The sequence below is a fragment of the Streptomyces sp. NPDC000880 genome (assembly GCF_053599675.1).
Genome location: NZ_JBSFMS010000033.1, coordinates 1 through 55,149, shown reverse-complemented (window position 1 = coordinate 55,149; position 55,149 = coordinate 1). Strand labels below are relative to the sequence as shown.

The 55,149-nt window shown below is 69.5% G+C and carries 54 protein-coding genes and 3 pseudogenes (1 of these 57 only partly in view); 32 read left to right on the top strand and 25 right to left on the bottom strand.

Annotated features, from left to right (window positions below):
- The 4 genes from ACWDO5_RS14160 to ACWDO5_RS14145 all read right to left on the bottom strand — a co-directional run.
- Positions 1-1,420, bottom strand: the 5' portion of a protein-coding gene (locus ACWDO5_RS14160; protein WP_450530550.1) for an SCO6880 family protein. It extends 140 nt beyond the left edge of the window; 1,420 of the gene's 1,560 nt are visible here — the first part of the coding sequence; the start codon lies at positions 1,418-1,420; the stop codon falls past the left edge of the window.
- The gene (locus ACWDO5_RS14155) at positions 1,417-2,733 is read right to left on the bottom strand and encodes a hypothetical protein (RefSeq protein WP_450530549.1); all 1,317 of its coding nucleotides are present in this window, start codon (positions 2,731-2,733) and stop codon (positions 1,417-1,419) included. Before ACWDO5_RS14155 ends, ACWDO5_RS14160 begins: the two co-directional genes overlap by 4 nt.
- The gene (locus ACWDO5_RS14150) at positions 2,723-3,577 is read right to left on the bottom strand and encodes a hypothetical protein (RefSeq protein ID WP_450530548.1); all 855 of its coding nucleotides are present in this window, start codon (positions 3,575-3,577) and stop codon (positions 2,723-2,725) included. The genes ACWDO5_RS14155 and ACWDO5_RS14150 overlap by 11 nt, the downstream gene beginning before the upstream one ends.
- A gap of 159 nt (positions 3,578-3,736) precedes the next feature.
- Positions 3,737-4,045, bottom strand: a complete 309-nt coding sequence (locus ACWDO5_RS14145) for a hypothetical protein (RefSeq protein WP_450530555.1) — start codon at positions 4,043-4,045, stop codon at positions 3,737-3,739.
- Between the two features lie 397 nt (positions 4,046-4,442).
- Between ACWDO5_RS14145 and ACWDO5_RS14140 the strand changes: the two are divergent.
- The 3 genes and pseudogenes from ACWDO5_RS14140 (at position 4,443) to ACWDO5_RS14130 (ending at position 7,315) form a co-directional block, all read left to right on the top strand.
- Positions 4,443-5,248 (top strand): annotated as a pseudogene (locus ACWDO5_RS14140) (SAM-dependent methyltransferase).
- Positions 5,249-5,335: 87 nt separating this feature from the next.
- The gene (locus ACWDO5_RS14135) at positions 5,336-6,340 is read left to right on the top strand and encodes a C40 family peptidase (protein ID WP_450530547.1); all 1,005 of its coding nucleotides are present in this window, start codon (positions 5,336-5,338) and stop codon (positions 6,338-6,340) included.
- Positions 6,341-6,589: 249 nt separating this feature from the next.
- Positions 6,590-7,315, top strand: a complete 726-nt coding sequence (locus ACWDO5_RS14130; RefSeq protein WP_450530546.1) for a phosphatase PAP2 family protein — start codon at positions 6,590-6,592, stop codon at positions 7,313-7,315.
- 60 nt (positions 7,316-7,375) lie between these two features.
- On the opposite strand, the gene ACWDO5_RS14125 is transcribed toward ACWDO5_RS14130, so the two are convergent.
- Positions 7,376-8,944 (bottom strand): FAD-binding oxidoreductase, encoded by a 1,569-nt coding sequence (locus ACWDO5_RS14125; RefSeq protein ID WP_450530545.1) that lies wholly within the window; start codon positions 8,942-8,944, stop codon positions 7,376-7,378.
- Between the two features lie 439 nt (positions 8,945-9,383).
- Between ACWDO5_RS14125 and ACWDO5_RS14120 the strand changes: the two genes are divergently transcribed.
- Complete coding sequence (locus tag ACWDO5_RS14120) at positions 9,384-10,229, top strand: hypothetical protein (protein WP_450530554.1); 846 nt, start codon at positions 9,384-9,386, stop codon at positions 10,227-10,229.
- A 74-nt stretch (positions 10,230-10,303) separates the two neighbouring features.
- Positions 10,304-10,486 (top strand): hypothetical protein, encoded by a 183-nt coding sequence (locus tag ACWDO5_RS14115; RefSeq protein WP_450530544.1) that lies wholly within the window; start codon positions 10,304-10,306, stop codon positions 10,484-10,486.
- A gap of 53 nt (positions 10,487-10,539) precedes the next feature.
- Here the strand turns inward: ACWDO5_RS14115 and ACWDO5_RS14110 are convergent, their stop codons facing one another.
- On the bottom strand, positions 10,540-10,872 hold the full coding sequence (locus ACWDO5_RS14110) for a metal-sensitive transcriptional regulator (RefSeq protein ID WP_251017580.1): 333 nt from the start codon (positions 10,870-10,872) through the stop codon (positions 10,540-10,542).
- A 194-nt stretch (positions 10,873-11,066) separates the two neighbouring features.
- On the opposite strand from ACWDO5_RS14110, the gene ACWDO5_RS14105 reads away from it, so the two are divergent.
- Entirely contained in the window at positions 11,067-11,687 is a 621-nt protein-coding gene (locus ACWDO5_RS14105) for a DUF47 domain-containing protein (RefSeq protein ID WP_450530543.1), read from the top strand.
- A gap of 5 nt (positions 11,688-11,692) precedes the next feature.
- Positions 11,693-12,691, top strand: a complete 999-nt coding sequence (locus ACWDO5_RS14100; RefSeq protein ID WP_450530542.1) for an anion permease — start codon at positions 11,693-11,695, stop codon at positions 12,689-12,691.
- Positions 12,692-12,881: 190 nt separating this feature from the next.
- Here ACWDO5_RS14100 and pstB read toward each other — a convergent pair whose 3' ends face one another.
- The 8 genes from pstB to mshD all read right to left on the bottom strand — a co-directional run bounded on the left by pstB (position 12,882) and on the right by mshD (position 22,346).
- A complete protein-coding gene (gene pstB / locus ACWDO5_RS14095) occupies positions 12,882-13,658 on the bottom strand; it encodes a phosphate ABC transporter ATP-binding protein PstB (protein WP_450530541.1) in 777 nt (258 codons plus the stop codon).
- Positions 13,659-13,694: 36 nt separating this feature from the next.
- Positions 13,695-14,771 (bottom strand): phosphate ABC transporter permease PstA, encoded by a 1,077-nt coding sequence (pstA, locus tag ACWDO5_RS14090; RefSeq protein WP_450530540.1) that lies wholly within the window; start codon positions 14,769-14,771, stop codon positions 13,695-13,697.
- Positions 14,768-15,766, bottom strand: a complete 999-nt coding sequence (gene pstC / locus ACWDO5_RS14085) for a phosphate ABC transporter permease subunit PstC (protein WP_450530539.1) — start codon at positions 15,764-15,766, stop codon at positions 14,768-14,770. Before pstC ends, pstA begins: the two co-directional genes overlap by 4 nt.
- A 105-nt stretch (positions 15,767-15,871) precedes the next feature.
- The gene (gene pstS / locus ACWDO5_RS14080; RefSeq protein ID WP_450530538.1) at positions 15,872-17,005 is read right to left on the bottom strand and encodes a phosphate ABC transporter substrate-binding protein PstS; all 1,134 of its coding nucleotides are present in this window, start codon (positions 17,003-17,005) and stop codon (positions 15,872-15,874) included.
- 226 nt (positions 17,006-17,231) lie between these two features.
- Positions 17,232-17,666 carry an NUDIX hydrolase gene (locus ACWDO5_RS14075; RefSeq protein WP_450530537.1) on the bottom strand — a complete coding sequence of 145 codons (435 nt, stop codon included), beginning with the start codon at positions 17,664-17,666 and terminating at the stop codon, positions 17,232-17,234.
- Positions 17,663-18,862: a CHAD domain-containing protein gene (locus ACWDO5_RS14070; RefSeq protein WP_450530536.1), complete on the bottom strand. Its 1,200-nt coding sequence runs from the start codon at positions 18,860-18,862 to the stop codon at positions 17,663-17,665. Before ACWDO5_RS14070 ends, ACWDO5_RS14075 begins: the two co-directional genes overlap by 4 nt.
- A complete protein-coding gene (locus tag ACWDO5_RS14065; RefSeq protein WP_450530535.1) occupies positions 18,849-21,077 on the bottom strand; it encodes an RNA degradosome polyphosphate kinase in 2,229 nt (742 codons plus the stop codon). Before ACWDO5_RS14065 ends, ACWDO5_RS14070 begins: the two co-directional genes overlap by 14 nt.
- 345 nt (positions 21,078-21,422) lie before the next feature.
- Entirely contained in the window at positions 21,423-22,346 is a 924-nt protein-coding gene (gene mshD / locus ACWDO5_RS14060) for a mycothiol synthase (RefSeq protein ID WP_450530534.1), read from the bottom strand.
- 197 nt (positions 22,347-22,543) lie between these two features.
- On the opposite strand from mshD, the gene ACWDO5_RS14055 reads away from it, so the two are divergent.
- Entirely contained in the window at positions 22,544-24,364 is a 1,821-nt protein-coding gene (locus ACWDO5_RS14055) for a bifunctional metallophosphatase/5'-nucleotidase (protein WP_450530533.1), read from the top strand.
- A gap of 146 nt (positions 24,365-24,510) precedes the next feature.
- A complete protein-coding gene (locus tag ACWDO5_RS14050; RefSeq protein ID WP_450530532.1) occupies positions 24,511-25,380 on the top strand; it encodes a phosphatidylinositol-specific phospholipase C in 870 nt (289 codons plus the stop codon).
- 30 nt (positions 25,381-25,410) lie between these two features.
- Here the strand turns inward: ACWDO5_RS14050 and ACWDO5_RS14045 are convergent, their stop codons facing one another.
- The 5 genes from ACWDO5_RS14045 to ACWDO5_RS14025 all read right to left on the bottom strand — a co-directional run bounded on the left by ACWDO5_RS14045 (position 25,411) and on the right by ACWDO5_RS14025 (position 30,878).
- The gene (locus ACWDO5_RS14045; protein ID WP_450530531.1) at positions 25,411-26,847 is read right to left on the bottom strand and encodes a sensor histidine kinase; all 1,437 of its coding nucleotides are present in this window, start codon (positions 26,845-26,847) and stop codon (positions 25,411-25,413) included.
- Positions 26,844-27,566: a response regulator transcription factor gene (locus ACWDO5_RS14040; RefSeq protein WP_450530530.1), complete on the bottom strand. Its 723-nt coding sequence runs from the start codon at positions 27,564-27,566 to the stop codon at positions 26,844-26,846. The genes ACWDO5_RS14045 and ACWDO5_RS14040 overlap by 4 nt, the downstream gene beginning before the upstream one ends.
- A gap of 20 nt (positions 27,567-27,586) precedes the next feature.
- Positions 27,587-28,654 carry a S1C family serine protease gene (locus ACWDO5_RS14035; protein ID WP_450530529.1) on the bottom strand — a complete coding sequence of 356 codons (1,068 nt, stop codon included), beginning with the start codon at positions 28,652-28,654 and terminating at the stop codon, positions 27,587-27,589.
- A 394-nt stretch (positions 28,655-29,048) separates the two neighbouring features.
- A complete protein-coding gene (locus tag ACWDO5_RS14030) occupies positions 29,049-30,071 on the bottom strand; it encodes a LacI family DNA-binding transcriptional regulator (RefSeq protein WP_450530528.1) in 1,023 nt (340 codons plus the stop codon).
- Between the two features lie 24 nt (positions 30,072-30,095).
- Positions 30,096-30,878 carry a response regulator transcription factor gene (locus tag ACWDO5_RS14025; protein WP_450530527.1) on the bottom strand — a complete coding sequence of 261 codons (783 nt, stop codon included), beginning with the start codon at positions 30,876-30,878 and terminating at the stop codon, positions 30,096-30,098.
- A 222-nt stretch (positions 30,879-31,100) separates the two neighbouring features.
- On the opposite strand from ACWDO5_RS14025, the pseudogene ACWDO5_RS14020 reads away from it, so the two are divergent.
- The 8 genes and pseudogenes from ACWDO5_RS14020 to ACWDO5_RS13985 all read left to right on the top strand — a co-directional run bounded on the left by ACWDO5_RS14020 (position 31,101) and on the right by ACWDO5_RS13985 (position 36,356).
- Positions 31,101-31,921: pseudogene (locus tag ACWDO5_RS14020) on the top strand (alpha/beta hydrolase family protein).
- A 33-nt stretch (positions 31,922-31,954) separates the two neighbouring features.
- Entirely contained in the window at positions 31,955-32,209 is a 255-nt protein-coding gene (locus ACWDO5_RS14015; RefSeq protein WP_356228634.1) for a MoaD/ThiS family protein, read from the top strand.
- Positions 32,145-33,347, top strand: a complete 1,203-nt coding sequence (locus ACWDO5_RS14010; protein ID WP_450530526.1) for a hypothetical protein — start codon at positions 32,145-32,147, stop codon at positions 33,345-33,347. Before ACWDO5_RS14015 ends, ACWDO5_RS14010 begins: the two co-directional genes overlap by 65 nt.
- Before the next feature lie 169 nt (positions 33,348-33,516).
- The gene (locus tag ACWDO5_RS14005; protein ID WP_450530525.1) at positions 33,517-34,266 is read left to right on the top strand and encodes an LmeA family phospholipid-binding protein; all 750 of its coding nucleotides are present in this window, start codon (positions 33,517-33,519) and stop codon (positions 34,264-34,266) included.
- Between the two features lie 331 nt (positions 34,267-34,597).
- Complete coding sequence (locus tag ACWDO5_RS14000) at positions 34,598-34,678, top strand: putative leader peptide (protein ID WP_355172694.1); 81 nt, start codon at positions 34,598-34,600, stop codon at positions 34,676-34,678.
- A 163-nt stretch (positions 34,679-34,841) separates the two neighbouring features.
- A complete protein-coding gene (locus ACWDO5_RS13995) occupies positions 34,842-35,687 on the top strand; it encodes a sulfurtransferase (RefSeq protein ID WP_450530524.1) in 846 nt (281 codons plus the stop codon).
- Positions 35,688-35,716: 29 nt separating this feature from the next.
- Entirely contained in the window at positions 35,717-36,004 is a 288-nt protein-coding gene (locus tag ACWDO5_RS13990) for a DUF1416 domain-containing protein (RefSeq protein ID WP_018101653.1), read from the top strand.
- Positions 36,005-36,089: 85 nt separating this feature from the next.
- On the top strand, positions 36,090-36,356 hold the full coding sequence (locus tag ACWDO5_RS13985) for a DUF3099 domain-containing protein (protein WP_450530523.1): 267 nt from the start codon (positions 36,090-36,092) through the stop codon (positions 36,354-36,356).
- A 40-nt stretch (positions 36,357-36,396) separates the two neighbouring features.
- On the opposite strand, the gene ACWDO5_RS13980 is transcribed toward ACWDO5_RS13985, so the two are convergent.
- On the bottom strand, positions 36,397-36,759 hold the full coding sequence (locus tag ACWDO5_RS13980) for a DsrE family protein (RefSeq protein ID WP_450530522.1): 363 nt from the start codon (positions 36,757-36,759) through the stop codon (positions 36,397-36,399).
- A gap of 250 nt (positions 36,760-37,009) precedes the next feature.
- Here ACWDO5_RS13980 and ACWDO5_RS13975 point away from each other — a divergent pair, with 250 nt between their 5' ends.
- From ACWDO5_RS13975 to ygfZ, 3 genes are all read left to right on the top strand, one after another.
- The gene (locus tag ACWDO5_RS13975) at positions 37,010-37,582 is read left to right on the top strand and encodes an FABP family protein (protein WP_450530521.1); all 573 of its coding nucleotides are present in this window, start codon (positions 37,010-37,012) and stop codon (positions 37,580-37,582) included.
- A gap of 135 nt (positions 37,583-37,717) precedes the next feature.
- On the top strand, positions 37,718-38,155 hold the full coding sequence (locus ACWDO5_RS13970; protein ID WP_450530520.1) for a Fur family transcriptional regulator: 438 nt from the start codon (positions 37,718-37,720) through the stop codon (positions 38,153-38,155).
- Between the two features lie 10 nt (positions 38,156-38,165).
- A complete protein-coding gene (gene ygfZ, locus ACWDO5_RS13965; RefSeq protein ID WP_450530519.1) occupies positions 38,166-39,131 on the top strand; it encodes a CAF17-like 4Fe-4S cluster assembly/insertion protein YgfZ in 966 nt (321 codons plus the stop codon).
- Positions 39,132-39,172: 41 nt separating this feature from the next.
- On the opposite strand, the gene dtd is transcribed toward ygfZ, so the two are convergent.
- Positions 39,173-39,598 carry a D-aminoacyl-tRNA deacylase gene (gene dtd, locus ACWDO5_RS13960; RefSeq protein WP_450530518.1) on the bottom strand — a complete coding sequence of 142 codons (426 nt, stop codon included), beginning with the start codon at positions 39,596-39,598 and terminating at the stop codon, positions 39,173-39,175.
- A 146-nt stretch (positions 39,599-39,744) separates the two neighbouring features.
- Here dtd and ACWDO5_RS13955 point away from each other — a divergent pair, with 146 nt between their 5' ends.
- The 3 genes from ACWDO5_RS13955 (at position 39,745) to ACWDO5_RS13945 (ending at position 42,722) form a co-directional block, all read left to right on the top strand.
- Positions 39,745-40,386, top strand: coding sequence for an RsiG family protein (locus tag ACWDO5_RS13955; RefSeq protein WP_450530517.1), 642 nt, complete (start codon positions 39,745-39,747; stop codon positions 40,384-40,386).
- Positions 40,387-40,449: 63 nt separating this feature from the next.
- On the top strand, positions 40,450-41,415 hold the full coding sequence (locus ACWDO5_RS13950; protein ID WP_450530516.1) for an asparaginase: 966 nt from the start codon (positions 40,450-40,452) through the stop codon (positions 41,413-41,415).
- A gap of 62 nt (positions 41,416-41,477) precedes the next feature.
- Entirely contained in the window at positions 41,478-42,722 is a 1,245-nt protein-coding gene (locus tag ACWDO5_RS13945) for a GNAT family N-acetyltransferase (RefSeq protein WP_450530515.1), read from the top strand.
- 40 nt (positions 42,723-42,762) lie between these two features.
- Here ACWDO5_RS13945 and ACWDO5_RS13940 read toward each other — a convergent pair whose 3' ends face one another.
- Entirely contained in the window at positions 42,763-42,930 is a 168-nt protein-coding gene (locus ACWDO5_RS13940) for a hypothetical protein (RefSeq protein ID WP_450530514.1), read from the bottom strand.
- Between the two features lie 228 nt (positions 42,931-43,158).
- Here ACWDO5_RS13940 and ACWDO5_RS13935 point away from each other — a divergent pair, with 228 nt between their 5' ends.
- From ACWDO5_RS13935 to ACWDO5_RS13925, 3 genes are all read left to right on the top strand, one after another.
- Complete coding sequence (locus tag ACWDO5_RS13935; protein WP_450530513.1) at positions 43,159-44,067, top strand: winged helix-turn-helix domain-containing protein; 909 nt, start codon at positions 43,159-43,161, stop codon at positions 44,065-44,067.
- Positions 44,068-44,209: 142 nt separating this feature from the next.
- Positions 44,210-44,938: an HAD family hydrolase gene (locus tag ACWDO5_RS13930; protein WP_450530512.1), complete on the top strand. Its 729-nt coding sequence runs from the start codon at positions 44,210-44,212 to the stop codon at positions 44,936-44,938.
- A gap of 220 nt (positions 44,939-45,158) precedes the next feature.
- Positions 45,159-46,259: a phosphotransferase gene (locus ACWDO5_RS13925; RefSeq protein ID WP_450530511.1), complete on the top strand. Its 1,101-nt coding sequence runs from the start codon at positions 45,159-45,161 to the stop codon at positions 46,257-46,259.
- Positions 46,260-46,329: 70 nt separating this feature from the next.
- Here the strand turns inward: ACWDO5_RS13925 and ACWDO5_RS13920 are convergent, their stop codons facing one another.
- Positions 46,330-47,304: an ATP-binding cassette domain-containing protein gene (locus ACWDO5_RS13920; protein ID WP_450530510.1), complete on the bottom strand. Its 975-nt coding sequence runs from the start codon at positions 47,302-47,304 to the stop codon at positions 46,330-46,332.
- A 114-nt stretch (positions 47,305-47,418) separates the two neighbouring features.
- Here ACWDO5_RS13920 and ACWDO5_RS13915 point away from each other — a divergent pair, with 114 nt between their 5' ends.
- A complete protein-coding gene (locus tag ACWDO5_RS13915) occupies positions 47,419-48,243 on the top strand; it encodes a TetR/AcrR family transcriptional regulator (protein ID WP_450530509.1) in 825 nt (274 codons plus the stop codon).
- A gap of 48 nt (positions 48,244-48,291) precedes the next feature.
- On the opposite strand, the gene ACWDO5_RS13910 is transcribed toward ACWDO5_RS13915, so the two are convergent.
- Positions 48,292-49,263 carry a zinc-binding dehydrogenase gene (locus ACWDO5_RS13910; protein WP_450530508.1) on the bottom strand — a complete coding sequence of 324 codons (972 nt, stop codon included), beginning with the start codon at positions 49,261-49,263 and terminating at the stop codon, positions 48,292-48,294.
- A 104-nt stretch (positions 49,264-49,367) separates the two neighbouring features.
- Here ACWDO5_RS13910 and ACWDO5_RS13905 point away from each other — a divergent pair, with 104 nt between their 5' ends.
- Together ACWDO5_RS13905 and ACWDO5_RS13900 are read left to right on the top strand one after the other, a co-directional pair.
- Complete coding sequence (locus tag ACWDO5_RS13905; RefSeq protein WP_450530507.1) at positions 49,368-49,976, top strand: TetR family transcriptional regulator; 609 nt, start codon at positions 49,368-49,370, stop codon at positions 49,974-49,976.
- 65 nt (positions 49,977-50,041) lie between these two features.
- On the top strand, positions 50,042-52,078 hold the full coding sequence (locus ACWDO5_RS13900) for a HelD family protein (protein ID WP_450530506.1): 2,037 nt from the start codon (positions 50,042-50,044) through the stop codon (positions 52,076-52,078).
- 20 nt (positions 52,079-52,098) lie between these two features.
- On the opposite strand, the gene ACWDO5_RS13895 is transcribed toward ACWDO5_RS13900, so the two are convergent.
- Positions 52,099-52,605 carry a DinB family protein gene (locus tag ACWDO5_RS13895; RefSeq protein WP_450530505.1) on the bottom strand — a complete coding sequence of 169 codons (507 nt, stop codon included), beginning with the start codon at positions 52,603-52,605 and terminating at the stop codon, positions 52,099-52,101.
- A 242-nt stretch (positions 52,606-52,847) separates the two neighbouring features.
- Here ACWDO5_RS13895 and ACWDO5_RS13890 point away from each other — a divergent pair.
- The 3 genes and pseudogenes from ACWDO5_RS13890 to ACWDO5_RS13880 all read left to right on the top strand — a co-directional run.
- A pseudogene (locus ACWDO5_RS13890) lies at positions 52,848-53,015 on the top strand (carboxymuconolactone decarboxylase family protein); the annotation flags it as partial.
- Positions 53,016-53,568: 553 nt separating this feature from the next.
- Positions 53,569-53,775 (top strand): alpha/beta fold hydrolase, encoded by a 207-nt coding sequence (locus tag ACWDO5_RS13885; protein WP_450530504.1) that lies wholly within the window; start codon positions 53,569-53,571, stop codon positions 53,773-53,775.
- Between the two features lie 323 nt (positions 53,776-54,098).
- Positions 54,099-54,827, top strand: a complete 729-nt coding sequence (locus ACWDO5_RS13880) for an alpha/beta hydrolase (protein ID WP_450530503.1) — start codon at positions 54,099-54,101, stop codon at positions 54,825-54,827.
- Positions 54,828-55,149: the final 322 nt, after the last annotated feature.

Genomic DNA, 55,149 nt, shown 5'->3' with positions numbered 1-55,149 from the left:
ACCGCGAAGACACTGTGATGTACCCGACAAGGTTCACCCCCGCCGCACCGCTGGCGAGATCTTCACCCCTCTGGTCGAGTCGCCCGTGGGCCGCGATGTCGCGCGGGTCGACGGTCCGGTTCATCTTGGCGGCGCGGCTGGCGTCCGCCTCGTCGTTGGTCTTCTCGGTCAGCATTCGCTCGATGGCGACCTCGGTGGGCTCCAGGTCCATGCAGACCGCGACCGTACGGATCACATCGGGGGTGTGGACGAGCAGCGGCGCCAGGAAGTTGACGCCGACCGGGGTCATCGGCCACTCCTTCACCCAGGCGGTGGAGTGGCACCAGGGCGCGCGGGTGGACGACTCGCGGGTCTTCGCCTGGAGGTAGGTGGGCTCCATGGCGTCCAGCTCGGCGGGCCAGGCGTTGCGTTTCGTCATCGCCTGGATGTGGTCGATGGGGTGGTCGGGGTCGTACATCGAGTGCACGAGGGAGGCGAGCCTGCCCTGGCCGAGCGGCTGGCGGACCCGGATGTCGGCCTCGGCGAGGCGCGCGCAGATGTCCGTGAGCTCGCGGGCCATGACGACGGCGAGGCCCGTGTCCTTGTCGAGCTTCCGCGACTTCGAACCTGTGGCGTGGCGGGCGGCGCGCGCCATGGCGTGCGCCTCGGCGGCCAGCTCGCGGGTGTAGTGCATACAGGCGACGAGGTACGCGCGGTGCTGCTCGCTGGAGGTGGAGACCATCGACTGGAGCTGGTCGTACGAGTCGCGCAGCCAGCCGGGCGACTGCTGGTCGCCGCGCTGGGCGACGTCCTTGGCGTGCGCGTCGGGGTCGGCAGGCAGCGTACGGGCCAGAATCTGAAGGCGGGTCACAAAGCCGTCGCCGTTGGCCACATGCTTCAGCAGCGTGCCGAAGCGGTCGACGAGGGCCTCCTGGTCCTCGCTGTCGCGCAGTCCGACGCCCGGGCCCTCGATCTCGATGGCGGCGGTGACCGTACGGCGGTCGGCGTGCAGCAGTACGGCGATCTCGTCCGGGCCGAAGGGGGCCGCGAGCCAGTTGATCCGGCCGATGCCCGGGGGCGGGCCGACCTCGATCTCACGGCCGTCGAGCCGGGTGCCGGCCTCGGCGGCGGGGGAGTGGTAGACGGTGCCGCTGCGCAGGGTGCGCTTGTAACTGCGGTTGATCTCGAACCACTTGTAGAAGGTGCGGTGTTTGTACGGGACGTACACGGCGGCGAGGGCGAGGAGCGGGAAGCCCATCAGCAGCACGATCCGCAGGGACAGGACGGGGACCAGCAGCCCGCTCATCATGCCGAGGAACGCGCCGGCGATGATCAGCGCGATCTCGCCGGTCTCGCGGTTCTTGCCGACGATCGCGTTCGGCCGGGCCCGGCCGATGAGATACGTACGGCGGGGCGTGATCGGTTGGGACTGGGTCGTCAACGCCCTCCACCTCCTGTGGTCTTGCGGTTGCTGTGCGGGGTGCTGGTGCCGGGTGTGCTGCTACGGGGTGGGGGCGCGGCGGGGGCAGATCCCCCGCCCGCTCCGGGGTTGCGGCTGCTGTGCGCGGCGACGCCTCCGCTGAGAGGGTTGGCCGGGCGTGGGGCGCTGCCGTTGCTGTCGCCGCCGCCCTGGTTGCCGCGGCTGCTGTGGGTCTTGATGCCTTGCGAGACGAGGGCGGCGGGGGAGCTGATGACGGCGGCTGCGGCGTTCTCGGCGCCGTTCTGCAGGCGGTTGTTGCGGGAGGCGGCGATCTCATCGCCGAAGCCGGGGACGAAGCGGTAGATCATCGCGGAGGCGAAGATGGCGAGCAGGATGATCGCGAGTCCGGAGACGACGGCGGAGAAGGAGTCGGGGCCCTTGTCCGCGGAGAGGGCGCCGGCGAGTCCGAGGACGATGACGATGACCGGCTTGACCAGGATGACGGCGATCATGATCCCGGCCCAGCGGCGTACGTGCCCCCACATGTTCTTGTCGACGAGTCCGGCGTAGACGACGACGCCGAGGAGGGCGCCGACGTAGAGGAGGACGGCGCGGATGAAGAGCTCGAGGTAGAGCACGCCGGCGGCGAGGATCGTGACGAGCGAGACGACGATCAGCATGATCGGCCCGCCGCCGATGTCGGTGCCCTTTTTGAGGGCGGCGGAGAAGTTCCCGAAGAACATGTCCGTCTGCCCGCTGGTGCCGCCGGCGATGACGTCGGTGACGCCGTCGGTGGCGGAGACGAGGGTGTAGAGGATGAGGGGAGTGAAGGCGGAGGCGAGGACGGTGAGCCAGAGGAAGCCGATGGCTTCGGAGATGGCGGTGGTGAGGGGGACGCCGCGGATGGCGCGCTTGGCGACGGCGAGGAGCCAGAGGACGAGGGTGAGGATCGTGGCGGCGGCGAAGACGATGGCGTACTGGGAGAGGAAGGCGGTGTTGGTGAAGTCGACGGTGGCGGTGGACTTCACGGCTTTGGAGAGGGTGTCGACGGTCCAGACGGCGGCGTCGGCGCAGCCGCGGGCGAGGGATGCGAGGGGGTCCAGGGCGGTGGTGGGGTCGGGAGGACCGGTGCGGGTTGCGCCGCCGGGGGCGCCGTTGTTGCAGTACTCCTTGGCCGGTCCGATCAAGAGGTCGCACGGGTCGTTGCTCTTGGTCGGCGTCGGCGTCGGAGTGGGCGCAGCGGCCGCACGCGTGGCGAAGAGAAAGACCGCAGTGTGAACGGCCGTCAGCGTGGCGATGGCCGCGCCGGCTCGGGAGCGAGGACTACCTGGCATACGTGAAGCCTCCGTACTCCTCAACAGCCTTGCTGATCTCGTCCGAGCTGGAGGCCGCGATGTCGCCAGGGATGGGGGCAGGGCCGTCCTGCTGGGAGTCGGTGATGATCTTCCAGTCGTTGCTGGCCCATTGCAGATCGAAGGTCCAGGTCTTCCACGTGGTGCTCACCGGGTCGGTGGAACCAGGGCCGGCCATGCCGATCAGGCCCGTGTACCAGATCGACACCCTGGCGCTGTCTCCGGTGAAGCTCACCACCTTGGTGCCGACGGGGATCGTGCGGGATACGAAGGTGCTGCCTGCGGGCGGGTTGCCGTTGGCGTCAAGACCGAGCTTCTTCAGGAAGGCGGGGGAGTACGCGGCGTCCTGCGGCCCCTTCAGCTTGGCCGCTGCCGCGGGAGCGTAGACAGTGTCGACGATTGCGTGCCGACTGGCAGCCTTGAACATGCCGTCAGAGCCGAGCGCAACGGCATAGTTGGAGGCCGCGCTCTGCGCACCCTGCTCGTCCTTCGCGAACCCCGACGGAATCGCCCCGTTCTTTCCCGTCACCGGCCGCACCCCGGTCGCCGCCGTCGGTGCCGTCCCCGTGCCCTTGGCGTCGGTCGTTGACGGGGTGCCGTTGCCCCCGCCCTGGTTCGCGAACGCGATAGCCGCGATCAGCAGCACTACGACGCCCACCACCGCGATCAGGGAGCGTGAGCTCCGCACTGGTCTGCGCGCGCCGCCGTAGACGTCCGTGTCGCCGCCGCCCGGCAGGCGCGTCCGCGTCTGGCCCGAGCCGCCGAAGCCCTCGTCCGTGCGGCCGCCCGGCTCGCCGCCGTAGCCGTGCTCGTCACCGAGGCTCATCTCGCGTACGCCCCCTCAACCATTCGCAGTTCCGCGCCGTACGACACGTAGTACGACGGTAGTCGTGCTGCTTCCCGCGCGGGCGCGGTGTTGGTGACTCGACATCAGGGAGACGCAACCTCAAAGGGTGGGCCGGGCACGCTCGGAGAGGACGGACGGTCAGACAGCCATCCCGTACACGATGGTGAACAAGGTCCCCAGTGACCCGATGATGAAGACGCCGGTCAGCCCGGCGACGATCAGGCCCTTGCCCTGCTCGGCGCTGAAGGTGTCGCGGAGTGCCGTCGCGCCGATGCGCTGTTTGGCCGCGCCCCAGATTGCGATGCCGAGGCAGAGGAGGATGGCAATGGCCATCACCACCTCGACCATCACTCGGGCCTCGTTCCCCAGGCTCCCGAAAGGCCCCCAGTTCGGGGCGATTCCACCGATGATGGTGGTGATGTCGCCTTTTCCGGCTGCCAGGATCATGTAACTCACCGCCCCTGTTGGGTTGTTCAGTGCCCCTGCCCCTCGGCACGGGCCGTCGTTCTATCTTCGCTGATGAAGTCGTCCGCGTAAGCCGACTTGGCGGGTCTCTTTACCCGATCTCCGCACGTATGACCGATCCCACCGTCCTGACCTGCGGCGGCACGGATCGGGACAGCGCGATGAGCGCCTATGGCCACTTTGTGTATCACGGGAGTGACTCCGGGAAATGACTGTAGCGAGGGGACGCTACGGCGCGTCGCGCGCTCCCACGCCGCCCCGAGGCCGCGGTGGGGTTGGGGGAGAGTGTGCGGACGGCGGGGCCGATCGTTCGCCTTCATTCCAACACCGGCCGTGATGAGGCGAGTTGGATTCCGCCGAGTTGGATATCTTGGACCGTGTGACCGACAACGCGCACTTACAGGCCAGGATCGACACCACGCGCCCCCACACCGCCCGTATCTGGAACTACTGGACCGGCGGCAAGGACAACTACCTCGTCGACCGCGAAGCCGGGGACCAGATTCGCAGGCTCCACCCCGGCATCGGTGACTACGCCCTCGCCGACCGGCTGTTCCTGGGCCGGGCCGTGCATCATCTGGCGGCGGATGTCGGCATCCGGCAGTCCTCGACATCGGGACCGGGCTGCCCAGTGCCAACAACACCCATGAGGTGGCTCAGCGGTCGGCGCCCGAGGCGCGGATCGTGTACGTGGACAACGACCCTCTTGTCCTCGCGCAGGCCCGCGCCCTGCTCGTCAGTACGCCCGAGGGGCGGACCGACTACCTCGATGCCGATCTGCGCGACGTCGACAGCGTCCTGGAACGCGCTGCCGGCACGCTCGACTTCTCGCAGCCCGTCGCGCTGATGCTGCTCGGAGTGGTGATCTTCGTCGAGGACGACGAGGAGTCGTACGGAATCGTCCGCCGCCTCATGGACGCACTGCCCGCCGGCAGTCATCTCGTTCTCTCCCACACCATCACCAGCCCGGCGATGCCCGATGTGGACGCCGCCGTCGCCTTCTGGAACGAGCACGGCACACCCCGGCTCACCCAGCGCACCCCGCAGCAACTCACCCGGTACTTCGACGGGCTCGACATGCTGGAGCCCGGTCTGGTGTCGTGTTCGCGCTGGCGGCCGGAGGCAACCGGTGGGGAAGAACCGGACGAGGTCGCCATGTTCGGCGGCGTCGGACGCAAGTCGTAGAACGTAAGCCGCGGAACGCAAACCGTCGGCGAGCGGGCTGGGACGCGGCCCGGATGGGAGAGGGTTGAGGGCGTGCGAAAAGTCTGGATGGCCAGTGGAGTCGGGATCGGGCTCTGCCTGAGCTTCGTCGCGCTGCTTGTCGTCGGGACCTACTCCGCGGCCGCCGGGCTCATGGGCGGTGCGAACGGCAGCGGCGGGCGGGCTGTCGGGCTTGCCAAGGGGGCCGTGCCCGCGCTCTATCAGCCGCTCGTACAGAAGTGGGGCAACCTCTGCCCGGCCATCAACCCCGCGCTGCTCGCCGCCCAGCTGTACCAGGAGAGTGGCTGGAACCCCAGGGCGCAGAGCCCGGCCGCGGCCCAGGGCATCGCGCAGTTCATCCCCGGCACCTGGGCGACGCACGGCGTGGACGGGGACAACGACGGGGACCGCGACGTCTGGGATCCGGCAGACGCGATTCCGTCTGCTGCCTCTTACGACTGTGAATTGGCCGGATACGTCAAAAAGGCGCCCGGCGACCCGACCGACAACATGCTCGCGGCGTACAACGCGGGCGCGTACGCCGTCATCAAGTACGGCGGCGTCCCTCCGTACCGCGAGACGCAGAACTACGTGAAGGTCATCCGCACCCTGGAGAAGAGCTTCGCTCAGCCGGTCGGAAGGGTCGAGCCGTCGCGGCAGGCGGCCGGCGCGATCTACTTCGCGCAGCAGAGGCTCGGCACGAAGTACCTGTGGGGCGGCAACGGCACTCCTGAGCAGGGCGGACGTTTCGACTGTTCAGGGCTGACCCAGGCCGCGTACCGGACGGTGGGCATCGAGCTGCCGCGGGTCGCGAACGATCAGTACAACGCCGGTCCGCATCCCTCGCGCGGCGAGCTGCTCCCGGGTGATCTGGTCTTCTTCTCCGACGACCTCACCAATTCGCGGGCCATCCGGCACGTCGGGCTCTATGTCGGTGGCGGATACATGATCAACGCGCCGTACACCGGAGCCGTGATCCGCTTCGACAAGATCGACACCCCGGATTACTTCGGCGCGACGAGAGTCACCAAGGATGGCGCGAATGCGCTGCCCACGCACCTCCCGGAAGCGTGATGAAGCGTCGTACGTGGCCGGAACTCTCCGCTAAGCCAAGGCCCTGAGCTGCGACGACGTGTCACTCTTCGATAACGTCATGGTGATCGTTCGGTGGAGAGTGGAACGTACAGAGGGAACAGGCCGTTCCCTGGACTGGGACAGCCGCACTGACCATGCAGCAGACACAGTAATGACCACGGGGGTTGGTAGAGGCGGCGCACTCGGCAGGTGCGCCGCGCCAGGCGACAAGGCAAGGGGCCGCAGCAGATGGCTGGACTCGCGTCGGACGGTTTGAACCCCGATCTCAGCCTGCTCCACGACATCAACGGTCTGGCCAAGGACACCCCGTCGTGGTTCGACCGCACCATGGAGTTCACCGGCGAGTACGGGATCATGCTCGCGATGGTCCTGGTGGTGCTCTTGTGCGGGTGGAGCGTGCGCCGGCGCGGCACCGCCGAGGATTCGGTCGTGGCGGTCGCCGGACTGATCTGGGCGCCGCTGGCCGCCGGGATCGCGTTGCTGGTCAACATCCCGATCCGCGGTTTCGTGGAGCGACCGCGGCCGTTCGTCGACCACCGGGGCATCGAGGTTCTGGTGGCCGGCAAGACCGACTACTCCTTCGTCAGCGACCACGCCACGATGGCGATGGCGCTCGCGGCCGGACTCTTCGTCGCACACCGGAAGTTCGGCTTCGCCGCGATCGGTCTGGCGCTGGCTGAGGGCTTCTGCCGGGTCTACACGGGCGTGCACTACCCCACCGACGTGGTCGGCGGCTTCGCGCTCGGCACTGCGGTGGCCCTGCTGCTCGCGCCCCTCGCGCTGGCGCTCCTTACGCCGGTGGTGTCGGCGGCCGCAGGATCGGACCGGATCGGCCGCCTCGTACGGTCGAAGCGGGTGCCCGCTGCCGGTTCGGCGGACCGGCACGAGACGCTCGACATCCCGGAGCCGAGGATCGAAGGGTCCGGGGCCGGGGAGAGCGATCTCGCGGCCTGACCGACGGGACGCGCGACCCCCGCTGCGACGGGGCCGCAGGGGTCCCGCGACCCGCACGCCCTACAGCGCCTGCGGGAAGTTGAAGAGCCTGTCCGGGTCGTACTGCTTCTTCAGCCGGGTGAGGCGGTCCGCGGCGGGCCCGTAGTAGGCCCGGCGCCAGTCGGTCAGCGTGGGGTCGACGTAGTTCTGGTAGGCGGCCCCGGACGCGTAGCGGCGCATCGACGCATGGGCGTCCTTCAGCCAGGCCTGCTGGGCGGAGCCCGGGGTACCGGGACGCCACGCTCCGATGTACTGGGCGAGCACCCTGGAACGCCGGTGCACGAACGACGTCGCCAGCGGGTCCACCCGGTTGATCGCCCCGCCGAGTGCGGTCAGCGCGATGGAGCCGCCGCCCCCGCCCCGGCCGGGCGCGATCCGGGTGAACGCCTCGGTCGCGGTGATCAGAGTGCGCAGCCCGGCCGGTGAGAGCTCGCGGTCGAAGAAGTCGGAGGCCGCCGCGTACGTCTCACGCTGGAGCGCGCCCTGTTTGGTACGGCCCGGAGTGGTGCCGGGCAGATGGCACTGGGCCTGGCTGAGAGTGGAGCAGTTCGCGTAACCGAGCATCGCGTCCTGGTAGCTGCGGCGGCGCACCGAGACCGAGCGGGCGGGCGAGCCGGCCCGGTCGGCGAGGCGGTCGAGTGCGTTGCGCAGGTCGCTCTCGCTGCCGAGTGAGAACGCTGCGAGCGAGAGCGTGGGCGTGCGGCCGCCGGGACCGGCCGCGAGATGCGCCGACGACCAGATCTCGTCCGGCTGGGCAGGTCCCCACTTCTGCCAGGCGGCGAGGACGGCCGCGGCCTTGGACCAGGGCCAGCTGAGGTATGCGGTGACGGACGGCGGCGTGGGTTGCGTACGGAAACGGAGCCGGGTCACCACGCCGAAGTTGCCGTTGCCCGCGCCGCGCAGCGCCCAGAACAGCTCCTTGTTCTCCTTCGCGCTCGCGGTCAGCACCTTGCCGTCGGCCGTGACGATGGTCGCGGCGATGAGGCTGTCGCAGGCCAGACCGTACGCACGGGAGGTGACGCCGTGCCCGCCGCCGAGGGTGAGCCCGGACACGCCGACCGAGGGGCAGGAGCCCGCGGGGATGGTGCGGCCGCTGCGGGCGAGGGCGTCGTACACGTCGATCAGCTTGGCGCCCGCGCCTATGGAGCCGTCGGGAGCGACGCGGTTCAGGGCGGACACGTCGATGACGAGCCGGCCGTTGCCGGATGACCAACCGGCGTAGGAGTGTCCGCCGTTGCGGATGGAGACAGGCGTGCGGTGGGCCCTGGCGTAGGCCAGGCACTCCTTGACGTCGTCCTCGCCCGCGACGTAGGCGACGGCCGCGGGCTTCAGCGAGTCGAACCGGGTGTTGTAGAGCTGCCGCGCGGTCGGGTACGCGGCGTCCCCGGGGCGTACGAGCTTCCCTTCGAGCCCGCGCGCGAGGGCGTTCCAGTCGGGCGCGGCGGCAGCGGAGGCGGTCGCCGGTCTCCCTTGCGAGGCGCTGCGGGTGGGTGTGGTCGTGGGGGCCGCGGTCGATCCGTCGCCGCCGTTGCCTGTGCAGGCAGCGGCGGTCAGAGCAACAGCGGTGGTGAGCAGCGCGCGCCGGTCCATGGGGCCTCCTGGAGGACGAGACGGCTGCGCGGTGTGGGGGGTTCCGGGCGCGGGTGGTTTTTCGCGGCCGGTGACGCGGTCGGGGACGCGGCCCGTGACTCGGCCGGGGGATGCGCCGGGGTACGCGTCAGCGCCCCTCCACGAGGGCTGACGTGTGCAAACCGGCGTCCGTGCGCGCCCGTTCGCGGGAGCGGCGAGCCGGTCCGGTCCAGCCGCAGGAGCAGTGGGCGACGGCGAACGAGCCGCACTCCGTGGTGGAGGTGTGGTGGAGGGCCGGGGCATCGCCGGGTAGGGCTTGCTGAGGCACCTCTCCACACTACTGGGCGCCGGTGCCGCATCGGGCACGGGCAGCGGCGTGACGAGGGGACCGGGCTGTCGTTATGCGGAGCGGGTGGGCGTCTCGTACAAGCAGCGGTCCCGTGTTGGGGGTTGGCAGGCGATGGTGGTGCAGCAGCACAGGCGCAGGGGCGGGGCTTTCGCCGTCGCGGCCGCCGTGATGGGGGTGGTGGCGACCAGCGGCTGCTCCGGCGGTGGGGGCGCCGTCGCCGACGACCGGCAGGGCGGCGGCCAGGCCGGTGAGGCGCGGGCCGACGAGGTGCGCAAGGCCGCGGATGTGCTCGCCGAGGCGAGGAGTTCCAAGGCCCGTACATCCATGGAGACGGCCACCGGCGGGACCCGGGTGACCATCCGGGGCGAGGGCGGCTACGACTTCGTGCGGCGGATGGGGCAGCTCACCGTCGTCCTGCCGAAGGGACCGGCAGGCGCGGAGGAGCACCGTCCGGTCACCGAACTGCTGGCCCCCGGCGCGCTGTACATGAAGAACCGCGGCGCGGGCGTGCCCGTGGACAAGTGGGTACGGGTCGACACAACCACCCTCGAGGACGGGAACCTGGTCACCGGCGGCGCCACCGATCCGCTCGCCGCCGCCGAACTGCTGCGCAGTGCGCGGGACGTGACGTACGTCGGCGAGGAGAAGCTCGCCGGGACGAAGGTGCGCCACTACCGAGGCATCACGGACATCGCCCAGGCCGCACGGGTCGCCGAACCGCATGCGCGCGCCGCGCTGGCCGCCGCGGCGAAAGGGTTCGCCAAGGACACCGTGCCGTTCGACGCGTATCTCGACGACGAGGGCCGGCTGCGCAAAGTGCGCCACCGCTTCAGCTTCACCAATGAAACCGGCACGGTCGCCGTCACCTCGACCACGCTGTTGTACGACTTCGGGACGCCGGTCGCCGTGCGACTGCCCGACCAACGGGACATTTACGCAGGGAAGATCAGGGCCTAAATGGTCCGGACGTGCCATGCGCAGTCCGTGCATCACTCCCTACGCTAGGAAGTCGATCCGGTAGGAAGAGGTGAATGCACGTGGCTCCTCCCAGTACGACGACCGTCCAGGACCACGTGGCCCTCGCCGAGATCGAGCTGTGTGGCGAGTTGATCATCGCGGCGTCGGCTGCGGACGAGGAACGGCTCAGCCCGGACCGTATCGACGAGGTGCTGAAGGTGGCAGCCGAACGGTCTGCGCTCACCAGGCCGGAATGACCCGGCCGGAATGACCCGGCCGGAATGACCGGGCACGGGGCGCGGTCGGGACGTCAGGTACGAAGAAGGCGGGCGATCGCCTTCGTCGCCTCCTCGACCTTCGCGTCGATCTCCTCGCCGCCCTTGACCGCCGCATCGGCGACGCAGTGCCGCAGATGCTCCTCGAGCAGCTGGAGCGCGAAGGACTGCAGCGCTTTGGTGGACGCGGAGACCTGCGTGAGTATGTCGATGCAGTACACGTCCTCGTCGACCATCCGCTGCAGCCCGCGGATCTGGCCCTCGATCCGGCGCAGCCGCTTGAGGTGCTCGTCCTTCTGCTTGTGGTAGCCGTGCACGCCGTGGTCGTGGTCCGTGACCGGGGGGCCGGCCGCCTCGGTGGTCGTCATCGCGTCCTCCCGCTGTCCACAGGGGTGTGGATACCCCTCATGGGTATATCGTAACGAATCGTGCCGGATCGGGACCGGGGGCCCGTGCTGATCACGCTGGTTGATGGGCGACACTGAAGAACGCCGGTTAGCCGTGGCCAGATGATGCGCTTAGCATCAGCCTGACCGAATCCAGAGCACCCCGAGGACCCCACGTGCGCTTTCGTCTGACCCCCAGGGAGACGAGCTTCTATGACATGTTTGCCGCATCCGCGGACAACATCGTCACGGGCTCCAAGCTCCTGATGGAACTGCTCGGAGCGGATTCCTCCGGCCGGGCCGAGATCGCGGAGCGGATGCGGGCAGCGGAGCACGCGGGAGACGATGCCACGCATGCGATCTTCCACCAGCTGAACTCCTCTTTCATCACGCCGTTCGACCGCGAGGACATCTACAAACTCGCTTCGTCGCTCGACGACATCATGGACTTCATGGAGGAGGCCGTCGACCTGGTCGTGCTGTATCAGGTCGAGGACCTGCCCAAGGGGGTGGAGCAGCAGATCGAGGTTCTGGCGCGGGCGGCCGAGCTGACGGCGGAGGCCATGCCGCATCTGCGGACCATGGACAACCTCACCGAGTACTGGATCGAGGTCAACCGCCTCGAGAACCAGGCCGACCAGATTCACCGCAAGCTCCTTGCGACGCTCTTCAACGGTAAGTACGACGCCATCGAGGTGCTCAAGCTCAAGCAGATCGTGGATGTGCTGGAAGAGGCCGCGGACGCCTTCGAGCATGTTGCGAACACCGTGGAGACCATCGCGGTCAAGGAGTCCTGAGCTTCGTGGACACCTTTGCGCTGATCGTGACCATTGGTGTCGCGCTCGGATTCACGTACACCAACGGCTTTCACGACTCCGCGAACGCGATCGCGACCTCGGTCTCCACGCGCGCGCTGACGCCGCGCGCGGCGCTGGCGATGGCCGCGGTGATGAACCTCGCCGGGGCCTTCCTGGGTCAGGGCGTCGCCAAGACCGTCAGCGAGGGGCTCATCGAGACGCCCCAGGGCTCGCGGGGCATGGGCATCCTCTTCGCGGCGCTGGTCGGCGCGATCGTATGGAACCTGGTCACCTGGTACTTCGGACTGCCGTCGTCCTCCTCCCATGCGCTGTTCGGCGGCATGGTGGGCGCGGCGCTGGCGGGCGGGACCGAGGTCATCTGGACCGGTGTGCTCGAGAAGATCGTCATCCCGATGTTCGTCTCGCCGGTCGTCGGTCTGGTCTGCGGCTATCTGGTGATGGTCGCGATCATGTGGATGTTCCGGAGGTCCAATCCGGCCAAGGCCAAGCGCGGCTTCCGTATAGCGCAGACGGTCTCGGCGGCGGCCATGGCGCTCGGCCACGGTCTGCAGGACGCGCAGAAGACGATGGGCATCGTGGTGATGGCGCTGGTCATCGCCGATGTGGAGAACCAGGGCGACGCGATTCCGGTCTGGGTCAAGATCGCCTGCGCGATGATGCTCTCGCTCGGTACGTACGCGGGTGGGTGGCGCATCATGCGGACGCTCGGGCGCAAGATCATCGAACTGGATCCGCCGCAGGGGTTCGCGGCGGAGACGACGGGGGCGTCGATCATGTTCGGCTCGGCGTACCTGTTCCATGCGCCGATCTCGACGACGCATGTGATCACCTCGGCGATTATGGGTGTGGGGGCGACGAAGCGGGTGAACGCGGTCCGCTGGGGCGTCGCCAAGAACATTGTCATGGGGTGGTTCATCACGATGCCGGCGGCCGCGGCTGTCGCTGCGCTGAGCTATGGCGTGGTCTACCTGGTCTTCGGCTGACGGCCGGGACAGTTCCCGCCCGCCCCGGACCCGGCTCCTCAATCTCCCCCAGGCTTCGTCCGGGGGATCCCCACGGGGCTGAGACGTCCGGAAAAAAACTAGCGGGCCCGCCCCCCTGGGAGAGGGGGCGGGCCCTTCGCCTTGCGGTGGCACCGCCATGCAGCACCGCAGGACGTCTATGGGGTCCGGCCTAGCCGAAGCGGCCGGAGATGTAGTCCTCGGTCGCCTGCACCGACGGGTTCGCGAAGATCCGCTCCGTCTCGTCGATCTCGATCAGCCTGCCGGGCTGACCGACCGCCGACAGGTTGAAGAACGCCGTACGGTCCGAGACGCGCGCCGCCTGCTGCATGTTGTGCGTCACGATGACGATCGTGAAGCGCTCCTTCAGCTCACCGATCAGGTCCTCGATCGCAAGCGTCGAGATCGGGTCCAGCGCCGAGCACGGCTCGTCCATCAGCAGCACGTCAGGCGCGACCGCGATCGCGCGGGCGATGCACAGACGCTGCTGCTGGCCGCCGGAGAGGCTGGATCCGGGCTTGTTCAGCCGGTCCTTGACCTCGTTCCAGAGGTTCGCGCCCTTGAGGGACTTCTCGACGACCTCTGCCAGCTGGTTCTTCTTGTACGAGCCGTTCAGCCGCAGGCCCGCCGCGACATTGTCGAAGATCGACATCGTCGGGAAGGGGTTCGGCCGCTGGAAGACCATGCCGACCGTACGGCGTACGGCGACGGGGTCCACGGCGGAGCCGTACAGGTTCTCGTCGTCCAGCATCACCTTGCCTTCGACGCGGCCACCGGGGGTGACCTCGTGCATCCGGTTCAGGGTGCGCAGGAAGGTGGACTTGCCGCAGCCGGACGGGCCGATGAAGGCCGTCACGGAGCGGGGCTCCACGGTCATCGAGATGTCCTCGATCGCCTTGTGGGAGCCGTAGAACGCAGACAGGCCGCTGACGTCGATGCGCTTGGCCATGTGAATCACTTCGCTTTCAGATTCAGAAGGCCGCGGTCAGCGACCGGTCTTCGGGGCCTTCCAGCGGGCGATGCCGCGGGCCACCAGGTTGAGGATCATGACGAAGGCGATCAGGACCAGGGCGGCGGCCCAGGCGCGGTCGTACGACGCCTCGCTGCCGACCCGGTACTGCTCCCAGATGTAGAGGGGGAGCGAGGACTGCGGTCCTTCGAACGGGTTGCTGTTGATCAGCTGGGCGCCGAAGACCAGCAGCATGATCGGCGCGGTCTCACCGGCGATACGCGCGATGGCGAGCATGACACCGGTGGTGATTCCGCCGAGCGCGGTCGGGATGACCACCTTCAGGATCGTGCGGTACTTCGGCACGCCGAGGGCCAGCGACGCTTCGCGCAGCTCGTTCGGGACGAGCTTGAGCATCTCCTCGGTGGAGCGGACCACGACCGGGATCATCAGGATCGCCAGCGCCAGCGCGCCCATAAGGCCGGACGGCTGCAGCCCCAGGATGAGCATGATCGAGAGAATGAACAGACCCGCGACGATCGACGGGATGCCCGTCATGACGTCGACGAAGAAGGTGACGGCCTTGGCCAGCGCGCCCTTGCCGTACTCCACCAGGTAGATCGCGGTCAGCAGGCCGATCGGCACGGAGATGACGGTGGCGATGCCGACCTGCTCGAGGGTGCCGATGATGGCGTGGTAGACGCCACCGCCCGGCTCGAAGCCCGGGACGCCGGCCATCGAGTGGCTGAGGAAGTAGCCGTCGAGCACCTTGACACCACGGCTGACGGTCACCCAGATCAGCGAGAACAGCGGGACCACGGCGAGGACGAAGCACACCCAGACGACGCTGGTGGCGAGCCGGTCCTTGGCCTGGCGCTTGTTCTCGACGGCCGAGGTCACGACGTACGAGATGACCACGAAGCAGAGGGCCGAGATCAGGCCCCACTGAACGCGGCTCTCCCAGCCGGCCACGACGCCGATGCCGACGCCGAGGGCGAGGGAGACGATCGCGAATCCGATGGGAGCCCAGCGGGGGAGCACCCGGCTGCTGAGGCTTCCCTGGCGGGAGGGGGGCGTCGGAGTGGGCCTGTCCTTTATGGCTGTCTGGCTCATGCGTTGGCCCCCGAGTACTCCTTGCGGCGGGCGATGATCATGCGGGCCGCGCCGTTGACCAGCAGGGTGAGGATGAAGAGGACGAGACCGGAGGCGATCAGGGCGTCGCGCCCGAGCTCATTGGCCTCGTCGAACTTCGCGGCGATGTTCTGGGCGAAGGTTCCGCCGCCCGGGTTGAGCAGATGCAGGGAGATCAGGAAGCTCGGGGAGAGGACCGTGGCGACGGCCATCGTCTCGCCGAGCGCGCGGCCGAGGCCCAGCATCGAGGCGGAGATCACGCCGGAGCGGCCGAAGGGGATCACCGACATCCGGATGACCTCCCAGCGGGTGGCTCCCAGGGCGAGGGCGGCCTCTTCGTTCATCCGCGGGACCTGCAGGAAGACTTCGCGGCTGACGCTGGTCACGATCGGCAGGATCATGATCGCCAGCAGAATGCCCACGGTGAACAGCGAGCGGGCGACACCGACTTCGGTCTTCTCGAAGATGTACGTCCAGCCGAAGAATTCGTCCAGCCAGAGGTTGAGGCCTTCGAGGTACGGGACCAGGAAGAGGGCGCCCCAGATGCCGTAGATGATCGACGGCACGGCGGCCAGCAGATCGACGACGTAGGCGATGGGGGCGGCGAGCCTGCGCGGCGCGTAGTGCGAGATGAACAGCGCGATGCCGACAGCGATCGGTACGGCGATCACCATCGCGACGATCGAGCTGACCACGGTGCCGAAGAGGAGGACCGCGATGCCGAAGACCGGCGGGTTGCCCGCCGGGTTCCAGTCGAAGGTGGTGAGGAAGTTGCCCTCGTCCTTCGAGATGGCGAGCGCGGCGCGGTAGCTGAGGAACACGGCGATCGACGCCATGATCACCAGGAGCAGAATGCCCGACCCGCGGGACAGGCCGAGGAAGACCTTGTCGCCGGCGCGGCCGGTGGATGTGCTCTTCCTGGTGACCGGCGGAGCCGGTGCTGGAGGAGGGGAGTCTATGGGTGTGGTGGAAGCCATGATCTTTCCGGTCTGTGGTGGGGAGCGGCAGGACTCCCCTGGCGGCGGTGCACCGGATGGGTTGACCGGCGGGGGCGGATGGGCCCCCGCCGGTCTGTTTCGTTGTTAGCTCAGACCCGCGACGATCTCGCGGACCTTGGTGTTGATCTCGGCCGGAATCGGGGCGTAACCGGCGTCCGAGAGGACCTTCTGGCCCTCGTCGCTCGCGGTGTAGGTCAGGAAGGACTTGACCGTGCCCAGGGTGTCGGCCTTGTTGCCGCTGTCGCAGACGATCTCGTAGGTCACCAGGACGATCGGGTAGGCACCGTCGGCCTTGGTGGCGTAGTCGAGACCGAGGGCCAGGTCCTTGCCGGTGCCCTTGACCTTGGCGGCGGCAATGGCCTTCGAGGCGTTCGCGGAGGTGGCCTCGACCGGGGCGGCAGCACCGGTGTCGATCTTCACGGTCGGGATGGACTGCGAGGTCGCGTAGGAGAGCTCGAAGTAACCGATCGCGCCTTCGGCCTGCTTGACCTGCGCGGCGACGCCGGCGGAGCCGGACGCGGCCTGGCCACCGGGGGCCGGCCACTTCTTGTCGTCCGGGTAGGGCCAGTCGGCCTTGGCGGTGGCGCCCAGGTACTTGCCGAGGTTCTGCGTGGTGCCGGAGTCCTCGGAGCGGTGGAAGGCCTGGATCGCCGTGTTCGGGAGCTTGGCGCCCTGGTTCAGCTTGGCGATCGCCGGGTCGTTCCAGTTCTTGATCTTGCCGTTGAAGATCTTGGCGATGGTCGAGGCGTCCAGGTTCAGGCTGTCCACGCCCGGCAGGTTGTAGCCGATGGCGATGGGGCCGCCGACCATGGGCAGGTTGATGCCCTGGCCGCTCTTGCAGACCTTCTTCGACTCGGCGACCTCTTCGGGCTTGAGCGCCGAGTCGGAGCCGGCGAAGCCGACCGTGCCCTGGTTGAAGGCGATGATGCCCTCACCGGACGAAGAGGACTTGTAGTTGACTTCCACGCCCGAGCACGCGGCCATGTAGTTCTTGACCCAGAGGTCCATGGCGTTCTTCTGCGCGCTGGAGCCGGACGCAAGGAGCTTGCCCTTGGCGCCGTCGCACTTGATGTTCGAAGCGGCGTTCGTTGCGCTGCCGGTGCCGCCGGTACCGCCCGCGTTGTTGTCCGAACCACACGCCGTGAGGACCAGGGCGCCGGAAATGGCGAGGGCGCCGAGCGCGGTGGCGCGAAGCCCGTTCTTGCGCTGAAGCTTCACTTTCGGGTGTTCCTTCCAAGAGCCGCCGGGACGCTGACTGATGTCTGACACGTTCTATGGCGGCGTGTGTCGGGGTGGAGGGACCGGCACTGCACCGGTCACCATGTAAGCCCGAAATTAGGCAGATGAGGTGAAGCCGCCGACGGGGGAGGGTGAACGGGAGGTGAACCGTGTCGGGCAGCTAAGTGCCAGTCGCACGTGGCGCCTCCGAGCACCTGCCGACCCCTCACGCCGAGTGAAGAGCATCGAGCAGCGCGTCTACCAAAATGCGGTCGCGGGGGTGAGTAAGGCGGTTGCGGGCTTCCCTCGGTGGAAGCCACACGATGCGGTCCACCTCCTCGTTCGGGGCGAATGAACCGGTTGTCACTTCGGCCGCCCAGTAGCTGACCTGCTTCGGACGTCCATTTGCGATGTAGTACGCGGTGGGCAGCCGGGCTCGCGGCACGCACTGGTAGCCCGTCTCCTCCAGCACCTCGCGCACCGCGCCGGCGAGGGCGTCCTCGCCGCGCTTCAGCTTTCCCTTCGGGTACGACCAGTCGTCGTACTTGGGCCGATGCACGAGGCAGATCTCAATGCCCTCGTCGTTGTGCGGGGAACGCCGCCAGAGCACACAGCCCGCGGCCAGTACCGTGTCGTCGCTCATCGTCGTGCCCTCACTCATGGGACCGTCACCGCCGTGGCTCTCTGCCACACCTGCTGGAAGGCGAAGCGGGCGGCCTCCACCTCGTGACGCTGGTCGGCGTGGAGCACCCCCAGGGCGTACGCGGTGGCCGGGGCGATGCGCGGAGTGCGGGCAGCGGTGGCGGCGGCAGCGGCGGCCTCGGCCGCGTCGCGGTGCCGGTCGAGGACCAGGCCCGCGTGGCGCAGCACCGGGTCCGCTGCCGGGTGCAGCACCTCCTGTGCGTACCGGTGCAGCCGCAGCATCAGCCGCACCTGGTGCCAGGGGGCGTCCTGCGCCTCGCCGGCCGATGCGGTGGCGAGGCCGTGCACCAGGGCCTCCGCGTTGTACGGGTGCGCGGCCCGGCTCAGCGGCAGCGCGGCCACCGCTTCCAGCAGCCGCCGCTCGGCGAGCCCCGCGGGCAGCGCCAGGGTCTCGGCGGAGGGGGCGTCGGCCATCGGGCCGAGCGGCAGCTCGGAGGCGAGTACGGCGACGGAGTCGGCGACCGCGTGGAAGCGGGAGGAGCCTAGGGCCTGGAGCGCGGCGGAGTGGGCCCGGGTCCGGGCGAGGGTGAGCTGTCGCTCCAGCAGGGCGCCGGCCCGCGCGGCTCCCACGGTCAGGGAACCGGTGGCGCGCGGAGCGTCCGCGCTGCCGGCCGGGCTGACAGGGCCGTCGGCGTCGGCGGGGCTGCCGGGTTCGCCGGAGCGGGAGCCGTTCGGCGTGCCGGAGCCGGGACCTGAGTCGGACGGCGTGCGGGGTTCGCCGGAGCCGGTTGCCCGGTCGCCGGGGATGAGCGTGTGCAATTCGCCCCGCGCCGACGGCAGCGGAATCGCGCCCGACAGCCGTGTCAGCGCGTCGAGCAGCCGGCCGAGCCGTGAGATGAAGGCGTGCTCCTGGGCCAGCGTCGCGGCGAGCCAGGCCAGTTCGGTGCGCAGATCGTCCGCCCAGGCGGGGTCGAGCAGCGGCCGGAAGGTGTGCAGCGTCCCGCTGATACGGCGGGACGCCTGACGCAGCGCGGCGGCGGCCTCCGCCAGTCCCGCCGTGTCCGCGCCGCTCTCGCTGTGCAGCCGCAAACTGCGCAGGAAGTCGCCTGCCTGCGCATGGAGATACCGGGCCAGCGCATCGCCTGCCGTGACCACGGTGGGGGGGCCGGCCGGGACGGTGGGAGCATCCGACCGGGAGAGATCAGGACTGTGCACGCCGGCGCCTCCGGGCGTCTATGAGCATCTCCTGTAGGTTCCGCAGCGGCTGGCCTTCCGGGTCCGTCGCATGCCGGGTCCAGGCGCCGTCCGGGCCGAGGTGCCAGGACCACGTGGTGTCGGACATGCCGGTCTCCAGGAGACGGATCAGAGCCGCGCGGTGGGCCGGGTCGGTGACCCGGACCAGAGCCTCGATACGGCGGTCGAGGTTGCGGTGCATCATGTCGGCGCTGCCCAGCCACACTTCGGGCTCGCCGCCGTTGCCGAAGGCGAAGACGCGGGAGTGCTCCAGGAAGCGGCCGAGGATCGAGCGCACCCGGATGTTCTCCGAGAGGCCGGGGACTCCGGGGCGTATCGCGCAGATGCCGCGCACCCAGATGTCCACCGGAACACCCGCCATGGCCGCCCGGTAGCAGGCATCGATGACCGCTTCGTCCACCATCGAGTTGACCTTGAAGCGGACGTAGGCGGGCCGACCGGCGCGGTGGTGCGCGACTTCCTTGTTTATTCGCGAAATCAGGCCGTCGCGCAGGGACTTGGGGGCGACCAGGAGCCGGCGGTACGTCTCGCGGCGGGAGTATCCCGACAGCCGGTTGAACAGGTCCGAGAGGTCGGCGCCGACCTGCGGGTCCGCGGTCAGCAGCCCCAGGTCCTCGTACAGCCTGGCCGTCTTCGGGTGGTAGTTGCCGGTCCCGACGTGGGAGTAGCGGCGCAGCGTCTCGCCCTCCTGGCGGACCACCAGCGACAGCTTGCAGTGCGTCTTCAGTCCGACGAGCCCGTAGACGACGTGGCAGCCGGCCTCCTCCAGCTTCCGCGCCCACTTGATGTTGGCCTGCTCGTCGAAGCGGGCCTTGATCTCTACGAGTACGAGGACCTGCTTGCCCGACTCGGCGGCGTCGATCAGCGCGTCCACTATCGGGGATTCGCCGCTGGTGCGGTACAGCGTCTGCTTGATGGTCAGCACGTCCGGGTCGGCCGCGGCCTGCTCCAGGAAGGCCTGGACGGACGTCGAGAACGAGTCGTACGGATGGTGCAGCAGTACGTCGCGCTCGCGCAGCGCCATGAAGATGTCGGGCTCGGATGCCGACTCGACCTCGGAGATGTCCCGGTGGGTGCCGGCGACGAACTTCGGGTACTTCAGCTCGGGCCGGTCCAGCTTCGCGATGCCGAAGAGTCCGGTCAGGTCCAGCGGCCCGGGCAGCGGATAGACCTCGGCGTCGGACACCTTCAGCTCGCGGACCAGCAGGTCCAGCACGTACGGGTCGATGGACTCCTCGACCTCGAGCCGCACCGGCGGGCCGAAGCGGCGCCGCATGAGCTCCTTCTCCAGGGCCTTCAGAAGGTTCTCGGCGTCGTCCTCCTCGACCTCCAGGTCCTCGTTCCTGGTCACCCGGAACATGTGGTGCGCGAGCACCTCCATGCCGGGGAAGAGCTCTTCGAGGTGCGCTGCGATGACGTCCTCGAGGGGGACGTACCGCTGCGGTGAAGCCTCCAGGAAGCGCGACAGCAGCGGCGGGACCTTGACGCGGGCGAAGTGTCGGTGGCCGCTGACCGGGTTGCGTACCACCACGGCCAGGTTCAGCGAGAGGCCCGAGATGTACGGGAAGGGGTGTGCGGGGTCCACGGCCAGCGGGGTCAGGACCGGGAAGATCTGCTGCCGGAAGAGAGTGAACAGGCGTGCCTGCTCCTTCTCGGTGAGGTCCGGCCAGCGGATGAGGTGGATGCCCTCTTCGGCGAGCGCCGGGGCGATGTCCTGCTGGTAGCAGGCGGCGTGCCGGGCCATGAGCTCGCGGGAGCGGTTCCAGATCAGGTCCAGCACTTCGCGGGGCTGCAGGCCGGACGCGGACCGGGTGGCGACACCGGTCGCGATGCGGCGCTTCAGGCCGGCGACGCGGACCATGAAGAACTCGTCCAGGTTGGACGCGAAGATTGCCAGGAAGTTGGCCCGTTCGAGGAGCGGGGTCGCCGGGTCCTCGGCGAGCTCCAGGACGCGCTCGTTGAACGCGAGCCAGCTGCGCTCGCGGTCGAGGAACCGCCCCTGGGGCAATTCGGCGCCGGCTACCTCGTGATCTTCCTCGTACGAGTCGAGGTCGGCGTCGAGATCGGGTTCCAGGTCGGAGACCGTGGCCGCGACGGTGTGCGGCCGGTGCGCGGCTATCGAACCGACGGACGGCTGGGGGTGCTGGACCGGTACCTCGGCGGGCTGCTGGCTCATGAACCCATTCTTCCGCGTCGAGAGCATATCGGGCGCGTCGGAGAGGGCCGGGTCGAGGGGGATCTTTCCGTTGGGGGAGGCGGGTACAGCGGGCTGCATTGAGAGAGGGTCGCAAGGGCGTCTGAATGCCCGGTAACGACGACATGACGTGCGGGAAAGCGTGGCGGGACCCCCCGGGGTCGTTCGCGGGGGTCCCGTACGGCGTATGGGGCTCTGTGCGGCCCTGCGCGGGCCGTGTGCGCGTGTGCAGCAGCCGGAATGGGGTGGCGGTGGCGGTGTCGGCAAGGGCCGGCAAGATGCCGGTCCCGACGCGTTGGCGAGCAGCGGCCGGCCGGGGGCGGTCCGTCAGGATTCGGTGCGGTACATCAGATCCACCTCGTGCGTGAAGAAGCCGAGGCCCTCGTACACCCGCAGCGCCGCAGGGTTGTCGGCGTCGACGTAGAGCATCGCGGTGGGCACTCCCTGCGCGGCGAGATACCGAAGCCCGATCGCGGTCAGCGCCTTGCCGAGGCCGCCGCCCTGCGCGTCGGGACGGATGCCGACGACGTACACCTCGCCGAGGTGCTCCTTGGCGTGCACCTTCGTCCAGTGGAAGCCGATGAGCTCCCCGCCCCGCTCGGCCAGGAAGAATCCCTTGGGGTCGAACCACGGCTCGGCCTTGCGGTCGTCGAGGTCCCGCTGGGTGAGCGAGCCCTGCTCGGGGTGGTGGGCGAAGGCGGCGGCGTTCACGGCGAGCCAGGCCGCGTCGTCCTGCCCGGGCACGAAGCTGCGTACGGTGACGCCCGCCGGGAACACCGGCTCGGGAATGTCCATCGGGCTCAACGGCCGACGCAGCTGGCGCAGTTCACGGAAGAGGGTGAGCCCGAGCACCTGCGCGAGATGCCGCGCGGCGGACTTTCCGCCGTGTGCCCACACCCGTAGCCGCTTCCCGGACGCCCCCAGCAACGCGCTGCCGAGCGCCCGCCCGTGTCCGCGCCCGCGATGCGCGGGGTGCACGACGAGCTCGGCGGCCGGAGCCTCGACAGGGTCGGTGTCCTCCAGTTGCGCGTACCCGATCAGCTCGCCGCCGACGGTGAGCAGGAGATGCCGTACGCCCTCCCGCTTCCCGCCGCGCAGCTGCAGCCGCCCCTGCTCGGAGACGGCATGCATCCCGTCCCTGTGTGCGGCCTCGCGAAGGATGCCGAGCACGGTGTCAGCCTGCTCGGGGCGCAGCTCGTCAACGGTCTCGATCTGCCGGCCGGGCTCCGGAATCGCAGCATCAATGCTCATGGGTCGAGGGTACGGCTGGTCGGCATGTTGTCGGCGATACGGGACGGGCCCTGCATGCGGGTTATATGCGAAGAAACACCCGATATCGAACAAAAGGCAACCAGGTTGTAACCCCTACCCCCCCTGTCGCGCTACGCGCGTTGACTCTAGGCTGCCGCTCTCAGCCCTCACGCCACGCTGAACTGACAAGGGGACAGATGTCAGCGACACCACACAACCACCGTGCGGCCCGCCGGAGCCGGCGGCTTCTCGCCGCGGCCGCCGGACTGGCCACCGTCGGCGCGCTCTTCGCCGCGATGCCGGCCGGTGCCGCCGTCGACGAGGGGAGCCACGGCGACCCGCGCCACCAGCCGCGCACTGTCGATGTGCAACTGCTCTCCTTCAACGATCTGCACGGAAACCTGGAGCCGCCCGCCGGCTCGGCCGGCCAGGTCACCCGCACCCACGCGGACGGCACCACCGAGAAGATCGACGCGGGCGGCGTCGAGTACCTCGCCACCCACCTGCGCCAGGCACGCAAGGGCAGCAAGTACTCGGTGACCGCCGCGGCCGGCGACATGATCGGCGCATCGCCGCTGCTCTCCGGGCTCTTCCACGACGAGCCGACCATCGAGGCGCTGAACAGGCTGAAGCTCGACGTCTCCTCCGTCGGCAACCACGAGTTCGACGAGGGCGCCAAGGAACTCGCCCGGATGCAGAACGGCGGCTGTCACCCCACCGCGGGCTGCTTCGAGCAGGACAGGAAGTTCACGGGCGCCGACTTCCCGTACCTCGCCGCGAATGTGGCGGACGACAAGACCGGCAGGCCGCTGCTCGATCCGTACTTCATCTGGCAGAAGGACGGGGTCAAGATCGGCTTCATCGGGGTGACCCTGGAGGGCACGCCGAACATCGTCAGTGCCGAGGGCGTCAAGGGCCTCACCTTCGGCGACGAGGTCGAGACGATCAACAAGTACACCAAGGTGCTGGAGCGCAAGGGCGTCAAGTCGATCGTCGCCCTGATCCACGAGGGCGGGGCGCCGGCCTCCTCCTCGTACAACTACAACTGCGACAGCCCTGGCCCCGGCGACGGTGTTTCCGGCCCGATCGTCGACATCGCCAAGAAGATCAGCCCGCAGGTCGACGCCCTGGTCACCGGCCACACCCACCAGGCGTACGCGTGCACCGTCCCGGACCCGTCCGGCCAGCCGCGTACGGTCACTTCGGCGGCCTCGTTCGGCAAGCTGTACACCGACACGACGCTCACCTACGACCGTCGCACCAAGGACATCGTCCGTACGGCCGTCGCTTCCGCGAACCACGTCGTCACCCGCGACGTGCCGAAGGCCGAGGACATGACCCGGCTGATCGCGCGCTGGAACACGCTGGCCGCGCCGGTCGCGAGCCGGCCGGTCGGCTATATCTCCGCGGACATCGAGAACCCGTTCGACGCGCCCGAGAAGCCGTTGGGCAATCTGATCGCGGACGCGCAGCTCGAGGGTCTCGCCCCGGCGGACAAGGGCGGGGCGCAGCTCGCGCTGATGAACCCGGGCGGAATCCGCGCGGGCCTCGTCCACAAGGCGTCCGGCGGTGAGGGCGACGGTGTCGTGACCTACGGCGAGGCGTTCACGGTGCAGCCGTTCACCAACATGATGACCGTCGTCGACCTGACCGGCGATCAGTTGATCACCGCTCTCAAGCAGCAGGTCAGCGGCGTGAACCAGGCTTCCCCGAAGATCCTCCAGGTGTCGGACGGCTTCACCTACACCCTGGATCTGACGAAGACCGGAGCTGACCGGATCGTGGCCGGCTCGGTCAAGCTGAAGGGCGAGGAGATCGACCCGGCGAAGACCTACCGGGTCGCGATGAATGAGTTCCTGGCGGGCGGCGGCGATGGTTTCGCCGTACTGAAGGAGCACAGGAACAAGCTGGTCGGCGCGTCCGACCTGGACATCCTCAACGCCTATCTGGCCGCGCACTCCAGTGCGAGCGCGCCGTTCGCGCCGCCGGCGACGGGCCGGATCACCGTCGTGAAGTAGCGGTACGCGGCGGGACGGTGGGGCGGCGGGCCACGGGGCCGTCGCCCCACCGGCGTTCACGGACGAGGCCTGATTGAGCGTTGCGTTGGTTACTGGCCATCCTGACCCTGGTGCTTCTTGACGTGACCCCGCCATAATCCCGGACCATGGACCGACGGAGCTTTCTCGCGGGCGCGGCAGCCGTCTCCGCCACCGCCCTCATCGGCGCACCCCCCGCCTTCGCCGCACCCCGCCGCACCCTGTCCGCGCAGGACTGGATGGCGGGCTCCGCGGACAGCACCGCCCTCGCGCGGCTGACGATCCCCGGCACACACGACTCGGGCGCGCGCTTCGGCGGGCTCTGGACGGAGTGCCAGAACACCACCATCGCCGACCAGTTGAACAGCGGCATCCGCTTCCTTGACGTCCGCTGCCGGGTCACCGGGGACTCCTTCGCCGTCCACCACGGGGCGTACTACCAGAACCTGATGTTCGGCGATGTGCTCATCGCCTGCCGGGACTTCCTGAACGCCCACCCGTCAGAGACGGTCCTCATGCGCGTCAAGCAGGAGTACTCGGAGGAGAGCGACGCGACCTTCCGCCGCGTTTTCGACACCTACCTCGACGGCAAGGGCTGGCGTCAGCTGTTCCGCATCGGCGACGGGCTGCCGTCGCTGGGCGAGGCGCGCGGCAAGGTTGTCCTCATCGCCGACAACGGCGGACTGCCCGGCGTCAAATGGTGGGACAGCGCGGTGTTCGATATTCAGGACGACTGGAACGCCGCGCCGAACGCCAAGTACCCCAAGATCGAGGCACAGTTCCGCAAGGCGGCCCAGCAGCCCGGAAAGCTGTTCATCAACTTCGTCAGCACCTCCGCGTACCTGCCGCCGCGCTGGAACTCCGACAACCTCAACCCGAGGGTCCACTCCTTCATCAACGGCTCCGAGGCGAGCGGCTGGAAGGGCCTCGGCATTGTGCCGATGGACTACCCGGGCACCCGCTCGGGACTTGTCGATTCGCTCCTGCGGCACAACTAGTCGGCACAACTAGGCGGCCGCTGGGCGGCGTCAGGGCTGGGCGGGCGGTGGCGTCGCCGCCCCCGGCAGCCGGATCACCGCGCGCGTACCGCCGCCCGCAGCGGGCTCGATCGAAACCTCACCGCCCGACTGCTGGATCGTACGGGCCACGATCGACAGCCCAAGACCCGAGCCGGGCAGACTCCGCGCCGACGTCGAGCGCCAGAACCGCTCGAATACGTAGGGGAGTTCATCGGCGGGGATGCCGGGACCGTGGTCCCGAACCGTCAGCTCGCCGCCCTTGAGGGCCACCTCGACCGTTCCGCCCGGTGGCGAGAACTTCACCGCGTTGTCGAGGACGTTGACCAGAGCCCGCTCCAGCGCGGCCGGCTCCGCCCGTACGTACCAGGGCGCCAGCTCCGCCGCGAAGGCCAGCTCGGGTCCGCGCAGCCGGGCCCGCTCCAAAGCTGCCTCGGCGACGTCATGCAGGGCGACCACCTGCAGCGGCCCCCGGTCGACCGCGTCGGGCCGCGACAGCTCCTGCAAGTCGCCGATGAGGGAGGCCAGTTCGGTCATCTGCGCCTTGACCGAGGCCATCAGCGCCGTACGGTCCGCGGGCGGGATCGCCCGGCCCGTCTCCTCGCTGCGGGCCAGCAGCTCGATATTCGTACGCAGCGAGGTCAGCGGTGTACGCAGCTCGTGCCCGGCGTCCGCGATCAGCTGCGCCTGCCGTTCCTGGGAGGAGGCGAGCGCGGCGGCCATCGAGTTGAAGGAGCGGGACAGCCGGGCGATCTCGTCCTCGCCCTCGACCGGGATGCGTACGGTCAGATCCTCGGTGCGGGCGACATGCTCCACGGCGCCGGTGAGCCGGTCCACGGGCTTGAGCCCGGCCCGCGCGACCCACAGCCCGGCCGCGCCGGCGCCGAGAACGCCGATGCCGGACACGATGAGCAGCAGGAGAGCCAGATCGTTGAGGGTGCCCTCGGTCTCCCTGAGCGGGTACGCGATCATCACCGCGGTGTCCGTCACGACCCCGCCGCCCGGACCCTGGACGACGGCCGCGGCGCTGAGTACGCGGACATCCTTCCCGTCGGTGTCCTGGCCGTTGCGGAACGTCCAGACGGTCGGGTCCGCGTTCCGCGCCACCTCCTGGTCACTGCTGTCGATCAGGACGGTGCCGACGGAGTAGGCGGAGACGCACGGTTTGTCGCTGTCGGCCTGGACGAGCTGAAGGTAGAAGACGGGCTTGGGGCCGTAGCCGGTCCGGCCGGCCGGGACCTGGGAGCAGTTGCGCAGTGTGGCGGCGACGTCCTCGGCCCGCTGGGGCGCACTCGCGGACTTCAGCTTGGAGTCGATCTCCTCATACAACTTGCCGCGCACGACGAACCAGCAGGTGGTGGAGACGGCCGCGACAGCGACTGCCACCGCGACCGCCACCAGCAGCGCCAGCCGAGACCGCAGGGGCAGCGCACGGAACTTGTCGGTCACTCCGGGCCGCCCGACCGCAGCACGTAGCCCACGCCGCGCACCGTGTGGACCAGGCGTGGCTCACCTGCCGCCTCCGTCTTGCGTCGCAGATACATCACATACACATCCAGCGAATTCGAACTGGGCTCGAAGTCGAAGCCCCAGACGGCCTTGAGGATCTGCTCCCGGGTCAGCACCTGGCGCGGATGCGCGAGAAACATCTCCAGCAGCGTGAACTCGGTACGGGTCAGCTCCACCCGGCGCGTGCCGCGGTGGACCTCGCGCGTCGCCAGGTCCATCCGCAGATCGGCGAAGGCCAGCACGTCGTCGTCGGGAGCCGCGCCCGCGGTCGTCGCGTACGAACTGCGCCGCAGCAGCGCGCGGATCCGGGCGAACAGCTCGTCCAGCTCGAACGGCTTGACCAGATAGTCGTCCGCGCCCGCGTCGAGGCCCGTCACGCGGTCGCCGACGGTGTCCCGCGCGGTCAGCATCAGGATCGGCGTGGTCGACCCGGCGGCGCGCAGCCGGCGGGCCGCGGTCAGGCCGTCCATCCGGGGCATCTGGATGTCGAGCACGATCAGATCGGGCGCGTACACCTCCGCCCGGGTGAGGGCGTCGATGCCGTCGACGGCGACCTCGGTGGCGTACCCCTCGAAGGCGAGGGAGCGCTGGAGCGCCTCACGGACGGCGGGCTCGTCGTCGACGATGAGGATGCGGTCGCCTTCACGGGGGATAGTCATGAGATCAGCCTCGCACGGGGTCAGCCGTTGCCGCCGGAGCGCAGGTTGTCGAGGTCGGACTTGACGGTGTTGATCGGGATGGCGAAGCCGAGACCGACGCTGCCGGCGGTGGAGCCGGTGGCCGAACTGGGTGAGTACATCGCGGAGTTGATGCCGATGATCTCGCCGTTCATGTTGATGAGCGCGCCGCCGGAGTTGCCGGGGTTGAGCGAGGCATCCGTCTGGAGGGCCTTGTAGGTGGTTTTGGAGGCGCCGGTGTCGCCGTTGAACTGCTGCCCGCCGAACTCGAAGGGCCAGCCGCCGCCGCCCCGCTGTTGCGGCTGGCCTTGGCCCTGGTCCTTCGCGACGGTCACATCGCGGTTGAGCGCGGAGACGATCCCGCTGGTGACGGTGCCGGTCAGGCCCTCGGGCGAGCCGATCGCGACGACCTCGTCGCCGACCTGGACCTTGCTGGAGTCGCCGAGGGAAGCCGCCTTGAGGCCGCTCGCGCCCTCCAGCTTGATGAGGGCGAGATCCTTGTCGGGGTCGGTGCCGACGACCTTGGCGGTGTATGTCTTGCCGTCGCTGAGCTGCACCTTGACGGTGTCTGCGCCGGAGACGACGTGGTTGTTGGTGATGACCTCGCCGTCGGCGGTGGTGATCACGCCGGATCCGGTGGACTGCCCGGCGGCGGAGGTCGCGTTGATCTCCACGATGCTCGGCGAGACGGCCTGGGCGACGCCGGAGACGGTGCCGGTACTGCTCTGCGACACAGTGGTGCCGGCCACGCCGGTGCCGCTGCTCCTGTCGCCGCCGACGAACTGCGCGACGAGCGCGGAGGCCCCGCCGCCGATGCCCGCGGCGGCAATGGCAACCGCGGCGATGAGGGCGACGGGCCGCTTGGCCTTGGCGCGGTGCGGAGGTGCGGGCGCGGGTGCTGCGGGCTGCACGACGCCGCCGGGGGGCTGGTACCCCGCCCCACCGTTCCCCGGCCATACGGTGGCCGGCCCGTTGGGCTCAATGGGGGGAGGAGGGGGCGGGTAGGCGCCCGTGCCGTACGGCTGCTGCTGGTTGCCCTCGTCGCCGCTTCGGCGGTAGTAGTCGCTCATGGCAACGACTGTCGGCCTGGTACATGAGAGCGACCTGAGTGGGCCCTAAGAAGCCCGACAGAACCACGTATGCCCGAAATAAAGGGTCACCCGGGCCGTGGGCCGACCGCGTGGGGTATCTGTCGGTGGTGAGGGGCCGTGCAGGGTCGTCCCCGCAGGGATCGGCGGCCGGACCCAGTGATCAACACGAACGCCCTTGCCGCCGCCGACCCCGAGGAGTCGAGCCCGGAGGGGCCCCGGAACCCACACCCCACAACACCGGGCACGCCGGACCGCCCAAACCCGCACCACGGACCCCCCACACCCCGCAACGCACCCGCACCCCGCACCGCGGACGCCCCGTCACTCCGCGACCCCGGGCAACCCCGATAAAGACCCGCACCCCCGCCGGAGGCTAACCGCACCCGCACGACCGGCGGATCACCAAGCCCGATGGGAACTGCTTCACCCGCTCCCGGCGCGACCCCGCCACCCTCAGGCCGTCGTCCAGGACCAGGTCCACCGCCGCCCGCGCCATCGCCGGGCGGTCCGAGGAGATCGTCGTCAACGGGGGGTCCGTGAGCGCCGCCTCCTTGACGTCGTCGAAGCCTGCCACCGCCAGCTCGCCCGGGACGTCTATCCGCAGTTCACGCGCCGCGCGCAGGACGCCGATCGCCTGGTCGTCCGTCGAGCAGAAGATCGCCGGCGGACGGTCCGGACCCGAGAGCAGCTTCAGGGCGACGAGATACGCGTCGTAGCGGTTGTACGGGGCCTGAAAGAGCCGGTCCTCCACCGAGCGGCCGGACTCCAGCATCGCCCTGCGCCAGCCCTCGACGTGGTCCGCCACCGGGTCGCCGACCGCCGGGGTCGACTCCATGCCGCCGAGGCAGGCCACATAGGGATGCCCGTGCTCCAGCAGATGCCGCGTCGCCAGCTGCGCGCCGCCGATGTCGTCCGTGACGACTGCGACGTCGTCTATCGCCTCGGGACGTTCATGGAGGAGAACGACCCGCGCGTCCCACGCCTCGATCTCCGCCGCGGCCCGCTCGCTCGGGCCCTGGCTGACCAGGATCAGCCCGGAGACCCGCATCCCGAGGAAGGCCCGCAGATAGTGGACTTCGCGCTCGTCGCGGTAGTCGGAGTTCCCGACGAGAACCATTTTCCCGCGTTCCGCCGCGGCCTGTTCCACCGCGTGCGCCATCTCCGCGAAGAAAGGCTGCCGCGCGTCCGGCACGATCATGCCTATGAGGTCGGTGCGCCGCGAAGCCATCGCCTGGGCAACCCGGTCCGGCCGGTAACCCAGCTCTTTGATCGCGGCGAGCACCCGCTCGCGCGTGGCCGGGGCAACCGGCCGGGGTCCGTTGTTGATGACGTAGCTGACGACCGCGGTCGACGTACCCGCCAGTCTCGCCACATCGTCTCGCGTCACCTTGGCCACGCGCGGCAGTCTACGCGGGGTGACCTAGCTCTGGGCAGGGCGTACGGCGGCTTCCTCATCCTCCGCCGGATCCTCCGTAGGGGGGACCGGAGCCGCCGCCGCCCTTGCCTTGGCCTCATCGGCCGCGCGCTCGACCTTCTCCGGCGCGACGAAGCGGTAGCCGACGTTGCGTACGGTCCCGATCAGCGACTCGTGCTCCGGGCCGAGCTTCGCCCGCAGCCGCCGTACATGCACGTCGACCGTGCGCGTACCACCGAAGTAGTCGTAGCCCCAGACCTCCTGGAGCAGTTGCGCGCGGGTGAAGACCCGCCCCGGGTGCTGCGCGAGGTACTTCAGCAGCTCGAACTCCTTGAAGGTCAGGTCCAGGACCCGCCCCCTCAGCTTCGCGCTGTACGTCGCCTCGTCGACCGAAAGATCGCCGTTGCGGATCTCCATCGGGGAGTCGTCCGTGGTGATCTGCTGGCGGCCCATCGCGAGTCGCAGCCGCGCCTCGACCTCGGCGGGACCCGCCGTGTCGAGCAGTACGTCATCGATGCCCCAGTCCGCGGTGACGGCCGCGAGGCCGCCTTCCGTGACGACGAGGATCAGCGGACAGCCGGGCCCGGTGGAGCGCAGCAGCTGGCACAGCGACCGCACCTGCGGCAGATCGCGGCGGCCGTCGATCAGGATCACGTCGGCACCGGGGGTGTCGACGAGAGCCGGGCCCTCGGCGGGGGCCACCCGCACGTTGTGCAGAAGCAGTCCGAGGGCGGGAAGCACCTCCGTCGACGGCTGGAGGGCATTGGTCAGGAGCAGCAGAGAGCTCATCGCGCCCCACCTGCCCGGGTCGTCTTTCGGTTGTGCACGGTTCGCTCGCCCATAACGTCGGTTCCTCCTCGGTCCCTGCGAGGACGTTGCGGCACTGCTTCGTACGGCGGCTCCCTCATCGCCCTGAGAGCCTTTGTTCACCTGCCTGTAACAACGGCAGGGAAACACAAAAGGACCCGGGGGCTACGTTGCCCGAGTCCTCTGCCAAGCAGAATAACCCACATGAGTTCCGAGGCCGAGGGGTCTTTCCGCAGATCAATTATTCCCTCGTTCACGCAGGAGCCGCGTCGGACGATCCTCCTTACGGAGGACGGGGTCCGAGTTGAGGCCGTGTACGAGGCGTGTACGGCAGGTGTCACGGACACTGCGATCGTCGTCGCGCACGGTTTCACGGGGTCTGTGTACCGGCCTGCGGTGCGCCGGGCGGCGGGGGCGTTCGCGCAGCGTGCGGCCGTGGTCACGTTCTCGTTCCGGGGGCACGGAGCCTCCGGAACGCCGCTCCACGGTCGGCGACCGCGAGGTGCTCGATCTGGCGGCCGCGGTGAAGTGGGCGCGCGCCCTTCGGTCACAGCCGCGTGGTGACGGTTGGTTTCTCGCTGGGGGGCTCGGTGGTGCTGCGGCACGCTGCGATGCACGGGGGGCGCACCGAGGCGGCGCGTACGGACGCGGTCGCCGCCGTCAGCGCCCCCGCACGCTGGTACTACCGCGGTACGGCCCCGATGCGGCGGCTGCACTGGGTGGTCACCCGACCCCTCGGCCGGCTCGTCGGCCGCTACGGCCTCGGTACCCGGATCCACCCCGAGGAGTGGAACCCGATCCCCCTCTCCCCGGTCGAGTCCGTGCCGCTGATCGCCCCGACCCCACTGCTGATCGTCCACGGCGACCGCGACCCGTACTTCCCCCTCGACCACCCGCGCATGCTCGCCGCCGCGGCCGGGGAAGGAACGGCCGAGCTGTGGCTGGAGCCAGGCATGGGACATGCCGGGAACGCGGCGGACGACGAGCTGCTCGGCCGCCTCGCGGACTGGCTCGTCACCGAGTAGCTCATCATGGAAGCCGACGAAAGGAGTGCCGTTATGGCAGCGGGAACGATCCGTTACTGGGCCGCGGCCAAGGCAGCGGCCGGGATCGCGGAGGAGCCCTACGCAGCGGGCACGCTCGCCGAGGCGCTCGACGCCGTGCGCGAGCGGCACCCGGGGGAGCTGACGCGCGTACTGCAACGGTGTTCGTTCCTCGTCGACGGTGACCCCGTCGGGACTCGCGGCCATGAGACCGTACGGCTTGCCGAGGGCGGCACGGTCGAGGTGCTCCCGCCGTTCGCAGGAGGGTGAACCGCACATCATGAGCAGCGATCAGCAGTATCCGTACGGACAGCAGCAGCCGCCGCACCAGGGCCAGTACGCCGGTCAGCAGCACCAGCAGCCGTATCAGGCGCCCCACCAGGAGCCCGGCTACCCGGAGCCGCGCGACCCGGGCGCGCCCCAGGCCTGGCAGGCCCAGACCTGGCAGGCCGAGACCTGGGACACCCAGTACCAGCCGGTCGTGCAGCCCACGCAGGCCGCCGACGCCCCGGACACTGCGTATCTGCCGCTGCCGGCCGCGTACCCGCTGCCGCCCGAGGCCCCGCTCCCGACGACTGGGCCCGCCGCGTACGAGCCCGTGGTCGACCCGGCCGCCGCCGGACACAGCGCCCCCACGGTCGGGAACGCCCGGATCACCGACGCCCAGCGCGCCCGCGCCGAAGGACGCTCGCCGATCATCGCGCCGGGCATGCAGCCCGCCGGGCTGACCGCCGCGCTCGGACTGCTGCTCGCCGGCGGCGCGGCCATCGGCCCGTACGCCCTGCTCGTGCCGCTTGTCCTGCTGCAGGCCGTCACCGCGGCCGGCTGGTTCCGGCTGAACGGCATGTGGCCCGCCCGCCAGGGCATTGCGCTCGCTTTCGCCGGCGGACTCGCCGCCGACGCCGTGCTGCTCTCCGTCGGCCGGGAGAACGCCCCCGCCGCGATCATCGGCACCCTCGGCGTCTGGGTGCTGCTCACCCTCGTACTGCAGCTGCGCAGCCACGCCGGCGCCGACGAGAGGATGTACGGCCTGATGGCGACCGTCGCATCCGCCGCCCTCGCGATTCTCGCGACCGGGCATCTCGCGGGTCCCGACGACGCTGTTGTGGTCGGCGGGATCGCGGTCGCCGTGGCCGTCCTGGCCCGTGCCCTGCCGTTGCCGGGCGTCGCGTCCGTCGCCGTGGCACTGCTGGCCGCGGCCGGTGCGGGCATCGCGGCCGGCGGCCTCACCGGCATGGGCGCCAAGGGCGCGCTGCTGGGCCTCGCCGCGGGTGGCTGCGCGCTGATCGGGCTGCGGGTCGCGAGCTACGACTACCCGTCCCGCTTCGTCCATATGACGGCGGGCGTGGCCCTGCCGCTGACCGCCGCGGCCCCCGCCGTCTACCTGATCGGCCGCGCCCTGGTGTGACGGGCCCGGGTGTGATGAGCCCTTTGCGTGACGGGCGGCCCTGTGCCGTCGGCGGGAACCAAAGGACCCCACCCAAACGTCGATCATTCAAGGCATGGCGTCGTCCGGACTGGTTAGGCTCGCGGGCGTCACGGGGGGCCAGACGGACCAGGGTGGGGGACACCGAGCAATGCGCGCACTGCGAATACTGCTGATCATCGCCGTGATCATCGGCGGCATTTTTGTCGCCGCCGACCGGATAGCGGTCAACATGGCGGAATCCGAAGCCGCCGACAAGATCAAGAGCAGCCAGGGACTGGGCTCGACCCCGAAGATCTCGATCAAGGGCTTCCCCTTCCTCACCCAGGTGGTGGGCAAGGTGCTCGACGAGGTGGACGTCAGCCTGGCCGGCATCACCGCCACAGCGGGCGGCCACGCGGTCAACGTCACCGAGGTCAGGGCAGAGCTGCGTAGCGTACGGATCAACAGCAGCTTCTCCTCCGCCGTCGCGGACCGGGCCGACGGCTCCGCCCGGATCTCCTACGCCGACCTGACCAAGGCCGCGCCGAAGGGCGCCACGATCAGTTACGCGGGACCCGACCGGGCGGCCAAGGGTCAGGTCAAGGTCACCGGACCGCTCGCCGACCTGCTCGAAGGCGCGGGCGTCCCGGTCCCCGGCGCTGTGCAGGGGCTGCTCAAGGGCCGCACGGTCAGCGCGTACAGCACGGTCGCGCTCACGGGCGGCAGCACGGTTCAGCTGAGGGCCCAGGAGCTGCCGAAGCTGCCGGTCCCCGGCTTCGACGGGACGCTGCGCAAGGCCGTCGACTACGACCTGAAGATCGCCGGGATGCCGTCGAGCATCAAGCTCGACAAGGTCGAGGCGACGGATGCCGGACTGCGGTTCGCGGGTACGGGTACGAACGTCTCGCTGGCCGGCTAGGCCCGGACAGGGCCTGGACCCGCCCCTCGCCGGCCGGCTGGACCGCACCCCTCGCTGCAAGTTCAGCCCGCCTGGGCCCCCGGAAGTCCGGGGGAGGTCGAGGGCAGCAGCGCGAAGGGGCGGGGGCGAGGCAATTTCCTCTGTACGCTCGCTGCACTCGGCCGCATGGTGAGACGGCCCTGTCCGCTGGGTAGAAGGCGGCCAGGTGCAATTCGCCCCCGAGACTCGCACGGAGCGTCCGGGCTTCTCTTGTCCCACATAATGGATGATCGCGTCTCAGTATCCGACACGCCGGTGACATTGCGGCCGACTCGTCCCTACGATCGGACACATGAAGCGACAGGCGGATCTCACGAAGCGGCGGGCAGTAGACCTGTGCCGCGTCGCCGCCATGCTCTGTCGCGCTTTCTGAGCGGGAGCTCGACTCCCGTATACCCCGGGCCCATTGGCCTCCGCCGGACTTCGTCCGGGGGGACCCCAAGGGCCACACCCTGTGCCGTACGCCGCGCGTTCGCGTACCTGCACAACCCCCTCTTCGCATCACCCGCCGCACACTGCCCCGGAGGAGAAAGAGCATGAGCCGCAGCGACGTACTGGTAGACGCCGACTGGGTCGAGGCCCACATCGACGACCCGAAGGTCGTCATCGTCGAGGTCGACGAGGACACCTCTGCGTACGACAAGAACCACATCAAGAACGCCGTCCGGATCGACTGGCAGTCCGACCTTCAGGACCCCGTCCGCCGTGACTTCGTCGACCAGGAGGGCTTCGAGAAGCTCCTGTCCGCGAAGGGCATCGCCAACGACGACACCGTCGTCCTCTACGGCGGCAACAACAACTGGTTCGCCTCGTACGCGTACTGGTACTTCAAGCTCTACGGCCACGACAGCGTCAAGCTCCTCGACGGCGGCCGCAAGAAGTGGGAGCTGGACTCCCGCGACCTCGTCGACGGCGCTCAGGTGCCCGAGCGCGCCGCGACCGAGTACAAGGCCAAGCCCCAGGACACCTCGATCCGCGCCTTCCGTGACGAGGTCGTGGCTGCGATCGGCAACCTGAACATCGTCGACGTCCGGTCGCCCGACGAGTTCAGCGGCAAGCTGCTCGCCCCTGCCCACCTGCCGCAGGAGCAGTCGCAGCGCCCCGGCCACGTGCCGACCTCCCGCAACATCCCGTGGTCCAAGAACGCCAACGACGACGGCACCTTCAAGTCGGACGACGAGCTCAAGGCCCTCTACGAGGACGAGCAGGTCGACCTGGCGAAGGACACCATCGCCCTGTGCCGCATCGGCGAGCGCTCCGCGCTGACCTGGTTCGTCCTGCACGAGCTGCTCGGTGTCGACAACGTCAAGAACTACGACGGCTCGTGGACCGAGTACGGCTCCCTCGTCGGCGTGCCGATCGAGCTCGGCGCCAACAAGTAACCCCCCTCTGACCCCGAAGGACGACCCCTATGTGTGGAGCAAAGGCCGGCGGCCCCGACGCTTCGACGATCAAGCCCGGTGAGACGACCATCCAGGGCAGCGTGACCCGTGACGGCGAGCCCGTCACCGGTTACGTCCGCCTGCTGGACTCGACGGGCGAGTTCACCGCCGAGGTCCCGACCTCGGCGACCGGACAGTTCCGCTTCTACGCGGCCGAGGGCACGTGGACGGTGCGCGCTCTCGTTCCGGGTGGCACGGCGGACCGCACTGTCGTCGCGCAGACCGGCGGCCTGGCTGAGGTAGCCATCGCCGTTTGATTCACCACGTACCGGCCGAAGGGCCGCACCCCAGGGGTTGGACGCCACTGAACGGGGTGCGGCCCTTCGGTCGTACGCTTGAAGCATGTACGCGCGACGTCGCCACGCCTACTTGTTGCTGATGGGGACGTGCCTGGCGCTCTTCGTCTCCGCCTGGGCCGTGGTGCGCCTGTGGTCCATTCCCGTCGCCGTCGGCATGTGCGTCGTCGCCATGGTCATCCCACCGTTCGCCGCGATGGTCGCGAACCGGCGGGGGCCCGACGACCGCTGGTGGGACGACCCGTCCGGGGACCCCAAGTCCGACGAGTGGTGGGACGAGCTGGACGGCAAGAAGCGCCGCAACAACCAATGAGCGCCGCCAGTAACTGAGCGCCGCGAGGAACTGAGCGCCGTCAGTAGACGAGGGCCTGGACGCCGTCCGGCATGATCTCGCTGACGAAGACCTGCGCGCCCGCGATCCGTACGCCGTCGAGCACATCCTTCTCCGTGATGTCGCGCCGCGCCGCACACTGCGTGCACAGCGTGATCTGCCCCGCGGCCTGGATCGACTCGATCAGATCCGGCAGCGGCGCCGCATGCGGCAGTTCGAACTCCGCCGCCCGCCCCGGCAGCGCGAACCACGCGGACTCGCCGGTCAGCCAGAGCGACACCTCCACTCCGCTGGCCACGGCGACTGCCGCCACCGTGAAGGCCTGCGAGCAGCGCTCGGGCGCGTCCGCGCCGGCGGTCACCTTGATCACGAGCTTCTTCGCCATGCACCGAACTGTAATGGGCGGCCCGTCGCACACACCTCGCAGTCAGGGCGCGGCCCCCACCCATTAGGCTGGGCACGGCCCTTTTCCCGCCCATCGCTCATCCCGAGGAGCACCCGTGCTTGTGGCATTCTTCGAAGCCCTGCTGGTCCTGGTCTGCGTCGGCGTCGCCGCCTTCGCCGGTCTGACCGTGAAGAAGCTGTACCAGGGTCAGCGCTAGTAACACTCGTATCTACAGATCGCCAGAGCTCTCATGATCGAGATTCCGTCCGACCTGAACCCGGACCTCGTCCCCCTCGCCTTCCTCCTCGGCAACTGGGAGGGCGTGGGCGTATCCGACTTCCCCGGCGCCGAGAAGTGCAACTTCGGCCAGGAGGTCACCTTCAGTCACGACGGCCGGGACTTCGTCGAGTACGTCTCGCACACGTGGGTGCTCGACGCCGACGGCAAGAAGGTCCGCCCGCTGGAGTCCGAGTCCGGCTACTGGCGTATCGATTCCGACCGCAAGATCGAAGTCGTCATGGCCCGTGACCAGGGCGTCGTCGAGATCTGGTACGGCGAGCTCGCCGACCAGAAGCCGCAGATCGACCTGGTGACGGACGCGGTGGCGCGCACCGCGGCCTCGGGCCCGTACAGCGGTGGCAAGCGTCTCTACGGCTACGTGAAGGGCGACCTGATGTGGGTGGGCGAGAAGTCCACTCCGGAGGTCCCGCTGCGGCCGTACATGTCGGCGCATCTGAAGAAGGTCGTCTCCCCGGAGCAGGTCGAGGCGTGGGCCAAGGACCTCGGCGACCTCCCCGACGACGGCATCACCTTCTTCAAGTAACCCGAGGCCGATTCAGGCCCGCTCGTCCTCCTTCTCACGGGTCCCCCTACGCGCGCCAGGGCATAGGGGGCGGGTCTGTTGCCGAGCGACACTTCGGGGGGTCCCCGTGGCTCAGCCCCCGCCTACACTGGACGCGTGGTGAGCATCGACTGGAAGAGCGATCTGCGGCAGCGCGGCTACCGGCTGACCCCGCAGCGCCAGCTTGTTCTCGAAGCCGTCGACACCCTTGAGCACGCGACGCCCGACGACATCCTCTCCGAGGTCCGCAAGACCGCGTCCGGCGTGAACATCTCCACCGTCTACCGCACCCTGGAGCTCCTCGAAGAGCTCGACCTGGTATCCCACGCCCACCTCGGGCACGGCGCCCCCACCTACCACCTCGCGGACCGCCACCACCATCTCCACCTGGTCTGCCGGGACTGTACGAACGTGATCGAGGCGGATGTCGCAGTCGCCGCCGACTTCACGGCTAAACTGCGCGAGACCTTCGGCTTCGAGACGGACATGAAGCACTTCGCGATCTTCGGCCGCTGCAAGACGTGTGCTGCTGATGCTTCAACTACCGAGTCGTAGGCTTACCTGTATGAAAAGTCCCCTGCTGTCCCTGCCCGGTGCCGTGGCCGCCGAAGGACCCGACGAAGGTGTGGCCGCGCACTACGGAGATCTGTTCCGCGAGCAGCGCGCCCTCGCTGACGGCACCGGCCTTGTCGACCTCTCGCACCGCGGTGTTGTCACCGTCACCGGTGACGACCGGCTGAGCTGGCTGCATCTGCTGCTCACCCAGCACATGAGCGACCTCCCGGCCGGCCAGGCCACCGAGGCGCTGATCCTCTCCGGGCACGGCCACATCGAGCACGCACTGTATCTCGTCGACGACGGCGAGACGGTCTGGGCGCACGTCGAGCCGGGCACGCAGGAGGCGCTGATCGGCTACCTGGATTCGATGAAGTTCTTCTACCAGGTCGACGTGGCCGACCGCACCGAGGAGTTCGCGGTCGTGCACCTACCCGCGGGCTCCATCGCGCAGGTGCCGGACGGCGCTGTCGTACGCGAGACCCCGTACGGCCGCGATGTGTTTCTGCCGCGCGCCGACCTCGAGTCGTACGCCGCCGAGAACGGCCCGGTCGCCGGAATCCTCGCGTACGAAGCACTGCGCATCGAGACCCACCGCCCCCGTGTCGGCTTCGAGACCGACCACCGCACCATCCCGCACGAGCTGGGCTGGATCGGCAGCGCCGTTCATCTCCAGAAGGGCTGCTACCGCGGCCAGGAGACCGTCGCGCGCGTCCAGAACCTGGGGAAGCCGCCGCGCCGGCTGGTCTTTCTGCACCTGGACGGCAGCGAGGTGCACCTGCCCGGCCCGGGCACCCCGGTCCGGCTCGCGTCGGAGGGTGCGGAGGGCCGTCAGCTGGGCTTTGTGACCACGTCCGCCCGCCACCACGAACTCGGCCCGATCGCGCTGGCGCTGATCAAGCGCAATGTGCCGGTGGACGCGGAGCTGCTGGCGGGCGACACGGCGGCCGCGCAGGAGCCGGTCGTCGAGCCCTGAGCCGGTCGCCGGTCGCCAGGCCTTGAGCCGGTCGTCGAGCGCTAGATCTCCACGATCACCGTGAACGGGCCGTGGTTGGTGAGCGAGACCCGCATGTCCGCCCCGAAGCGGCCCGTCTCCACACGCGCCCCCAGCGCCCGCAGCTGCGCCACCACCTCGTCGACCAGCGGCTCGGCCACATCGCCGGCTGCCGCCGCGTTCCAGGTGGGGCGGCGGCCCTTGCGGGCGTCCCCGTAGAGAGTGAACTGCGAAATCACCAGCAAGGGCGCATTCACATCCGAGCAGGACTTCTCGCCCTCCAGAATCCGGACCGACCAGAGCTTGCGGGCCAGCTGCGCCGCCTTCTCCGTGGTGTCCTCGTGGGTGACTCCCACCAGCACACACAGCCCTTCGCCGACGATCTCGCCGACCGTCTCGCCCGCCACGACGACGCTCGCGCCGTCGACCCTCTGCACCACTGCACGCATACAGACCAACCTATCTGGGGCTGAACGGGTGCAGAGCACCTGCGTCGGGAGGTTCCGGGGTGGCACGATGCAACGAGGCGGTGCTTCCCCCAGGCCCTTCGGGCCTGGGGAGACCCATGCACCGGTCGAGGGGACGGACAACGCATATGAGTACATCTGGCGCCGGGCAGTCGCCCGGTCCCGTATCGATTCCCGCATCGGCTTCCACGTCGATTCCCGCTTTGCCGACAGCCATGGCCTGTGCCGCGCGGCCGCCACTGCAGCGCGGCACGGGCGGCCTGCCGGAACCCCCGCAACACGAACTCCCCACGCTGCGACTGCCGGAGCTGCGCACGCTGCGCCGGGACTCGCACCGCGACGAGGCGGACCTCAGCTATGTGCGGCGGCTGCTGCAGGGTCGGATCGACATTCTGCGGGCCGAGCTGGCCCGGCGCAGCGACCCTCAGACCCCGGTTCTTCCGGAGGCCCCGGTCGTAGACCGCCTGTCGGAGATCCTGGCCGACGCGCCTTCGCGGCACCGCTCGTCCGCCCGCCATGTGACGCTCTCCACGCCGCACAGCGAGGAGTACCGGCGACTGGCCGCCGACATGCTCTCCGAGGTCGAGCTCTCCGACCTGGACGCCCGTACGGACGAGGAGCTGGACGCGGCCATGGGGCGGCTGATCCGCTACGAGCAGCAGGTCTCGCGCCGCCGTCAGTTGCTGCAGCGGACGGCCGACGACTGCAGTGCGGAGATCGCCCGCAGGTACCGTGAAGGCGAAGCACAAGTGGACGACCTGCTTACCTGAAGCGGTTCCGATTCCTTGGAGCCGATCCTTCCGGGAGCGGGTCCCTGCCCCGGAAGGCCGACGATGAGCTCCACCGCCGACCGCACCGCCATACCCCCCGTCCTCGCCGAAGTCGTACGTTCCGGCTTTGTCGAGGGCTATCACCGCGGGTCGCTCGTCGTCCTGGCGGCGGACGGCAGTGTGGAACTCACACTCGGGGACCCGTCCGCGCCGGTCTTCCCGCGCTCCAGCAGCAAGCCCCTGCAGGCCGCCGCCGTACTGCGGGCCGGGCTCGACCTCTCCGGCGAGCGCCTGGCGCTGGCCGCAGCGAGCCACTCGGGCGAAAGCTTTCACCTCGATCTCGTACGCAAGATGCTCGCCGAGCACGGACTGTCGGCGGACGAACTGCAGACTCCGCCGCACCTGCCGCTCGACCCGGTCGAGGCCGAGACATATCTCGCCAGGGGCCAGGTCCGGGACCGGGTCACCATGAACTGCTCCGGCAAGCACGCGGCGATGCTCGCGGCCTGCGCGCTGAACGGGTGGGACCGGAAGAACTATCTGGACCCCGCGCACCCGATCCAGCAGCGGGTCCACGCGGTGGTCGAGGACGCGTCCGGCGAACGGGTCGCGGCCGTCGGCACGGACGGCTGCGGCGCACCGCTGATGGCGATCAGCCTGACCGGCCTGGCGCGCGCCTTCCGCCACTTCGTGCTCGCCCAGCCGGGCTCGGCCGAGCGCCGGGTCGCGGACGCGATGCGTGCCCACCCCGAGTACGTGGCGGGCACGCGCCGCCCCGACACCTGGCTGATGCGCGAGGTGCCGGGCGCGCTCTCCAAGATGGGCGCGGAGGCGGTCCAGGCGGTGGCACTGGCGGACGGCCGCGCGCTGGCCTTCAAAGTCGACGACGGCGCGACGCGGGCGCTGGGCCCGGTGCTGGGCCGTGCGCTCGAGGTGATGGGAGTGGACTCGCCGGTGGTGGGCCGGATCGGGCACATGCCGCTGCTGGGGGGCGGCGTGGAGGTAGGAGCGATCCGCGCGGCGTTCTGAGACATTTTCCCTGGTCGAAACTCGGATGCGGGCCGGTCGGCGTTCGGCCTAGCGTGGGCCGCATGAGTGTCGAAACCCGCGTCATCACCGAGTCCGAGTACCCCGACTGGTTGCGTGCCCTGAACACAGGACTTCTGCGGCCGCCGGTGATCTCGGACGAAGAGGTGACCTCACGCAGGGCGCACACCGACCTGCCGCGGGTGCGCGGCGCGTTCGACGACGGTCGATGTGTGGCGACGTACCGCTCGTTCGCGCAGCAACTCACGGCGGTGGGGGGCGCCGCGCTCCCCGCGAACGCCGTCTCCAACGTCACCGTATCGCCCACACACCGCCGCCGCGGCCTGCTCAGCCGCATGATCACCGCCGACCTCGCCGAGGCGAAGGAGCGCGGCGACATCGTGTCCACGCTGATCGCCGCGGAGTACCCGATCTACGGGCGGTACGGCTACGGTCCCGCCGCCTGGATCACCGAGTGGGCGGTCGACGTCCCGCGCACGGGCCTCGACCGGCGCTGGTCGGGCCCGGATGACGGCGGCCGTATCGACCTGGTGGACGCCACGGACGTACGCAAGCTCGGCCCGGAAATGCATGCACGGCTGGCGGCCAGGCAGCCGGGCGTGGTGAGCCGCGACGACCGCTGGTGGCAGCGCAACACGGGCCAGGCGCAGCTGCCGGGCGAGCCGTGGACGGAGCCGTTCTACGCGGTCTACCGCGCGGCGTCCGGAGAGGTCGAGGGCCTGGTCGCCTACCAGGCGGACGACAAGTGGGGTGAAGCCAAGCAGCCGCTGAACACGGCGACGGTACGCGAACTGCTCGCGCTGACGCCGGCGGCGGAGCGTGCGCTGTGGCACTACGTCTGCTCGGTGGACTGGATCACCACGGTCAAGTCGGGCCACCGCGCCCCGGACGACCTGCTCCCGCAGCTGCTCCCGGACCCGCGGGCGGCGAGGATCCTGACGCACGCGGACTTCTTGTGGGTGCGGATCCTGGATGTGGCGCGGGCGCTGGAGGCGCGTACGTACACGGCTGCCGCGATCCTGGTCCTGGAGGTTCACGACGGGTTGGGCCTCGATGGCGGCCGCTTCCGCCTGGACGCCTCACCGGAGGGCGCAGTCTGCGTGCCCTCGACCGAGTCGCCCGATCTGACCTTGGACGTTCGGGAGTTGGGTGCGCTGTTCCTCGGCGACGAGTCGGCGGTCCGGCTGGCGGCACTGGGCCGCGTGGACGAGGGGACGCCGGGGGCGGCTGCGGTGGCGGACGGGGTGTTCCGTACGCCGAGGCGGCCTTGGTGCCCGGACATCTTCTGACGTCCGGGCGAGCGGCCGGGCGAGCGACCGATCAGGCCGGTCAGGCGCCGGCCTGCACCGCGGGCAGCACCACAAGGATGCCGCCGACGCTGGTGCAGGTGGCGTTCTCGACCTTCAGTCCGATGGTCACCAGGGCGAATCCCAGCGCGGCCACAATGCCGAACCGCCACTGCACATACTGCTCGGCTACGAGGGTGATCAAGGGCATGGCTGTCCCTCCTCATGGGTGGGGAGTGGAGCGGCACAAGGGAAGCGACCGGGATCCGCGAGCGTCACCCGTACGGCGGTGGACGGGTGGGCTGGAGTGTGCGGCGGCGCTTCACCAGCTTGACTGAGTTGGTGACCAACTTCATTGAAGTTGTCCCCACTTGGTTGCAGTTCATAAACAACTTCAAATGAACTTCCGCTAGATGGTTGGAAGTTGTAGCGTTCTGTTGTGACCCATGAGCGCAGTGGAGTGAACGTCACCGTGAACGGCACCAGACCCGCGCCGCCCTCGCCCGGCGAAGTGGCGGGCATCCTCAGCGAGCGCATCCGCAACGGCGTCATGAAGGCCGGTGGCCGGATGCCGACGCAGGAGAGCCTGTCCGACGAGTTCGGCGTGGAGCGGGGAGTGATCCGGCAGGCGCTGCGGCTCCTTGAGGACGCCGGGCTGCTGACCGGCAGGACCAGGGGGGCCCCGGCCCGTATCGCCGAACTCCCGCCCGGCCGGACCGAGGCCGCTGGAGAGCCACAACAGACCGCTGCCGCTCTGGGGCCCCGCATCATGGAGGCTTTCGGGGCGCCCCACGTCAGCATCGACGCGGTCTGTCTGACCGCGGAGTCCCTCAACCTGGCGGTCGCCGAGCCGCTGCAGCTCATCCGCTCGGGCAAGGTCACGCCCGAGACGGTGAAGGTCCGGTTGATGGTGCCCTCGCGCGACTTGAAGCTTGCCTTTCCGCGCCCGGCGGAGGAGAAGTCCGACGACGGCCCACGGGTGCATGAGCAGTGGCTGACCAACCGCAACAACCAAGGCACTTTTCTGCGACACAACCTCCGTGTCCTGCGCAGCACGCGCAGCATCGACGTCGAAGTGACCTTGAAGGCGCTGCCCTTCACCCCGACCACGAAGCTCTATCTGCTCAATGGCTCCGAGGCGCTGTTCGCGTACTACACCGTCAAGCGGCGCGAGGAGCAGTTCGACGACACGCCGATCGAGATCTACGACGCGCTCGGCATGGATTCGATGCTCTTCCGCTTCGAACGGGGCGGGGGAAAGAGGGACGAGGCCTTCGTGACGCAGTCACAGGCGTGGTTCGATGGTCTGTGGGGGACGATCGCCACGGAGATCACGCTCGACAACTGATCGTCGCAGCACCAGCTTCAATCCTTCACCGATGTGAACATTTCCGCACCTCCTCAACTGCGCTACTGCCAACGGCAGTTACGGGCAGTATGAGGAGTGACGGCACAGGCAAGCCGCCCTCTGCCCCGACGGACGGAGCGACGTGACTGACTCGCACGTGACGACAGACCCGCGCGAACTCCTCGCCATGGCCAAGTGCGTCCTTTTCGATTTTGACGGCCCCTTGTGTCACCTGTTCGGCCGGCACCCGGCACCGGGAATCGCCGACCGGCTCAGAGCCTGGGCCGTGCCGCATTTCCCGGATGACGTGATGGTGACCTGGCAATCCTTTGACGACCCTCAGGCCATCCTGAGTGGAGCCGCCAGGGTGGAGCAGAGTGGCGCGGTGGTGAAGGAGCTGGAGCAGATGCTCACTTCGGAGGAGCTCCTGGCGGCGGCGACGGCGACCGCGACCGAGGGCGCGGACGAGTTGATACGCCGGCTCAGCACAGCCGGTACCAAACTTGCTATTACGACGAACAACTCCGCGAGGGCGGTGCTGCAGTATCTCGAACGTGAGGGGCTCGAGGGGTTCTTCGGCGAGCACGTGCACGGCCGTATGCCCGACCCGCAATTGCTCAAGCCGGATCCGGACTGCCTCAAACGGGCGCTGAAGACCACCGGCGCGACCGCGACCGAATCCCTGATGATCGGGGACTCGGTCGCGGACTACGAGGCTGCCAAGAGCCTCGAAGTGCCCTTTCTCGGCTACGCGCGTAACAAGGCGACGCGCGGACGGCTGGCGGGCGCAGGTGCGCAGGTCATCGTCGGCAGCATCTCCGAGCTGCTGCCGGTTCCCGAGGCCGTCACCCCCGGTCCACGGGGGGAATGACTTTTTCCTGGGCGCCCTCGGAGTCACGAGAGGAGCGGTAGCCGGGGTGAGGCGTACCTCGAGCAGCTACTCCTACTGTTCGATTTGCGCTGGTCAAACGCGGCGGAGTCGTTGCTGCTCGGAGAGTGACATCGCCGAATGCTGTCCCAGCAGCACCAGCCGGGAGTGTAACTTCCTCAGATCAGTCACTGATCCGGACCACCATCCGAGGGCACCAGCGATGAAAGTCGACGAGGCATCCGAGGTTCGCCGGCGAGCCGCCGGGCTGAGCAGAGATGGCCAGGAAGTCGAGGGGCCTCTCAAGGGGTACCACCATGAGGCGTACGCCTTCCCACTCCCTGCCGAGAACCAGCTGAGCGCACGCTTCGCGCGTGGCAAACTCCGTGAACCGCGTCCTGGGCTGCTCTGGTTCGACCGCAGATGCTTCGAATCCGAGGAGCGCCTGCTCGTCGCGTTGCAGGACCGGATCGAGCGGATTCCGGGGTGCGTCGATCTCGGGGACTTCCACCTGCAGGGGTTCATCGAAGGCAGGACGCTCGGCAGCGGCCCGCTGCGCGGCCGGACGCTCTCGACTCGGCACATCGGCCAACTCTGCCAACTTTTCCGTGAGTTGGTCGCGATCAAGACGGATGAGTTCGACAAGGTTGAACGTATCTGCCATCCCGACGACCGGTCGCCGGACGGCGACTCGACCGCGTTCCTGGACCGGTTGATCCACTTCACCGAGCGCCAGGTCTACGTCCGCCACGCCGACCGGTACGGCACGCTCTTTGAGGAGCTCGGCGTGTGCGGCGCGGCGTTGGAGAGGCTCAGGGCGCAAGGGGAGCAGCTCACGGACCGCCCGTTCGTGCTGATCCATGGCGACCTGCACTGGCACAACTTCATCGTGGACGGCCCTGGCGATCTGTGGACCATCGACTGGGAGCTCGCCATGATCGGAGATCCGCTCTACGAGCTGGCCACCCACCTCCATCTGATGCGCTACCCGGAGCGCGAGGAGGTCCGTATCGCCAAACTGTGGCAGGCGGAGGTGGAGTGCGTCCTCCCGGGGAGTTCGCTGAACTGGCACCGGGATCTCCCGCACCTGCTCGCATACAAGCGGACGCAGTCCGTCTTCACCGATGTGATTCGAACGGCGCTGGCACTGGGCCCCGGCCCGGAACCGAACTGGCGGATGCTGCCGCGCGCGGCCTGGAAGCTCCAACGGGCCCTGGCGGCGGCACAGGAACCGCTGGCCCTGCGGAGTGTGCCTACGCTCCGCCAGGTGATGTCCGCGTACACGAGCTGGTTCCGGTCGTCGGCGGCACGGTCCGCGTGCTGACGTTCGAGCGCTCATGATGCTGCGGCCGGTCATCGTGAGCGCGGGTGTGAGCACGGCGGGTGCGAGTACGTCAGGCATGGGTCGGCTCCTTGCCGGTGGCGGAGGCTCCGGTTACGGCGTTGCTGGGCGCAGTGTGGGTCAGGGCCAGGAACACGTCGTCCAGCGTCGCCGTGTGCAGCGCGAAGCGCGCCACGTCACGGCGTTCCGGGTCGACCTCGTCCAGGAGAGCGCGGACCTGGGCCGCCGTGCCGTCCGTCGGGAGGCCGAGGGTGAGCGTCTCGGGGGAGCGGTGGACCGCGTGTGACTCGAGCCGCCAGTACGCCGCCGTGTTGTTGAGTACGAGGTCGAGGCGGTGGCCGGCGACCCGGGCCTTGAGTTCGTGCGCCGTGCCCTCCGCCACCAGCCGTCCGCCGTCGACGACCGCGATGCGGTCCGCCAGGCGGTCGGCCTCCTCCAGATACTGAGTGGTGAGGAAGACCGTGGCGCCGCGCGTCGAGAGGTCGCGCACCACCTGCCAGAGCTCCTGACGGCTGCGCGGGTCGAGGCCGGTCGTCGGCTCGTCCAGGAAAACGACCTCCGGGTCGCCGACCAGGCCGGCCGCGAGGTCGAGGCGGCGGCGCATCCCGCCCGAGTACGTCCCGGTCTGGCGGCGGCCCGCGTCGTTGAGGTCGAACCGTTCGAGGAGTTCGGCCGCGCGGCTGCGGGCAGCCGCGCGGGACAGGCCGCTGAGGCGGGCCATCATGCGGAGGTTCTCCTCGCCCGTCTGCTTCTCGTCGATCGCGGCGAACTGGCCGGTCAGGCTGATGGCGCGGCGCACGCGGGCGCGGTCGTCGACGACGTCGTACCCGGCGACGCGCGCGTGGCCCGCGTCGGCGGTGGTGAGGGTGGCGAGGATTCGCACGGTCGTGGTCTTGCCGGCGCCGTTCGGGCCGAGCAGGGCGAAGACGGCGCCGCGCTCGACGCGCAGGTCGACGCCGTCGAGGACTCTGACTTTTCCGTAGGCCTTGGTGAGGCCGGTGGCCTCGATGGCCGGTGACTGGGTCATGGGTTGCCGCACTCCCCTTCTGCGTATGACATACGCATTACTGTGTAAGGGTTACGCATTACTAGGATGTGCGTCAGGCGGGAGATGCCGGGGGGCGGGAGAAAGCGGAGAGTGATGGCGGCGCACGGCAGCGGCGGCAAGACCGGTACGGGCGGTGCTCGCGGCAAGACCGGTACCGGCCGCACGGGCAGTACTCGCGGCGAGAGCGGCTTGCCCGCCAGCATTGAAGCCGCATGGGGCCTGCGCGAACGCCCCGCGAAGGGGCCGAAGCCGGGACTCAGCCTGCACCGGATCGTCGAGGCGGCGGTGGGCGTCGCGGCGGCGGAAGGGCTCGCGGCGGTCTCCATGGGGCGGGTCGCCAAGGAGTTGGGCGTCTCGACGATGTCGCTGTACCGGTACGTCGCCGCGAAGGACGAGCTCTACATCCTGATGCAGGAGGCGGTGTGGGGCCCGCCGCCGGCCCCGCCGGAGCCCGGCGGTGGCTGGCGGGAGGCGCTCGCGGCCTGGGCCTGGGCGCAGCGCGAGGTGTTCCACCGGAACCTGTGGGTGCTGCGCATCCCGGTCTCGGGTCCGCCCGCCACACCCAACTCGGTGGCCTGGTGGGAGCGGGGTCTCGTCGCGCTGGAGGAGACGGGACTGAGTGAGGGCGAGAAGATCTCTGTGATCCTTCTGGTCAGCGGCTTTGTACGGAACGAGGCGCTGCTGATGGCGGACCTGGACGCAGCGATCGAGGCGAGCGGCGGCTCGCCGGAGGAGGTCATGCGCCGGTACGCCACCACTCTGAAGCGCCTGGCGGACCCGGCCCGCTTTCCGGCGGTGGCGCGGATGCTGGAGTCCGAGGTGATGTACGAACCGGACGAGCCGGACTTCGAGTTCGGCTTCGGCCTGGACCGCGTGCTGGACGGGATCGAGGTCCTGATCCACAAGCGTCGGGGGTGAGGGGGCGGGGGTTGCCCGCTCCCTCCCCGCCCCCTCACCCCCACCCGCTCACGTCGTCAGCAGCACCTTCCCCCGCAGCCCCCGCTCCTCGATCGCCGCGTGTGCCTCCGATGCCCGTTCCAGGGGGAACTCGCCGCCGATCACCGGGTGCAGGCGCCCCGCCGATGCCTCCGTCAGGGCCTTGGCCGCCAGGCGGACGTACTCCTCGTCCGACAGTTGGACGTCGCTGATGCCGAGCAGTCTGATGCCCCGGCGCTCCGCCTCCGCCGCGTCCACCGGGGCGAAGTCGCCCGTCGCCGCGCCGTGGGCCGAGAAGCGGCCGCCGTCCGCCGTCAGGGGGAAGGCCGCCAGGCCCAGGTCGCCGCCGACGCCGTCCAGGACCACGTCGGCGCCCGACGGGCCAAGGGCCGTACGGGCCAGGGCGACCCAGTCGGGGGACGTGGCGTCCACCACCGCGTCGGCGCCCAAGTCCCGTACCAGGGACGTCTTCAGCTCGCCCCGTGCCACCCCAACGACCTCCGCACCCGCGGCCTTCGCCAGCTGGACCAGCAGCGTGCCCATGCCGCCCGAGGCGCCCAGGATCAGCACCCGGTCGCCCGTCCCCAGGCCGGTGGACTCCAGGAGCGCCGTCGCGGTGACGCCGTCGTGTACCAAGGCCGCCGCCTCGCGCAGCTCCAGGCCGTCCGGGACGGGGACCAGTTTGGCCACTGAGGCCACCGCCTGCTCCGCGTAGCCGCCGCTGAAGCCGAGCGAAGTGATCACGCGGCGGCCGATCCATGCCTCGTCCACCCCCTCGCCGACCGCTCGTACCGTGCCGGCGATGCCGCCGCCCGGTACGTACGGCGGCTGGACCGGGAAGTGCTTGCCGAAGGTGCCGGACCGGATCTGCGTCTCCACGAAAATCGTGTCCACCGCAAAGACGGCGACGACCGCCTCCCCCGGACCCGCCACCGGATCCGGGACCTCGGTCGTGACCAGTACCTCCGGGCCTCCGAACTCCTTGACCTGTGCCACGCGCATGCCGCCCACTCCTCAACTCGATAGCTTGCCGGAAGTCTGAAACCTCGAGTGTGCTTGAGGTCAATTGGCCAACTGGTCGGCTGTGGGTGCGTACGCTCGGAGCCATGAGCGGTGAGATGGGCCTCCGGGAACGCAAGAAGCAGCAGACATACCAAGCAATCTCGGACGCGGCGATCGCTCTCTTTCTCGAGAAGGGCTTCGACCGGGTCTCCGTCGCAGAGGTCGCGGCCGCCGCCGACGTCTCCAAGCCGACCCTCTTCCGGTACTTCCCCGCCAAGGAGGACCTCGCGCTGCACCGGTTCGCCGACCACGAGGACGAGGCGGCCCGCGTCGTCGCCGCCCGGCCGCCCGGGATCTCCCCGCTGGACGCCCTGCACAGGCACTTCCTCGACGGCCTGGAGCGGTCCGATCCGGTGACCGGACTCAGCGACGACGAGGCTGTACTCGCCTATCACCGGCTGCTGTACGGGACGCCAAGTCTTCTCGCGCGGCTGTACGCGTACCAGGGCAGGTCGGAGGATGCGCTGGCCGCAGCCCTCGGCGGCGGTCTTCGCGCGCGGCTGGCCGCCGGCCAGATCGTCGCCGTACAGCGGATCCTCGCCGAGGAGAACTGGCGGCGGATCGCGGCGGGGGAGAGCGCCGACGCGGTCCGCCCGGGCGCCGTGGCCGCTGCTCGGCTCGCCTTCGACCAGTTGCGCGAAGGCCTCGCATAGTCACTAACAGAATCGCTAACGGGCCTCGGTTAAACATGTGACTAAGTTGCGTTATTCTCGACGGAATGACGGCACTCGACGATGACCTCAGCCAGGATCCGAACCCGGATTTGAACCCGGAACTGAACCAGGAACGGACCTACCACGAGGCCTGCCGCGCCGCCCTCACCGGCATGGTCGACGCCGCGGCCACCCGCGTCGTCACCGGCGAGAACGCATTCGCCTCCGGCGCCGACGCCGAAGTCCTCGGTTACCAACTCCGCAGTTGGGCCAAGGAGTTGGCCGAAGAGCCGGACAGCCCGCTCTTCTTCGGCCGCCTCGACCACCAGGACGGCCAGAGCTACCACATCGGCCGCCGTCGCATCACCGAACACCCCTCCGCCCCGCCCCTCGTCGTCGACTGGCGCGCCCCCGTCTCGCGCACCTTCTACCAGGCGAGCGCCCGCGACCCGCAGGGCGTCGCCGTTCGCCGCCGCTTCGGCTGGGCCCCGTTCAGCAAGGGCGACCCCGGCGACCTCACCAGCCTGGAGGACGAGCGACTGGCCGCCGGGGAGTCGGCCACGAGCGCCATCCTGGCCGGAGAGATCGAGCGCCCCCGCGTCGGCCCGATGCGCGACATCGCCGCCACCATCCAGCCCGAGCAGGACAATCTCGTACGGTCCGAACTCGCCGAATCCGTCTGTGTGCAGGGCGCCCCCGGCACCGGCAAGACCGCGGTCGGTCTGCATCGCGCCGCGTACCTCCTCTACACCTACCCCCAGCGCATCCAGCGCGGCGGACTGCTGATCCTCGGCCCCAACCGCACCTTCCTCTCGTACATCGCCGAAGTGCTTCCCTCGCTCGGCGAGATCGGCATCCGGCAGTCGACCGTCGACGACGAGATCGCCCGCCACGAGGTGCGGGCGCGGGACAGCGACGCCGCCGTGGCCGTCAAGCACGATGCTCGGATGGCCGCCGTGCTGCACCGCGCGCTGTACGAGAGGGTCGCGTCGCCCGCCGAACCGGTCGCCGTCCCCGACGGCTCGTACCGCTGGCGCATCCCGCTCGACGAGCTGGAGCGGATCGTTGCCGAAGTGCGCGCGGAAGCCCCGCCGTACGCCGTCGGGCGCGAACGCGTCCGCACCCGCGCCGTACGCGCCATCCAGCTCCAGGCGGAGCGCCGGTCCGGGCCGGTGAGCAACACCTGGGTGCAGAAGATCGGCAGGGCCCGCGCGGTCTCCGCCTTCGTCGACGCCGTCTGGCCTCGTACGCAGCCGGAGGAGGTGCTGGCGGCCCTGCTCACCGACCCCGCCGACCCGCTGCTTGCGCCGCAGGAGCGGGACGCGATCCGCTGGACGAAGCCCCCGCGCTCGTACAGGTCGGCGAAGTGGACGGCGGCCGACCTCGTACTCCTCGACGAACTCGCGGGCCTGATCGAACGCCCCGAGGGCTACGGCCATATCGTCGTCGACGAGGCGCAGGACCTCTCCCCGATGCAGTGCCGCGCGATCGCCCGCCGGGCCGGATTCGGCTCGCTGACGGTGCTTGGAGACCTTGCCCAGGGCACCACACCGTGGGCCGCCCGCAGCTGGCCCGAGCAGCTGGCGCACCTCGGCAAGGAGCAGGCGGTGGTGGTCCCGCTGACGGCCGGGTTCCGGGTCCCTGCGGTGATCGTGCGCCTCGCCAACCGGCTGGTCCCTGCGCTCGGCGTCGACGTGCCGCTCGGCCGGTCCCTGCGCGGGGAGGGCGAGTTGACGATTCGTAAGGTCGACGACCTGGCCGCGGCGACAGTCGACGCGGTACGGGCGGCGCTGGCCCACGAGGGCTCGGTCGGGGTGATCGCGGACGAGCCGGAGACGCACCGGCTGCGCGCCGCGCTCGCGGCGGCGGGCATCGCGACCGCGGCCGCCGACGACCTCGCCGCCGAGGCGCGCGTCACCGTGCTTCCCGCGACGGTCGCCAAGGGCCTGGAGTACGACCATGTCGTCATCGCCGAACCGGCGGCGATCACCGCGGCGGAGGCACGCGGCCTGCACCGGCTGTACGTCGTCCTCACCCGGGCCGTCTCCCGGCTGGACGTGCTGCACAGCCGTCCGCTGCCGTCCGAATTCGGCTTGGAATAGGGCGTGTTGGTCGCAGTCCGTCAGACGCCGACCGTCCCGTCGATTCCCTCGCGGAGGAAGTCGGCGTGGCCGTTGTGGCGGGCGTACTCGTGGATCAGGTGCAGCATCACCAGCCGGAGCGACACGTCCTCGCCCCACTTCGCCTGGTAGCCGGTCACGTCGAGCGACGGGGCCCGCTCCTCGATCCGGCGGGCGTGCTCGACCTCCGTCTGCCAGGCCTCGAACGCCTCCGCGCGCGTGGACTCGCCCGCGTCGTACGCCACTTGGTAGTCGCCCTCGTCCGACCAGACGTACGGGATGTCCTCCCCGTTGATCACCCGGCGGAACCAGGCGCGCTCCACCTCGGCCATGTGCCGCACCAGACCGAGCAGACAGAGCGTGGAGGGCGGCATCGACTGCAGGCGCAGTTGCTCGTCGGAGAGGCCCTCGGTCTTCATGGCGAGCGTCGCGCGGTGGTAGTCGAGGAAGGCACGCAGCGTCTCGCGCTCGCCTGCGGTCGGGGGCGGGCCTACGCGTTCGACGGTCACGGCGGATTCCTTTCGAAGGCAATGGTGACGGTGACGGCGACGGTACAGCGCGGGCCCCGCCGGGTTCGCCGTGGCCGCAGTCACCGTCGCGCTGCTTCTTCCCTCGATGCGGGCATCGCGTGTGAAGAGCTGAGCCCCGCCGGAAAGTTGGTGTGGTGCGCCGGTCACATTCTCCCGTCGGGTTCCGTCGGTGTAGTGACGACTAACTTCCTGAGGGAGAGCAATCATGCAGGCACGGATGAACAACGCTGGCCGACCGGCCCGACGCGGTACCGGACCAGATCTGGGACGACGCCGCCGATCACTACGACGAGCGGCAGCTCGCGGCCATCATCCTGATGATCGGTGTGACCAACCTCTTCAACCGCCTCAACGCCACCACCAGGCAGCCTGCCGGCGCGACCTGGTAGTCGAGCGAAGGGCGGCGCGGTCATCTTGAGCTGTCACGGTGACCGCGCCCCGGCCGACCAGGAGCGGACTGGCCGACCAGGAGCGGACTTCGCGGCCCCGCGGAAAGCCGCGAGCATATGCGCCAGGCGGCGCGCGCCGCCCACGAGAACCTCGCGGAGGCACGCCGGTTCGTACGCGGTCTGGCCCCGCACGCGCTGGAGGCGGCTCGCTGACCGACACGCTGGGACGGACCTCCGGCGCGAGACTGCGCGGCTCCGCCAGGACGAGCCGTTCTTCCCGGCGGCGTTCGCGGCCTTGGAAGCGATCACTGCCGGCAAGGGCGACGGACGACTTCTGGCAGGCCATCGCGCCGTTCTTCTACGGCCGCTGGGACGAGAAGGCTCAAGCCCATCAGGCTGCTGAGGACGGGCAGAAGAACAAGGAGGCCGCGACTGCCTTCGGCGCCGAAGGCGCTTTCGACCCGCATGCCACCCGCACGGCGCTCGCACTGTTCGGGCCACCGGTGCTACTGCTGGCCGAGGAGGTTGATCTGGCAGCGCCCCTCATCGCACGATGGCCGAGTTCACCGGGCTGTTTCCGAACGCCAAGCTCGTCGTTCAGCCCGGAGCCGGACACTTCCCATGGCTCGACGATGCCGACCGGTTCGTGGCGACCACCGCGGCGTTCCTGGTGTCCTTTGACAATCAACTTAGTCCACATCAATCAGCTGACCTGGGCGGACTTACTTCGATGTCCAAGGATGGTGGCGGAGGTACGTGATGAACGGGAGCCCGGGGCGCGCCCGGCCCACCACGGAGGCTCTTGGTGGCGGCATCGTCGCAGCTGTACCAGGCCCGGGCCAAGGCCCGAAGCCCTTAACCACACGGCCTTGGCGGAGTGGCTTCGTGGAATCCGGCCACGGAGCCTCCGCAAAACCCGTTTGGCGGACCACGGCGACCACTGCTACCTTCGCGGAGGCCGTGCGAGAGAACGAGGAGGTGGTACCCGTGAACGTATTCACTTGGGTGCTCTCCTCTGGGGTCACGGTCGGGCGATAGGTCGTCCGGGAGCGCCGTTTCTGAGCCCTCCCGAAAGGCACGACCATGCACTTCACTTCTGAACAGCGTCTCGACGACGGCGTCATCGAGCGCGAATTCACCCTCGGCGAGATCCCCGGCATCCTGTGGACGCCCGCATCCGCACCGGCGCCGCTGATCCTGCTTGGCCACCCCCCACTCGGACTGCACAAGATGTACCCCCGACTGGTGGCGCGGGCCCGGCACGCCGCGGCGGATGGCTTCGCCGCGGCCACCATCGAGCTCCCCGGGAGCGGTGACCGGCCCCGTTGGGCCGCCGCCGAGCAGGTCCGCGCCGACCTGCGCCGGGCGATGGAGGCCGGCGAGCCGGTCGGCGACGAGATCGTCGACGCCCTCATCCTTCCGCTGGTCGAAAAGGCGGTCCCGGAATGGCAAGCTGCCCTGGACGCCCTCCTGTCGCTGCCCGAGATCGGCGGCCCAGTCGGGTACTCGGGGGGAGTGATCTCCATCGGCATCCGGCTTGCGGTGGTCGAGCCGCGCATCGTGGCCGCCGGTTTCTTCGCCGGGAGTTTCGTGCCACGCGCCATGTTCGACGAGGCCCGGCAGGTCACCATTCCGCTGCATGTCCTGCTGCAGTGGGACGACGAAGGGAACGACCGGCAGGCAGCCCTGGACCTGTTCGACGCCTTCGGCTCCAAGGAGAAGTCCCTGCACGCCAACATGGGCGGGCACACCGGCGTCCCGCAGTTTGCGGGAGACGCCGCAGCCCAGTTCTTCACCCGGCATCTGCGCTAGCCACGGGTCGGCCCCGCTGCCAGGCCAGTAGACGGTAGGCGGTACCGGCCAGCACGCCACTCATCAACGACAGGCCCGGGCCCTCCTCGATGGCGTTGGCCAGCAGCTGCACGACCGCCCCGATCGCGGCGGTACCGGCCAACGGCGGTACCGGGCGGTCGGGGCGGCGCGAGGGACTACAACCCCCGTGAGAAGGCAGCCGGAGAGGTTCAGGCGGCTTGACTAAACCTCGATCCACCGGCGTGGTTTGAGAGTGATCTTCAGACCGGTTTCTTATCCGGTTTGGGTCGGTGTCCGGGGATGGGCGGGTGGTATCCGCTGG

Excerpts from the sequence above, each read along its gene's own strand:
- ACWDO5_RS14155 (WP_450530549.1), bottom strand. The coding sequence starts at position 2,733 with ATGCCAGGTAGTCCTCGCTCCCGAGCCGGCGCGGCCATCGCCACGCTG.
- ACWDO5_RS14150 (WP_450530548.1), bottom strand. The coding sequence starts at position 3,577 with ATGAGCCTCGGTGACGAGCACGGCTACGGCGGCGAGCCGGGCGGCCGC.
- ACWDO5_RS14145 (WP_450530555.1), bottom strand. The coding sequence starts at position 4,045 with ATGATCCTGGCAGCCGGAAAAGGCGACATCACCACCATCATCGGTGGA.
- ACWDO5_RS14135 (WP_450530547.1), top strand. The coding sequence starts at position 5,336 with ATGGCCAGTGGAGTCGGGATCGGGCTCTGCCTGAGCTTCGTCGCGCTG.
- ACWDO5_RS14130 (WP_450530546.1), top strand. The coding sequence starts at position 6,590 with ATGGCTGGACTCGCGTCGGACGGTTTGAACCCCGATCTCAGCCTGCTC.
- ACWDO5_RS14125 (WP_450530545.1), bottom strand. The coding sequence starts at position 8,944 with ATGGACCGGCGCGCGCTGCTCACCACCGCTGTTGCTCTGACCGCCGCT.
- ACWDO5_RS14120 (WP_450530554.1), top strand. The coding sequence starts at position 9,384 with ATGGTGGTGCAGCAGCACAGGCGCAGGGGCGGGGCTTTCGCCGTCGCG.
- ACWDO5_RS14115 (WP_450530544.1), top strand. The coding sequence starts at position 10,304 with ATGCACGTGGCTCCTCCCAGTACGACGACCGTCCAGGACCACGTGGCC.
- ACWDO5_RS14110 (WP_251017580.1), bottom strand. The coding sequence starts at position 10,872 with ATGACGACCACCGAGGCGGCCGGCCCCCCGGTCACGGACCACGACCAC.
- pstB (WP_450530541.1), bottom strand. The coding sequence starts at position 13,658 with ATGGCCAAGCGCATCGACGTCAGCGGCCTGTCTGCGTTCTACGGCTCC.
- pstA (WP_450530540.1), bottom strand. The coding sequence starts at position 14,771 with ATGAGCCAGACAGCCATAAAGGACAGGCCCACTCCGACGCCCCCCTCC.
- pstC (WP_450530539.1), bottom strand. The coding sequence starts at position 15,766 with ATGGCTTCCACCACACCCATAGACTCCCCTCCTCCAGCACCGGCTCCG.
- ACWDO5_RS14075 (WP_450530537.1), bottom strand. The coding sequence starts at position 17,666 with ATGAGTGAGGGCACGACGATGAGCGACGACACGGTACTGGCCGCGGGC.
- ACWDO5_RS14065 (WP_450530535.1), bottom strand. The coding sequence starts at position 21,077 with ATGAGCCAGCAGCCCGCCGAGGTACCGGTCCAGCACCCCCAGCCGTCC.
- mshD (WP_450530534.1), bottom strand. The coding sequence starts at position 22,346 with ATGAGCATTGATGCTGCGATTCCGGAGCCCGGCCGGCAGATCGAGACC.
- ACWDO5_RS14055 (WP_450530533.1), top strand. The coding sequence starts at position 22,544 with ATGTCAGCGACACCACACAACCACCGTGCGGCCCGCCGGAGCCGGCGG.
- ACWDO5_RS14050 (WP_450530532.1), top strand. The coding sequence starts at position 24,511 with ATGGACCGACGGAGCTTTCTCGCGGGCGCGGCAGCCGTCTCCGCCACC.
- ACWDO5_RS14040 (WP_450530530.1), bottom strand. The coding sequence starts at position 27,566 with ATGACTATCCCCCGTGAAGGCGACCGCATCCTCATCGTCGACGACGAG.
- ACWDO5_RS14035 (WP_450530529.1), bottom strand. The coding sequence starts at position 28,654 with ATGAGCGACTACTACCGCCGAAGCGGCGACGAGGGCAACCAGCAGCAG.
- ACWDO5_RS14025 (WP_450530527.1), bottom strand. The coding sequence starts at position 30,878 with ATGAGCTCTCTGCTGCTCCTGACCAATGCCCTCCAGCCGTCGACGGAG.
- ACWDO5_RS14015 (WP_356228634.1), top strand. The coding sequence starts at position 31,955 with ATGGCAGCGGGAACGATCCGTTACTGGGCCGCGGCCAAGGCAGCGGCC.
- ACWDO5_RS14010 (WP_450530526.1), top strand. The coding sequence starts at position 32,145 with ATGAGACCGTACGGCTTGCCGAGGGCGGCACGGTCGAGGTGCTCCCGC.
- ACWDO5_RS14005 (WP_450530525.1), top strand. The coding sequence starts at position 33,517 with ATGCGCGCACTGCGAATACTGCTGATCATCGCCGTGATCATCGGCGGC.
- ACWDO5_RS14000 (WP_355172694.1), top strand. The coding sequence starts at position 34,598 with ATGAAGCGACAGGCGGATCTCACGAAGCGGCGGGCAGTAGACCTGTGC.
- ACWDO5_RS13995 (WP_450530524.1), top strand. The coding sequence starts at position 34,842 with ATGAGCCGCAGCGACGTACTGGTAGACGCCGACTGGGTCGAGGCCCAC.
- ACWDO5_RS13990 (WP_018101653.1), top strand. The coding sequence starts at position 35,717 with ATGTGTGGAGCAAAGGCCGGCGGCCCCGACGCTTCGACGATCAAGCCC.
- ACWDO5_RS13985 (WP_450530523.1), top strand. The coding sequence starts at position 36,090 with ATGTACGCGCGACGTCGCCACGCCTACTTGTTGCTGATGGGGACGTGC.
- ACWDO5_RS13980 (WP_450530522.1), bottom strand. The coding sequence starts at position 36,759 with ATGGCGAAGAAGCTCGTGATCAAGGTGACCGCCGGCGCGGACGCGCCC.
- ACWDO5_RS13975 (WP_450530521.1), top strand. The coding sequence starts at position 37,010 with ATGATCGAGATTCCGTCCGACCTGAACCCGGACCTCGTCCCCCTCGCC.
- ygfZ (WP_450530519.1), top strand. The coding sequence starts at position 38,166 with ATGAAAAGTCCCCTGCTGTCCCTGCCCGGTGCCGTGGCCGCCGAAGGA.
- dtd (WP_450530518.1), bottom strand. The coding sequence starts at position 39,598 with ATGCGTGCAGTGGTGCAGAGGGTCGACGGCGCGAGCGTCGTCGTGGCG.
- ACWDO5_RS13955 (WP_450530517.1), top strand. The coding sequence starts at position 39,745 with ATGAGTACATCTGGCGCCGGGCAGTCGCCCGGTCCCGTATCGATTCCC.
- ACWDO5_RS13950 (WP_450530516.1), top strand. The coding sequence starts at position 40,450 with ATGAGCTCCACCGCCGACCGCACCGCCATACCCCCCGTCCTCGCCGAA.
- ACWDO5_RS13945 (WP_450530515.1), top strand. The coding sequence starts at position 41,478 with ATGAGTGTCGAAACCCGCGTCATCACCGAGTCCGAGTACCCCGACTGG.
- ACWDO5_RS13940 (WP_450530514.1), bottom strand. The coding sequence starts at position 42,930 with ATGCCCTTGATCACCCTCGTAGCCGAGCAGTATGTGCAGTGGCGGTTC.
- ACWDO5_RS13925 (WP_450530511.1), top strand. The coding sequence starts at position 45,159 with ATGAAAGTCGACGAGGCATCCGAGGTTCGCCGGCGAGCCGCCGGGCTG.
- ACWDO5_RS13920 (WP_450530510.1), bottom strand. The coding sequence starts at position 47,304 with ATGACCCAGTCACCGGCCATCGAGGCCACCGGCCTCACCAAGGCCTAC.
- ACWDO5_RS13915 (WP_450530509.1), top strand. The coding sequence starts at position 47,419 with ATGGCGGCGCACGGCAGCGGCGGCAAGACCGGTACGGGCGGTGCTCGC.
- ACWDO5_RS13910 (WP_450530508.1), bottom strand. The coding sequence starts at position 49,263 with ATGCGCGTGGCACAGGTCAAGGAGTTCGGAGGCCCGGAGGTACTGGTC.
- ACWDO5_RS13905 (WP_450530507.1), top strand. The coding sequence starts at position 49,368 with ATGAGCGGTGAGATGGGCCTCCGGGAACGCAAGAAGCAGCAGACATAC.
- ACWDO5_RS13900 (WP_450530506.1), top strand. The coding sequence starts at position 50,042 with ATGACGGCACTCGACGATGACCTCAGCCAGGATCCGAACCCGGATTTG.
- ACWDO5_RS13885 (WP_450530504.1), top strand. The coding sequence starts at position 53,569 with ATGGCCGAGTTCACCGGGCTGTTTCCGAACGCCAAGCTCGTCGTTCAG.
- ACWDO5_RS13880 (WP_450530503.1), top strand. The coding sequence starts at position 54,099 with ATGCACTTCACTTCTGAACAGCGTCTCGACGACGGCGTCATCGAGCGC.